This is a genomic window from Brevibacterium sp. UCMA 11752 (assembly GCF_021532235.1).
GTDB classification, from domain to species: Bacteria; Actinomycetota; Actinomycetes; order Actinomycetales; family Brevibacteriaceae; genus Brevibacterium; species Brevibacterium antiquum.
Map to the genome: position 1 here is coordinate 1 of NZ_JACBOS010000003.1, position 56,379 is coordinate 56,379.

Below are 56,379 nucleotides of genomic sequence, written 5' to 3' on the forward strand. Positions count from 1 at the left end.
CCTACGGGTACTGAGATGTTTCACTTCCCCGCGTTCCCTCCACACATCCTATATTTCAGATGCGGGTCACCACACTCTCATGTGGCGGGGTTTCCCCATTCGGAGACCCTCGGATCACAGCCCGTTTATCGGCTCCCCGAGGCTTATCGCAGATTTCCACGTCCTTCATCGGCTCCTGATGCCAAGGCATCCACCATGCGCTCTTACACACTCATACCAACCACTTTCATGGTCGATGATTGTGTGCGCGAAAAAAACACTTTCGGATTTCACAAGAAAAATCACATTACATAACAACACACCACTGGTGTGTTGTTGATGCTCGCGTCCACTATACGATTCTCAAACCACTACCAAACACCACCCACACCCACAACGACGAAGCGCTGTGACTATGGTCTGGGTCGGTCCGTTAGATGAAACCACCACACCACACACACTCGCAGCCACAAAGAAGGACTGTGTTGTGTGGGGCCTGTGATTCCAGGACCCAATAACGTATTCATTCATATCCACCACCAACACGCTCACACGAGGCACATACCTCGAAGACCGCTGTGTGGACGAGCCAGATAGGGATGTTCCACCCTTGAGCTGCCCAACCAGCATCACGAATGGATGCTGCGTTGGGGTTCTGATGTGTGCTCCTTAGAAAGGAGGTGATCCAGCCGCACCTTCCGGTACGGCTACCTTGTTACGACTTAGTCCCAATTGCCAGTCCCACCTTAGACGGCCCCCTCCACAAGGGTTGGGCCACCGGCTTCGGGTGTTACCGACTTTCGTGACTTGACGGGCGGTGTGTACAAGGCCCGGGAACGTATTCACCGCAGCGTTGCTGATCTGCGATTACTAGCGACTCCGACTTCACGTAGTCGAATTGCAGACTACGATCCGAACTGAGACTGGCTTTAAGGGATTCGCTAAAACCTCGCGGTCTCGCATCTCTCTGTACCAGCCATTGTAGCATGCGTGAAGCCCAAGACATAAAGGGCATGATGATTTGACGTCATCCCCACCTTCCTCCGAGTTGACCCGGCAGTCTCCTATGAGTTCCCACCATCACGTGCTGGCAACATAGAACGAGGGTTGCGCTCGTTGCGGGACTTAACCCAACATCTCACGACACGAGCTGACGACAACCATGCACCACCTGTACACCAACCTCAAAGAGGAGGACCTGTTTCCAGGACGGTCTGGTGTATGTCAAGCCTTGGTAAGGTTCTTCGCGTTGCATCGAATTAATCCGCATGCTCCGCCGCTTGTGCGGGCCCCCGTCAATTCCTTTGAGTTTTAGCCTTGCGACCGTACTCCCCAGGCGGGGCACTTAATGCGTTAGCTACGGCGCGGAGAACGTGGAATGTCCCCCACACCTAGTGCCCAACGTTTACGGCATGGACTACCAGGGTATCTAATCCTGTTCGCTCCCCATGCTTTCGCTCCTCAGTGTCAGTTACAGCCCAGAGTCCCGCCTTCGCCACCGGTGTTCCTCCTGATATCTGCGCATTTCACCGCTACACCAGGAATTCCAGACTCCCCTACTGCACTCTAGTCAGCCCGTACCCACTGCACGCGCAACGTTAAGCGTTGCGTTTCCACAGCAGACGTGACCAACCACCTACGAGCTCTTTACGCCCAATAATTCCGGACAACGCTTGTACCCTACGTATTACCGCGGCTGCTGGCACGTAGTTAGCCGGTACTTCTTCTGCAGGTACCGTCACCCCAAGGGGCTTCTTCCCTGCTGAAAGCGGTTTACAACCCGAAGGCCGTCATCCCGCACGCTGCGTCGCTGCATCAGGGTTTCCCCCATTGTGCAATATTCCCCACTGCTGCCTCCCGTAGGAGTCTGGGCCGTGTCTCAGTCCCAGTGTGGCCGGTCGCCCTCTCAGGCCGGCTACCCGTCGTCGTCTTGGTGAGCCATTACCTCACCAACAAACTGATAGGCCGCGAGCCCATCCCCAACCCGAAAAAACTTTCCACAACCAAAGATGCCTTCGGTTGTCATATCCGGTATTAGACCCAGTTTCCCGGGCTTATCCCGAAGTCGGGGGCAGGTTACTCACGTGTTACTCACCCGTTCGCCACTCATCCACCCACAGCAAGCTGCGGGCTTCAGCGTTCGACTTGCATGTGTTAAGCACGCAGCCAGCGTTCGTCCTGAGCCAGGATCAAACTCTCCATAAAAAAATTATGTTACGAATGAATCCCAGCAAGACAGCCAACACTACGGTCACGGGGTGACCGCGGTCAGCTTAAAAAAATCATGTCCACACACGCTGGCGTCACCACCCCGGCGAGGGGGCCGTGACTTGTGTGTGAACATGTGATTGTCTTACCAGAAATAATGTTTCTGGCATCACTATCTGTTCAAACAAATACGCTATTGGATTCTCAAACCACACACACTCACCCGTCACCACACACCATCACAAAATGGCGGCGTACACCGGGGGTGTCAGTTTCAATTGTTGTTGCCATCCCCATCCTGTGAACAACCTGCTCAAACTGTGTTTGTGCTGGTCATACCGGGTGAAAACTGTTCTCGAAGAACTCGTTTTCTGCGGGGCAACGAGATACAACTCTAGACCAGGCCGACCAGTGCGTGCAACTCGAAACCGGAAAACTCAGCGTGACGCCCGTCACCAGGACAGTTGCGACAGCCTCGGGCCCGGAATACCGGGGATCGGTGGGCGCAGAACCTCGCCGATGCTTGGTTCTGCCGGTGTTACGGTCGTTTCATGACTGCGGACAATGTTTCTCCTCGTCCCGACAACGGCTCAGCACCGATAGCTGTCATCGCCGGAGCCACCGGCTTCATCGGCAGATCGCTCCTTGCTCCCCTTCTGTCATGGGGTTACCAGGTGCGCACCATCGGGCGGGCAGCATCCTCGGGCACACATGTCTCCTGGGACGATCCGGACGGAATCGCCGCCATGATCGATGGCGCCGATCTGCTCATCAACTTCGCCGGCCGCAGCGTGGGGTGTCGATACAACGATCGCAACCGGCAGGAGGTCTGGGACTCACGAGTGACGACGACTCGGACCTTGAACGATGCGGTCAGGGCCGCCTCGGCGCCACCGCGTCTGTGGATCAACTCGAGCACGGCCACTGTCTACCGTCATGCCATGGATCGGCCGCAGACCGAGACCGACGGGGACATCGGTGAGGGCTTCTCAGTTGATGTGGCCAAAGGCTGGGAGCGAGAATTCTTCCGTGGCGATCTCCTGCAGACCAGACGGGTCGCTTTGCGGATGGCGATCGTGCTCGGTGACGGCGCGGCGTTGAATATGCTCGCGACCGCGGCCAGATTCGGTGCCGGCGGTCCCCAGCTGGAAGGGCGCTGGTTCGGCCACACTCGCTACCGCGGCATCGGACCCGACGCGTCAGGACCGAAGGTCTGGCGGGGACATCCGCTCAGTCATGGGAAACAGAAGTTCAGTTGGGTGCACATCGACGATGTTGTGCGTGCGATCCGCTTCATCGATGCCCACGAGGAGATCACCGGTCCTATCAACGTCTCGAGTCCCGGAGTCTCGGACAACACCGCGCTGATGGCTGCCCTGAGACGAGCCGTCCGGATGCCGATCGGCATTCCGGCACCACGTTGGCTGCTGGAAATCGGGATGACCGTCCTCCGACAGGAGTCGGAGCTGGTGCTCAAGAGCCGCTGGGTGCTGCCCAAGCGGCTGGAGCAGGCAGGGTTCGAGTTCAGGTGGACGGATATCGGTGCGGCGACGAAGAGCCTGCTTCGGTAGAAGCTGCACAACACGGATCCGGCACGGGCGGCGTCAGCCGGCGGTCACCTCGGCGGGGATACCGGCCTGCACACAATCGGGGCAGTAGGGCTGACGGTTCTTCTCCGTGCAGTCCTCACAGCGCAGGTACTGCTCACGGCAGTCCAGGTTCGCGCAGTTGACGAAGTTCGGGGTCGCCTTGTCACACGCGACGCAGTGACCGATCGATTCGGCTCCTTCGCCGAACTCCACGTGCATGCGCTTGTCGAAGACGTAGAGGGAGCCGTCCCAGTACCCGGTGTTGCCGAAGGTCTCTCCGTAGCGGACGATGCCGCCGTCGAGCTGGTAGACCTCTTCGAACCCGCGGTTCTTCATCAGCACGGACAGAACTTCGCAGCGGATTCCTCCGGTGCAGTAGGTGACGACCGGCTTGTCCTTGAGGTCGTCGTACTTGCCCGATTCGATCTCGGCGATGAAGTCCTTGGTGGTGTCCGTCTCGGGCACGATCGCATCCCGGAACTTCCCGATCTGGGCCTCCATCGCATTGCGACCGTCGAAGAAGACGACATCATCGCCGCGTTCGTCGAGGAGCTTGTGCAGGGCTCCCGGTTTGAGATGCTCGCCGCCGCCTTCGACTCCGCTCTCGGTCACGGTGATCTCGTCGTCGGTGCCGAAGGTCACGAGCTCGGGCCGGACCTTGACGCTCAGGCGGGGGAAATCGTCGCCCTCGCCGTTGGACCATTTGATGTCGGCCTTCTTGAACGGTTCATAGGATCGCGTCGCCCGCACATACTGCTTGACGTCGAAGATGTCGCCGCCGATGGTGGCGTTGATGCCGTCCTTCGACACGATCACGCGCCCCTTGAGCCCGAGACTCTCAGCCAGAGTATGCTGCCACAGTTTGACTGCCTCTGGGTCCGCCAAGGGGGTGAAGACGTAGAACAAGACGATTTTGGGAGTTGCCATGGCCCATATTCTAGTTGGCGAGACCTCAGGCGGTACCCGCATGTGGCGCAGACTACTGGTCGCCTCGATCACATAATCCACTCATCGATGAGACCGGTTTCTCCCCCTCCCCCGCACCACGGCTAAGATTGGCTCTGATGCCGTGTCGTATGAAAGGGCCGTTAAGAGGACATGTCGAGTAACCTCAACTCTGCGAATTCCACGCAGGTCGAATCCCAGCAGGTCGAAACCGATCAGGCCGCCTCCAAGAAGGTCAAGGAGACCGTCGAGTTCGCTGCTGCGAATCCCGACGTGGACCAGCCCTATGCCGACCTCGGACTGAAGGCCGACGAATACGCGCAGATCCGCGAGATCCTGGGACGTCGCCCCACCTCGGCGGAGTTGGCGATGTACTCGGTCATGTGGTCCGAGCACTGCTCCTACAAGTCCTCGAAGGTGCATCTGTCGAAGTTCGGTGACAAGGTCACCGAAGACATGAAGAAGCACCTGCTCGTGGGCATCGGCGAGAACGCCGGCGTCGTCGACATCGGCGACGGCTGGGCCGTGACCTTCAAGGTCGAGTCCCACAACCACCCCAGCTACGTCGAACCCCACCAGGGCGCTGCCACCGGCGTGGGCGGAATCGTGCGCGACATCATCTCGATGGGCGCCCGCCCCGTGGCCGTGATGGATCAGCTGCGCTTCGGAGCCATCGACCACCCCGACACCTCTCGCGTGCTCCACGGAGTCGTCTCCGGAATCAGCAACTACGGCAACTCCCTCGGCCTGCCCAACATCGGCGGCGAGACCGTCTTCGACTCCGTCTACCAGGGAAACCCCCTGGTCAACGCCCTCGCAGTCGGCGTCATGCGCCACGAGGACATCCGTCTGGCCAATGCTTCGGGCAAGGGCAACAAGGTCATCCTCTTCGGTGCCCGCACCGGTGGAGACGGCATCGGCGGAGCCTCGATCCTCGCCTCAGAGTCCTTCGACGACACCAAACCTTCGAAGCGTCCAGCTGTGCAGGTCGGCGACCCCTTCGCAGAGAAGGTCCTCATCGAATGCTGCCTCGAACTCTTCCACGCGGGCGTTGTCGAAGGCATCCAGGACCTCGGTGCTGCCGGCATCAGCTGCGCCACCTCCGAGCTGGCCTCGAACGGCGACGGCGGTATGCACATCGCCCTCGACGACGTACTGCTGCGCGATGAGACTCTGACCCCTGAGGAGATCCTCATGTCGGAGTCCCAGGAGCGGATGATGGCCGTTGTCACCCCCGAACGCCTCGACGACTTCCTGGCGATCGTGGGCAAATGGGACGTCGAAACCTCCGTCCTCGGCGAGGTCACCGACTCCGAACGCCTCATCATCGAATGGCACGGAGACGTCATCGTCGATGTGCCGCCTCGCTCGGTCGCCCACGACGGCCCCGTCTACGAACGTCCGATGGTCGAGCCATCATGGACTGCCGAGGTCGCGGCGAACACCGTGGAATCCGCTGGATTGGTCAAGCCTGAGGGCGACGAGCAGCTGCGCGCGACCGTCCTCCAGCTCGCAGGCGCACCGAACCTGGCGTCGAAGAACTGGATCACCTCCCAGTACGACAAATACGTGCAGGGCAACACCGCCCAGGCGTTCCCCGACGATGCGGGAGTCATTCGCGTCGACGAGGAGTCCGGCCTCGGCGTGGCCATCGCCACCGACGCCAACGGTCGCTACTGCTACCTTGATCCGGCCCGAGGCGCAGCGCTGGCGCTTGCCGAGGCCTACCGCAACGTCACCACCGCCGGGGCCATCCCGCGTGCGGTCACTGACTGCCTCAACTTCGGCTCCCCCGAGGACCCTGAGATCATGTGGCAGTTCGCGGCCGCAGTCGAGGGCCTCGCCGAGGCGTGCCAGGACCTGGGCATTCCCGTGACCGGCGGCAACGTCTCCCTCTACAACCAGACCGGTGGCGTGGCCATCCACCCGACCCCGGTCGTCGGTGTCCTCGGCGTCTTCGACGACGTCACCCGCGCCACACCCAGCGGCTGGAAGGAACCGGGCCAGACCATCTACCTGCTCGGAACGACCGAAGCCGAACTCGACGGTTCGGCGTGGGCCGACGTGACTGCCGGCCACCTCGGCGGAGTGCCTCCGCAGTACAAGCCGGGCACGGAGAAGGAACTCGGTGAGATCCTCATCAACTCCTCGCGTGACGGCATGATCGATGCCGCGCACGACCTGTCCGAGGGCGGTCTGTCGCAGGCACTCATCGAATCCTGCCTGCGCTTCGGCACAGGTGCCCGCATCTGGCTCGACGAGGTGTGCGACCGCGACGACATCGACGTGTTCACCGCTCTGTTCTCCGAGTCCACCGCGCGTGCGATCGTGGCCGTGCCGCGGTCCGAAGAGGTCCGCTTCAAGGACATGTGCACCGCTCGGCATTTCCCGTTCATCCGCATCGGCATGACCGACACCGGCGACGAGGCACCTGTCCTCGAAGTCGTCGATCATTTCCAGATCGGTCTGGACGAGTTGCGCGAGACCCACGAGGGGACGCTGCCGAAGCACTTCGGCGGACGCGTCGCCGCAGTGACCGAAACCGCAGTCTAAGAGGTGGGCCGAAGGGGCCGCCTGTCCTCGAATCAGCCGTTTGTCCACGGCTCGTTCGAAGGCAGGCGGTCCCTTCGTCGTTAGCGGACTACGCTGGCCACCCGGCCGAGCACGTGTAGAAGTCCCAGACCGCCGAATGACACTCCCAGCAGAACAGCCTGTGTGAAGACCATTGACGTCGCGAACGAGGAACCGAGCGAGTTCATCGCCCATTCGACGAAGGCGACGACGAGTCCCGTGCACATCGCATAGCCGGCAGCGACGAGGTGCGTCCACCAAGCTCTGTTGCGCGCGAGGTTCCAGGCGATGAGCAGTCCGGCCAGCACGACGCCGCTGTGGAAGGTCCAGATGATGCTCTGGATGTTCATCGCCAGATCGACGCTGCCGACAACACGGTTCACGATGATCGGCAGCAGATGAGGCAAGGCGAATGCGTAGATGCTGCTGACAATGAGCAGTCCCATCCCGAACAGCCGCATCGTCAGCGGACTGGCTTTCACGATGAGCAGCGCGACGACGCCAAGTATGAGTTCGAGGAGCGCGACCACGACGGTCACGGCCGGATACAGGGTGAAGAATTCGGGGCGCACTCCATCGATCATCATCGGCATCAACACGAATTCCGGCAATGAGCCGATGGCGATGGCAGCCCAGAACAGGATTCGCGCCGTCCACCCTGGACCGACTGCGCGTTCGCATCCTCCCGAGGAAGCCGGCTGACTCATGTCATCACTGTAGGTCTGTGAAGGCAAGGATCGCATTCTTTTCAGCAGGTGAAAGCCGCAGCACGTGACCCAACATGACAAACCCCTCGCATGCGGGACCGCTTATGTGATTGCCTGAAGAGGAACGTTGCGGCTGAACTGCCGCCGAACAACCAGAGGAGTCACCCAGATGGCAACGATCCGCACCTCGCACGCAGGATCCTTACCCCGCACCCCCGAACTCATCGAAGCCAACAAGGTCAAGCAGGCTCAGAACCACGCCCGCCTCGCCGGTGAAACCGTCTCCGACGCTCAGACGCAGGAATTCGACGAGCTGCTCGCCGCAAGCGTGGCCGACCTCGTCAAGCGCCAGAAGGATCTCGGCATCTCGAACCCCAACGACGGGGAGTACGGTCACTCGATGGCCGCGGAATTCGACTACGGCGCCTGGTGGCACTACTCCTTCGCCCGCACCGGCGGACTCGAACTCGACAATGTCGACAAGTGGGATGCCCCGGCCGTGCGCTCGGAACCGGGCAAGCCGGTGCTGACCAGCTTCGGCGACCGTCGCGACCGCAACCTCTTCCCCGGCGTCTACGGCGATGCCAACGCCGGCACCGACACCGGCCACCAGCCGCAGTTCCCCAAGGCCACCAGCGCCATCAGCTACGTGGGCCAGGACCAGGTCGCCAGCGACATCGCCAACCTCAAGGCCGGGCTCGCCGCTGCCGGATACGGTGAACGCGACGGCTACATCAACGCCCTGTCCCCAGGCTCGGCCTCACGCATCGCCAATGAGTACTACAAGACCGATGAGGAGTTCATCTGGGCGTGGGCCGATGTGCTGCGTGAGGAATACCTCGCCATCACCGAGGCAGGTCTGACCGTTCAGATCGACGATCCTTCCCTGGCCGAGAACTTCGACCAGATTAACCCGGAACCGTCCTTCGCCGACTACCGGTCCTTCATCCAGGTCCGCATCGATGCACTCAACCACGCACTGCGCGGCATCGATCAGGCCCAGGTCCGCATCCACACCTGCTGGGGTTCCTGGCACGGTCCGCACGTGACGGATCTGCCGTTCAAGGAGATCGTCGATCAGGTGCTCACGCTCAATGCCGCGGGCATCACCTTCGAAGCGGCCAACGTCCGCCACGAACACGAATGGCGGATCTGGGAGGACACGAAGCTGCCCGAGGGCAAGTACCTCATCCCGGGCATCGTCTCCCACTCCACGAATGTCGTCGAGCATCCCGAACTCGTCGCCGATCGTATCGAACGTTTCGCGAAGCTCGTCGGTCCCGACAATGTCATGGCCTCGACGGACTGTGGCCTGGGCGGACGCGTCCACCCTGAGATCGCCATTGCGAAGCTGCAGTCGCTGACCGCCGGTGCACAGATCGCCGGAAAGCGTCTCTGAAACCTTTGGCCCACTTCACGCTCCGCTGCCGAGTTCCTCCTCGAAGCAGTCGGACAGCGTGGGGTGGGCGAACTGGTACCCGGTCTCTTCCAGCTTCTCCGGACGCACCTTCTGGTCGGCCAGGGCGAGTTCCTTGGCTCCGTCGGCCCCGAGCACCAGCTCGGTGACGAAACCGGGCGTGGGGATGCGGGCCGGGCGGTGCAGGTGGGCGGCGAGCGCCTCGGCGAACTCCTGCTGCGAGATCATGTCCGGGGCCACCGCGTTGACGGGTCCGCGGACATAGTCGGTGAGCACCGCATGGACATATGATCTGGCCAGATCGTCGAGGGAGACCCAGGCCAGCCCCTGTTCACCGCTGCCCAAGCGCCCTCCCGCGCCCGCCAGGTACAGAGGTGTCTGGAGCTTGAGGAATCCGCTCAGAGAGGTCAGCGCAATCCCCGATCGGATCGAGACCCGGCGGATGCCCAGCTCTTCGACACGGGCGGCTGCGGCTTCCCATTCCTGGCACACCTCGGCAAGGAATCCGTCCCCGGCCGGAGCGGTCTCGTCCACCGGCTCTTCAGCGTGGGATCCGTAGATCCCGACGGCGGAGGCGCAGACGAAGACTTCGGGTCGTTTCGCCTCGGGCAAGGTACGCATCGTCTCCGCCAGCAGGATCGTCGAGTCGATGCGTGAGGAGCGGATCTCCTCCTTCGCCTTCTTCGTGAACCGGGTGGCGATGGTGCGCCCGCCGAGGTGGACGACCGCATCTGCCCAGGCCAGGTCGCGCGGGTTGATGATTCCCAGTCCGGGATTCCAGTGAGATTCGTATTCGGCCTTCGGAGTCCGACGCACGAGCAGACGCACGAAATGTCCTGCGGTGGAGAAGAGCGCCGCGACCTGCCGTCCGACGAGTCCGCTGCCGCCGGCGATGAGGATGCGTTTGCCCTTCTTGCGCGTCAGCAGTGGTGCGTTCATGCGTTCGAGGAACTCGATGTCCATGAGCATGCGCTGTTGTCTGGCCTCGAAAGTCGCTTCCAAGTTGTGGATGAGGCTGCGGTCGATCGAGTCGAAGCCCGCCGGTGCCATCGAGAACTCGATGTGGTCGTCGATCTTGGTTCCCCCGGCGACTGAGGAGAATTCGTGGGTGTGCTTCCACTGGCTCAGTGGGCCCTTCTTGAGCTCATCGACGAACGAGAACCGGGAGGGGCCCTCGGAATGCACCGAACTGAATGGTCGTCGCACGAGGCCGTAGCTGCCGGGCAGACTGGTCTTGACCTGGGCCACCGATCCGGGCGCGAGTGGAGGGTAGCTCTCCTCGACGATCTCTTGCGCCCAGTGCGGGGACAGCCTGGTCAGTGCTCCGGGCTGTGCGTGCCACAGATACGTCGTCTCCGCGGCCAGCGGGACTTCAGATGTCCACTCGAAATTGGTCATGACATCCCTCCTACTCCAGATGATGCCACCGGAATCTGAGAGTGTGACCTGCAACTCGCCCAACCCTGAGTGAATTATCCCAGCCGAGGTGCGGGTCGGCTCGAGCCGGGGATCCGCCACTCCCTCGTCTCGATCTCGTCTCGATCTCACCGAAAGACGACCGCAGCGTCGAGAGCAGAGGGTATACAGTCTGCTCTCGACGCTGCGATCTGCGCGCGATGAAACGTCACGGCTGGTGCGTGAGGCTCAGGCCCCGCAGGGCCCATGCCCGTCCTCAGGCGGTGGTGTCGGGGATCTTTCCGAACCTGAACGCGGTCCAGAAGTCTCCGCGGACGTAGCCGTTCTCGGGTTCCGGATCGTAGTCCCAGTGCCGGACCGTGCCGATCTTGAGCGCATCGGCGACGAGCTGGCGGCTCGACTGACTGCCCAGCACATGCTCCTCAAGATGCTCGAGGTCGTAGCGCGAATCGAGCTCGGCTCGCATCGTGGCCACGAGCTCCGCATATCCTGCGTCGCCGGCACGGTTGACCAGCTCGTCCGGATCCGTTTCGAGGTCGAAGAGCAGCTCCGGGTCTCCCGGACAGATCGTCAGCTTGTACTGACCGCGGATGAGCGTCACCTGCGGTCGGTAAGTGCCCTCGGCGAAGTACTCGATGATGACGTCACGATCGGCAGGTTCCGTCTCCCCTGCGGCTTCCCGCCGAGCGGACTCGAACAGAGAGACACCTGTCGCATCGGGGTCCGAGGTTCCTGCCAGCTCCAGCAGAGTCGGCATCAGGTCGACGAGGCTGACGGGGTTGGCATACCGACCCGGCGTGACCGCCTCGGCGGGGCCGTTGATGATGATCGGGACACGGGAGGACTGCTCGTACGGGGACATCTTGTACCACAGGCCCTTCTCCCCCAGCATGTCTCCATGGTCGCTGGTGACGATGATGACCGTGTTGTCCTCCAGGTCGAGCTCGCGCAGACGCTGGCGGATCTTGCCGATGTGATCGTCGATGTAGCTCACCGCCGCATAGTAGGCGCGGCGGGCACGACGGATGTCCTCCGTGCCCGGTTCCTGTTTGTCCAGACCGCTCATCGTGCGCAGCCGGTGGCTGTGCGGGTCCTCGGCGATGTCGGGGACCTCGGGGTGGGCTGGGTCCGGGATGTCCACCTCGGCGAATCTGTCCCAGTGCTCCCGCGGCGGCTCGTACGGGTCGTGTGGGTGGATGAACGAGGTGACCATGAGGAACGGCTGGTTCTCACCGGCGGCCTGGTTGGCGCGGACCCGGCCGTTGAGGTGACGCAGGGTCCTGAAGATCACTTCGTCGTCGAAGTCCTGTTGGACGTTCGCCTTCGCGGCACCGGCGGTGAACACGGGATCGGCCTCGTGATACCACTGGAGCTTCTGGTCGAGGGGACGCTGCCAGTCGGGAACCATGTCGAGGTCGGCCGGGTAGACGTCGGTGGTCAGGCGCTCTTCGAACCCGTGGTGCTGGTCGGGGCCGATGAAGTGCATCCGCCCGATGAGCGCGGTGTGGTACCCGAGCTTGCGCAGGCGGTGGGCGAACGTCGGCACCGAGGCGGCGAAGTCGTCGCCGTTGTCGAGGCAGTCGATGTCGGAGGGCATCCGACCGGTCATCATCGACGCCCGCGAGGGTGAGCACAGCGGGGTGTTGCAGTAGGCGCGATCGAAGACCGCTCCGTCCTCGGCCAGGGAGTCCATGTTCGGGGTCAGCGCGGCGGTGTCCCCATAGGCGCCCAGTGCCTGTGCGGCCATCTGGTCGGCCTGGATCACTACGATGTTCGGCGGTTGCATATGCTTGGTCACGTCCTTTCTCAAAAACGTATGGTCTGCTTGTGAAAGCATGGTCTGCGAAGTCAGCTGCGTTGAAGACCTGCGCAGGTGTGTCAGTTGGAACAGACTCTTGTGAATCCGGTTCTCAGATATGGATTGAAGGTGGCGACATTGGCCTCATGCTGTGGCCCAGCACGGAACTCGCCCGTCGGAGCGAGCCAGGGCAGTCCTGGGTCCGCCGAGGTGGGTGTTGAGGAAGAAGAATCCCCCGCCGAGGTGCGAATGTCGAGCCGGGAATCGACCACCGTGTCCGCTCCCGATCGGCAGCTGCTGACCGAGCTCGCGGCGCTGGCCCCGCAGGATCTGTCGATGATCGGTCTCAGCGGCGGCACATTCCTCATGGGCAGCGAGGACCCGCTGGCCTATCCCGAGGACGGTGAAGGCCCGGTCCGCGAAGCCGGCGTCGAGGGTTTCGCCATCGGCGCGACGACCGTCACAGTCGCAGAATTCGCCGCGTTCGTTGCAGCGACGGGTCATCGCACTGATGCCGAAACTCATGGTGACTCCTTGGTCTTCACCGGCCTGGTGGCCGAAGGCCTGGCCGAGACCTCTCCCTCTGTGCAGGCTACCCCCTGGTGGCGTCAGGTCACAGGGGCCACCTGGCTCCACCCCGGCGGACCCGGGCCGACCGGAGCGGCAGGTGTGGCTGGCGTTCCGGGCTCGAGTCTCGAAGGTTCGACTCTCGAACAGTGGGCCAGGCATCCGGTCACCCATGTCTCCCACACCGACGCCGAGGCCTATGCGCAGTGGGCGGGTGCCCGGCTGCCGACCGAAGCCGAGTGGGAGTTCGCCGCCCGCGGCGGCCTTGAGCAGCAGCCCTTTCCCTGGGGTGCGGTGCGCGAACCCGACGGCCTGGCCCGCATGAACACCTTCGCCGGTGTCTTCCCCAGCGGACCGACTGCGCCGGTCGGCACCGTTCCCGCCGACGCATTTCCTCCCAACGGCTTCGGTCTGCACAACACGACCGGAAACGTATGGGAGTGGACGAGCAGTCACTTCAGCGACCACGACCAGCGACCGGTGCTGCGAGGCGGGTCCTATATGTGCCATGACTCGTACTGCCGCAGGTACCGGACCTCGGCACGCTCGGCCGCGACACCGGACACATCACTCGGTCACACGGGATTCCGTCTTGCCCTCGACCTCTGAACCCGCCGAGGTGGTGTCGGACTTCGCGTCCGCCTCGGCGGTGGTGGCTTCGGAGTCGTCCACCTCGGCGTCACCTTCCTCCGGCGTCCACCCATCGGCCCACTGCCCGGTTTCGTAGTCGTAGCCGACCGGTTCGCCGTCGGCATTGGTGCGCTGGTACCAATCGGTGTAGTCCCCATGCTCGGAGTCGATGCCGCCGTTGGCGCCATCACCCGGTTCGGTCTGCACGACCTGGAGGGCGAAGTCGTCACCGAATCGGTCGGCACCTTCGACCACCGCATTGTCCACAGCGTTCTGCGCGTACTGACGCCGCAATGCCAGCGGGTCGGTGCGCAGTTCTTTGAACCAGGCAATGATGATGAACAGCATGACGACGGCGAACGGCACTGCGGTGACGATGACGAGCTGCTGCAGACCTTCCAGCGCATTGGCATTTCCCAGCAGCAGCATGACCACCGCGATGCCGGACATCACGAGACCCCAGAAGACCACAACCCATTTCCTGGGTTCCTGGTCGCCGCGACTCGTGAGCATTCCCATCACGATCGAAGCGGAGTCCGCAGAGGTGATGAAGAAGATGGCGAGTACGACGATCGCGACGAAGGGCAGCCACTCGACGAAGGGCAGATTGTCGATGAGGGTGAAGAACACCTCGGGGGCGGCCATGCTGTCGGTGAATCCGGCCGCGCCTTCCCGGTACATCCAGATCGACGTTCCGCCCATGATGCCGTAGGCCACGAAGAGCAGCGTCGAGGGAATGAAGATCGTGCCCAGGATGAACTGCCGAATGCTGCGCCCGCGCGAGATGCGGGCGATGAATGTGCCGACGAACGGCGACCAGGAGATCCACCATGCCCAGTAGTAGACCGTCCACACGGATTGGAACTCCTGTGTCTCCGACCCCCAGGACAGTGACTTGCCCATCATGTCGAAGAGCGAGCCGAAGTATTCCATCAGCGCCGAGGGGAGAAGGTTGAGCAGGAACAGTGTCGGTCCGAGGAAGAGCACGAGGCCCACGATTCCTACGGTGAGGATGATGTTGATGCTCGACAGGTAACGGATGCCCTTTGAGACACCGGAGACTGCGGAGATGATGAAGCCGAGAGTGAGGACGCAGATGATGACGACGAGCATGTTGTTCGTCATCTCACCGACGCCGCTGACGATGCTGACGCCGGAACCGATCTGCATCGCAGCGATGCCCAATGCCGCGGCGGTGCCGAACAGGGTCGCTACGATCGCGAAGATGTCGACGAGCTTTCCTGCGAAGCCTTCGGTGTGGCGCTTGCCGAAGAGCGTCTGGAAGATCGAGGACAGAAGCAGAGAGCGACCGCGCCGGTAGGCAGCATAGGCGATCGCACCGCCGACGAGAGCGTACATTGCCCACGCATGGAAGCCCCAGTGGAAGTATGTCTGGGCCATGGCGCCGTGCAGTGCCTCGGTGGTCTCCGGAGCGTTCGTCATCGGCGGCGGGGACACGAAGTAGGTGAGCGGCTCCGAAGGTCCGAAGAAGAGCACGCCGATCCCGATGCCGGCTGCGAAGAGCATCGCCACCCACGAGAAGGTGCTGAACTCGGCCTTCTCATCGTCCTTGCCCAGCGGAATCTTGCCGTAAGGGGAGAACGCGAGAATGATCAGCGCGACGAGAACGATGATCGCCACGAGGTTGAAGAACCAGCCGACGTTCATCGTCGACCAGTCATAGGCGGCTTTGGCCACTGTGGAGACGCCGTCCGAATCGACGATGCCCCAGATCACGAAGGCAACGGTGAGAGTGCCGGCGACGGCGAAGATGATCTTGTCGAGGGAGTAGCGGCGACGCTGTTCGTCGATCGCGATTCCCGGGACCAGGATCGGGTGGGTGTTGTGCGGGTACTGGGTGTTGTTCTCCGGCGCATTCTCGGCAGGATGCCTGGGGCGACTGTAGTCGAGTTTGCCCAAGCCCTTCCCTGTCTCGCGGCTCACTCGTCGGGCATCGGCTTTGAGCTTCTCGCGGGAAGCCTTGCGCTCGGGGCGCAGGGAGCCGGAACCGTCAGTGCCGAGGGTCGGTGCGGTGGTCGCCGAGGCGTCGGCACCTGCTGCCGAAGAGCCGGTTCCCGTAGTATCAGCGTCGGTTCCCGTAGGTCTGGATGTGTCTGGTGTGGAGTCATCGGACATGCAACGATGGCCCTTTCTCAATCGTCGAGGAAACGGATGATCGAAAGTTGCCAGCGTTGTCTATGGCTCTGAACCGCACCACCCGATTGCTGCGCCTTCCCAGGAATCATTGGCGAAACCGGCAGTGGGATGGGGTGCTGTGCGTGTGGCAGAAAGGGTCCGGGCACAGAGGTCTGCCCCGAAGATACCCGTCTGTGCCATAGCTTCGGACCCTAACAGCTTCCTGAGAGCTTCTCAAAGGAACCCTGCCATCTTGCTGCGGCGCCCCACGCAATCGGACGAAGGTTCGTGCTGCCCCGGGTCAGTCGGTGAGGAAACGCTGCTCGACGAGATCCACGATCTCCTCGCTCGCGGCAACGGCGTCGTATCCAGGGTCTTCGAGCGCCTCGCCGACGACGGCGTCGATGGCTCCGCCGATGATGAGTGCAGCAGTCCGTGAATCGGACGGACCTTCCACTCCGCGCGCTTCGCGTGCCGATCTGAGGAGCTCAGCCACCGGCTTCCACCTTGCGGAGCTGCCTGTTCTTACCTCGCCGTGGATCAGCGCTTCGACGCTCAGTCGGGAGTGACTGCGATGGCTGATGAAGTGGGCGACTATGGATCGCACATAGACACTCGGCCTCTCGGCCACCTCGGCGGAGGCAACTGCCTCTCCGACCGATTCGACCATAGCGTCGAGCACATGCTGATAGGCGCCACGGACAAGAGTGGCCTTGTCGGTGAAGTGATACAGGACAGTCGGCTTGGTCACCCCTGCACTATCAGCGATCTGAGACAGTGACACACCGGAGAATCCGTGCTCGGCGAGCAGCTCGATCGTGACGTCGATGATCTGTGCGCGCCGTGCTCGCTGCGTGAAGGTCGACTGCCGATCCTGCTCTTTATCCTTCGTGAAGTCTTGTCCCATGGGGTGATCATACTCTACGGTTGAATCACTGACCGATCGGTAGAGGAGTGCTGATGACGGATCACGATATCCAAACCCCCAGACGCCGAATGCTGCGCCCACGGGTGCTCATGCCGATAGCCTCGGCCATTGTTGCCGCGGTTGCCATCGGGTACTTCCTCCGGGCTCCCTCGCCTCTCGGCCACTGGGACAGCGCCGAGGGAGAGGCAGAATTCGACTCCGCCTACAACGCGGCTTTCGCCAGCATGCCGAAGCCTGCAGACACCATGGACATACGCACCGACTTCGGATTCGTCCGGGTCTATCGCTTCGAAGGAACCGGCGACGCCGCGCCGATGATGCTGCTCCCCGGAACCGCCTCGTCGACTCCGGTCTGGGCGGACAACATGCCGTCTCTGCTCCGGATCGCCGATGTCTACACCCTCGATCTCCTCGGTGAGCCGGGTCGGAGCGTGCAGAGTGCGCCGATCACCGATACCGAAGATGAGGCCGCTTGGCTCGCTGAGACGATCGCTGCGCTTCCAGAGAATTCTGTGAACCTGGTCGGGCTCTCGCTCGGCGGATGGACGGCAGCCAATCTCGCCATCCGTCATCCGCAGCATGTGAGGACTCTGACCCTCATCGATCCAGTCCAGACCTTCGACGGCATACCAGTGGAGACGATCCTTCGTGCGATCCCCGCAACGGTTCCGTGGATGCCCAAGGCCGGACGGGATGCGTTCAATTCGTACACGGCCGGCGGCATCGAGGTCGAGGATGTCCCGGTAGCCGACATGATCGAGTCCGGGATGCATCATTACGCCATGAAGAAGCCCCAGCCGTCCCGGATCACCGAGGGACAGCTGTCGGCCCTGTCGATGCCGGTGCTCGCGATCATTGCGGGACGCTCGGTCATGCATGACCCGCAAACTGCCGTAGCCACGGCAAGGCGAACCCTGGGTACTGGCGCGGTGCATGTCTATGAAGACGCCTCACACGCCGTCACCGGAGAATACCTAGAAGAGGTCGCAGCCGACATCGAGGAATTCATCACTCGACGGTGACCGGCGGCAGGTCAGTTCAGCAGCGCCCGGTCCCCCAGTGTCGCGCCCTTGAGTTTGGAGAACTCGCCCAGCAGAGTCTTCACCGTCAGCGTCTTCTTCTCTTCGGCCGAAGCCTGGTAGATGATCTCGCCTTCGTGCATCATGATGAGTCGGTTGCCCAGCGCGATCGCCTGCTCCATGTTGTGCGTGACCATGAGCGTGGTCAGCCCGTCATTCGACACGATCTTCTGCGTCAGGTCCGTCACGAGTGCCGCACGCTGGGGGTCGAGTGCCGCCGTGTGCTCGTCGAGGAGCAGGATGCGAGGTTGGGTGAATCCGGCCATAAGCAGGCTCAGCGCCTGGCGCTGTCCGCCGGAGAGCAGGCCCACCTTGGTCTTCAACCGGCTCTCCAGGCCGAGTTCCAAAGTGGCAAGCTCATCGCTGAACAGGTCCCGCCTCGCCGAGGTGGTTCCTCGTCCCAGCCCACGTGCTTTTCCGCGTTTGAGTGCCAGAGACAGGTTCTGTTCGATCGTGAGGTCCGGCGCGGTGCCGGCCATCGGGTCCTGGAATACCCGGCCCAGATATTTGGCCCGTTTGTATTCGGGCATCCGGGACACCTCGGCGCCGTCGATCGTGATCGATCCGGAGTCGATGGGCAGGCGGCCCGAGATCGTGTTGAGCAGCGTCGACTTGCCTGCGCCGTTGGAGCCGATGACGGTGACGAAATCGGATTCTTCGAGCTCGAGCGACAGATTCTGCAGAGCCTTGCGTTCGTTGACGGTGCCGGGGAAGAAGGTCTTCGAGATGGTGTCGATCTTCAGCATGTGTCTCAGTCCTCCTTCGGATCTGACGCGGCAGCGGTTCCTGCGGTCCTCGCAGACGTCCCCGCGGGGACGTCGGTGGTACCAGCGGGGACCTCGCTGTTCCCAGCGGGGACGTCGACCGTGCCGGCGGGCACTTTGGCACCCGCCTCGTTGGCAGGATCGTCGGCTGCCGGAGCTCCTGACGCGGCTCGGTTGCCGCGCGATCTCAGCGACGGTACTCGCTTGAGGAACCCCCACCGGGGCAGCAGCAGTGCGACCACGACGAGCAGTGCGGTTGTCAGCTTCATGTCGTTGGTGTCGAGACCAGCACGCAGCGCCAGGAAGATGATGAGGCGGTAGATGACCGAGCCCATGAGAGCTCCGAGGCTGGCCATGAAGATGTTGCGGCTGCCGAAGACTGCCTGCCCCAGGATGACCGAGGCGAGTCCGACGAGGATGAGGCCGATGCCCATGCTGATGTCGGAGAATCCCTGGTATTGGGCGATGAGCGCGCCGCAGAGTGCGACGAAGCCGTTGGACAGGGCCAGGGTGAGCATCGTCGTGTTGTCGGTGTTCACGCCGAGGCTGCGGATCATCTGTCGGTTGTTGCCGTTGGCCTGGATCGCCAGGCCCAAGTCGGTGGTGAGGAACCAGTCGATGGCGAATTTCAGAATCAGGGTGAAGATGAGGAGCACTGCGATGGAGACCCAGGTGCCCAGCCACATGTTCTCCCGCAGCGGGGTGAACACGGTCTCTTCTCGCAGGAGCGGGAGATTTGCCTTGCCCATGATCCGCAGATTGATCGACCACAGTCCGATCATCGTCAGGATTCCGGCGAGCAGGCCGTCAATGCCGCCCTTGGTGTGGAGGAGTCCGGTGATGTAGCCGGCGATGAGTCCTGCGCCGATGGCTGCCAGGGTCGCCAGGAAGGGGTTGACCCCGGCGATGATCAAGGATGCTGCGGTGGCACCACCCGTGGTGAAGCTTCCGTCGACGGTGAGGTCGGGGAAGTTGAGAACCTTGAAGGTCAGGTAGACCCCGAGCGCCATCGCTCCGTAGATGAGCCCGAGTTCCAGTGCTCCGAACATGTGTTTCCGATCAGGTGGTGATGTGAGGCGTGGGTAGGTCTCGCCGACCGATCCCGTGTCTCGGCCGGCGACGGGGGTCGATCAGTCGATGACCTTGTCGGCTTCGTCGATGATCTTCTTCGGAATCTCGACACCCTGGGCCTTGGCGGCCTTCGGGTTGACGACGAGCTCGAGGTCGGAGCTGGTCTCCACTGGCATGTCGGCGGGCTTCTCACCATCCTGGAGGATCTTCAGCGCCATCTTGCCGGTCTGCTCACCCAGCTTCGTGTAGTCGATGCCGCGAGTGATCGCCGCACCCTGTTCCACCTGGCCCGCTTCGGAACCGACGAGGAGCGCCTTGTTCTTCTCAGCTGCCTGGACCATGGTCGTGACAGCGGAGACGACGTTGTTGTCGGTCGGAACATAGTAGGCGTCGACCTTGCCGAGGGAGTCCACTGCCTGCGCCAGCTCACTGGAGTTGGCGATCGTGGCTTCCTTGATCTCGACGCCCATGTCCTTCGCGGCCTTCTTCGCGAGTTTGACCTGCACCTCCGAGTTGACCTCGCCGGAGCTGTAGACGATGCCGACGGACTTGGCGTCCGGCTTGAGATCCTTGACCAATTGGAGCTGTTCGGCGACCGGGTTGAGGTCGGAGGTGCCGGTGACGTTGGCTCCCGGTGCATCGTCGGACTTCACGAGGCCTGCTTCTTGGGCGTCGGTGACGGCGGTGAAGAGCACGGGAACGTTGGTGATAGCCTGTGCCGCTGCCTGTGCTGCAGGGGTGGCCACTGCGAGGACGAGGTCGAGGTCTTCGTTGGCGAATGTCTGCGCGATCGAGGTCGCGTTGGCCTGCTCGCCCTGAGCATTCTGTTCGTCCCATTCGACGGTGACGTCAGCATCTTCGAAGGACTTCTTGAATCCTGCGCTGGCCGCGTCGAGCGCCGGGTGCTGAACCAGCTGGGAGATGCCGATCGAGTAGGAATCGCCGCCCTCCCCGCCACTGCTGGAGCCGTCTCCGCCCGAACATGCTGACACCGCAATAACCGAACTCACCGCCACAATCGCTGTGGCCAGATGCCTGAGACGCATATTTCTCCCCTTTGAAAAAACCGGTCCACCTGCGCAGAACCGGGACGAACCCTGTCATTTGTTCCCGGTCGTACCCATCGGTGGGCCACACATGGAACGGCAGACGACCCACGCACCGACGCAGCTCAGATCATTCTGATTCCGCAGTCGGTCAGGGGTGCGACTGTGATGACAACCACTCTATTGGGCGCCGCTGACACGACCGACCAAAACAAGGTTTTGGAGACAATCGTCCCAGTATTGTTATCTGTCGCGACAAACGTCCCCTGGCGCCGCACATCCGCCGCCCAAGCGTCCCGGCACGGCGTCCCCGCGGGGACCCCGTGCCGGAGGATCAGGCATCGAGGTCGACGTCCGATCGACCCAGCACATCAAGGATCCACGCGAAGTCGAAGGCCGTTTCCTTCCAGGAGTCATAACGTCCCGACGCACCGCCGTGACCGGCGACCATTTCGGTCTTGAGCAGCACATCAGCTCCGACCTCACGCAGTCGGGCAACCCATTTGGCGGGTTCGACGTAGAGGACTCGGGTGTCGTTGAGAGAGGTCACGGCCAAGATCTTCGGATGGACCACCTCGGCGACGTTCTCGTAGGGAGAATAGGAGCGCATGTACTCATAGACGTCGTGGTCATGGAGCGGGTCTCCCCACTCCTCCCACTCGATGACAGTCAGCGGAAGTTCGGGCATAAGGATCGACGTCAGTGCGTCGACGAAGGGCACATGTGCGCTGACCCCGGCGAAGAGATCCGGTGCCATGTTCGTCACCGCTCCCATCAGCAGCCCTCCGGCCGATCCCCCGGTCGCGACGAGCCTGTCCGGGCTCGTCCACCCCTCGGCGACGAGGTGGCGTCCGGCGGCGATGAAGTCAGTGAAGGTGTTCTTCTTCGTCGTGGTCTTGCCCTGGTCGTACCAATGGCGGCCCATCTCGCCGCCGCCGCGCACGTGGGCGATGGCGAAGACGACCCCGCGGTCGAGCAGGGAGAGCCGGGACACGGAGAAGTACGGGTCCATGCTCATCTCATAGGAGCCGTACCCGTAGAGCACCAAAGGCGCAGGGTCGACGGGGGCTGCTTCGTGGGCGTCGGTTTCCCTCGCCGAGGTGGTGGTCGCCGAGGTGGTGGTGCCGTCGGCAAGTGCGACGAGGTCGGTGCGATAGACCATCGAGATCGGAACCTGAGTTCCGTCCTCGGCACTGGCCCAGACGAGGGATTCGTTGTAGCGGTCGAGGTCGACCGAGCCGAGGACGGGCTGGCGCTTGAGGACCGTGTCAGTGCCGTCTGCCACGCTGTGCTGATAGATCACAGCGGGTGTGGACATGGAGGTGAAGAGCAGTCGGATACTCGTCTGTGTGAACTCGGGATTGCCGGCGAATCCCAGGGTTCCGGTATCTCGCGAGAAAGGCAGTTCCTGCAAAGGGCCGAAGGGCGACGCGGTGTCACCGGACGTGGGCAGCTCATGCGCGCCCAACTCGATGATGCCGACTCTGGCGAATCCGCCGCGGCGATAGCTGACGACGATGAAGTCCGCGAAGGCATCGACATCTTCGATGCGCAGCCCGTCGACGTCAGCGAGCAGCGGACGACCGATGGAGGTCGGATCGGCGATGGTGTCCGGTTCGTCTACGGCGTCGACGCTTTCGCGTGCTGTACCGGCTGGATCGGAGACGGGCACGTCGACGATGTCGAAGTCCTCGCGCTCCTGGTTGTGAGTGATGAGGAAGCGATCCTCACCGGCGATGATCGCGTGCTCCACGGAGTATTCGACCCCGTCGACGCGGGGCCAGACGACCTGCGGTGCCGATTCGAGGTCATCGGCTTCAAGCGACCAGAAGCCTGTGGTGGTCTTGGACCCGGTGACGATGAACATGTATTTGCCCGAGCGGGAGAATCCCGAGCCGACGAAGAAGCGCTCGTCGGGCTCGTGGAAGATGCAGACATCGTCACTGCTGTCGGTGCCGACACTGTGACGCCAGACCTTCTCCGGACGCCAAGCCTCGTCGACGGTGGTGTAGAAGACGTAGCGGCCGGTGGGGTCGATCGAGGCTCCGGCGAAAGTGCCGTCGACGGTGTCGGGCAGATCCTCGCCAGTGCTCAGGTCGCGCAGTCTCAGTGTGTACCGCTCGTCGCCGGAGTTGTCCACGCCGAAGAGCAGATACCGTCCATCGTCGGTCAGCGAGAAGGTGCCCAGTGAGAAGAACTCCTGGCCTTCGGCAGCGATGTTCGAGTCGAAGATGACTTCTTCGCCGGGAAGCGTCTCCTCGCCGACCTCGGGCGGAGTCCAGTCATCGACGTCCGCGATGGGCACGCGAACGCTGATCCCGTAGTCGAGCCCGGCCTTCGTTCGGGAGAAGTACCAGTAGCTGCCGCGCCTGGTCGGCACCGACATGTCGGTTTCCTTGATGCGGGTCTTGATCTCGGTGAATATTGACTCCCGCAGTGACTCGAGGTGCGAGGTCTGGGACTGCGTCCACTCGTTCTCGGACTCGAGGTGGGCGATGACCTCCGGGGACTCCTTCTCGCGCATCCATTCATAGTCGTCGACGAAGGTGTGGCCGTGATGGGTGCGCTCATGGGGGATCTTCTTGGCCACGGGGGCGCTGGGGGCAGTGTCGTTCATGGTCCCAGCCTAGCTACCTCGATGCCGACGACGCAGTACAGGATGACGAAGCACCTGAAACACCGCTGGGACCGGATGCCCTCGCGACGTTCCAGTACCGGACCACCGAGTGAGCAGAATGAGCAGAACGCGATCAGTGCGCACAAGCGCGTAATGTGACCTGCATCAATCTAAGCTATGACGAGCCTCACATGCAGTTCACAACAGATATGAAAGTTTGGTCAATGACGAACCAATCCGCCTCAGATCCTGGCGCAGATCCAGGGTCCGCGCCGCCCCATCCGACTCGGCGCATGTTCGGCCGAATCGCCTACGGCGCAATCGCAGTGGCAGCCATCGGGACGGCCACCACTTACTCGGTCAGAGCCGCAACAGCCAAGGGTGATCTCTCCTCCAACCTCACGCTCATCGCACCAGCCGGTGCCGGTGGCGGTTGGGACGGGTTCGCTCGGGAGACCCAGCAGGCCATGCGCGCGAACAAACTGGCCAACAACGCCCAAGTCGTCAACATCCCCGGAGCCGGTGGCACCATCGGTCTCGGCAAGTTCTCCACCATGGGCGGGCAGGCCGACACCATTCTGGCCACAGGCACCGCGATGGTCGGCGGCATTGCACTCAACAAGTCACCCGTCGGGTTCGATGACACGACCTTGCTCGCCAGGGTCGCGGAGGACTACGACGTGCTCATCGCCGCCGCCGATTCCCCCTACGACACGATCGACGACGTCATCAGCGCCTGGAAGAAGGACCCGGAAGGGTTCGTCTGGACCGGCGGCTCCGCCGGTTCAGTCGATCACCTCACGATCGCCCAGCTGGCACTGCTGGCCGACATCCCCGCCTCGAGCATCACCTACATTCCCAAATCCGGCGGCGGTGAAGCGATCCAGACTCTGCTCTCGGGCACCACGGACTTCGCCTCCTGTGGCTTCAACGAGGTCTCTGACCAGATCGAGGCCGGCCGCGTCAAAGCAATCGGCGTGGCCGCACCGAAGCGCATCGCCGGTTTCGACGACGTCCCCACGATGACCGAACAGGGCTACAAGGTGACGCTGACCAACTGGCGCGGCTGGCTCGGCGCCCCAGGCATCACCGAGGACGAGGCCTCACAGCTTGTCGACATTCTCAAGCAGACTCGCGACAGCGCGGAATGGGCAGATGCCCTCGACCGCAACAAATGGACGGACGTGTGGCTGACCGGTGATGAGTTCAAAGAATTCATCAAAGAGGACACCTCCCGGATCGAGAAGCTGCTGAAGGAGTTGGGACTGTGAGCGCTCAGACGTCAACGAAGAAGAGAACCAGGACGGCCCACCTCGGTGCCGGGACCTGGTGGCAGGGTCGATCAGGTCTCCTGGTCCCCCTCATCATGGCAGGGTTCTCGACCTACCTGCTCATCGGCATCATCACGATGGACATCGCCGAGGACACCGATCCGCCGGGGCCGCAGTTCTTCCCGATGATCATCATGATCGTCGGCTACGTGCTCACGATCCTGCTGACGATTGCATATATCCGCAATCCCGAACCCGTCGATGTCGATGATGATCTCCCCGCCGAGGTGGAGGAGAAGAAGGCGTTCTCGACACCTGTGACGTCCGCGGTGTCGGCCTCACGTCTCGACCCGCACGAAGAGGATGAACCGTCCCAGGATCGCAAGGCACTCGCCGAGGCGCGGGCCGCCGATTCGCGCCACCGCACGCACAGCGACTTCGTGTCTCTGGCCTGGGGCGCCGGAGGATTCGCAGCCTTCGCCCTCATCCTCGAGTTCGCCGGGTGGATCCTCGCCGCGGCACTCCTGTTCTGGTGCGTGGCCAGGTCGATGGGCTCAAAGCGACCCCTGTTCGACCTCACTATGGCGCTGACATTCTCATCTCTGGTCTACATCGCGTTCGCGGTGCTGCTGGGGCTCAATCTTCCTTCGGGAATCCTGGGAGGTGGCTTCTGATATGGACGCTCTCATGTCCCTCTTCGAAGGTTTCACACACGCACTGACGCCGATGAACCTGCTGTGGGTCCTCGTCGGCTGCTTCCTCGGCACAGCCGTCGGCGTCCTCCCGGGCCTGGGCTCATCGATGGCCGTGGCTCTGCTGCTGCCGATGACCTTCGCACTCGACCCGACCGGCGCCTTCATCATGTTCGCCGGTGTCTACTTCGGTGGCCTCTTCGGTGACTCCACCATGGCCATCCTCATGAACACCCCCGGCCAGGCCTCGGCGATCGCTTCGACGTTCGAGGGCCACAAGATGGCTCGCAACGGGCGAGCGCCGCAGGCTCTCGCCACGGCCGCAATCGGTGCGTTCATCGGCGGGTTCATCTCCTGCTGCCTCGTCGTCTTCGTCGCCCCGGCTCTGGCCGACTTCTCGACGAACTTCGGTCCCGCCGAGTTCTTCGCACTCGCCCTCTTCGCCTTCGTGGCGACCTCCTCGGTCGTCGCGGACTCCGTGCTCAAGGGCCTCATGGCTCTGGTGCTCGGCATCGGCTTCTCGGTCATCGGCATCGATTCGGTCTCCGGCACCGAACGTTTCACAATGGGCGTTCCCGAACTCTTCGACGGAGTTTCACTGGTCACGGTGACCGTGGCGATGCTGGCCCTGGGCGAGGTCTTCTTCATCGCCTCCCGGATCCGCCGCAAGGTCAACGACAATACGATCAACTCATCGGGTCGCCCCTTCCTCTCCCGCAAGGAGTTCGGTGAGGCGCTGCCCGCGTGGCTTCGCGGCACCGCGATCGGCCTTCCATTCGGCGTGATCCCCGTCGGCGGTGCCGATGTGCCGACGTTCATGTCTTATGGCCTTGAGCGCAAACTCGACTCGAAGCGCAAGGATCCGCAGTTCGGCGACAAGGGTGCCATTCGCGGCCTGGCCGGGCCCGAGTCGGCAGGTTCTGCCACGACCGGCATCGCCATGGGTGCCCTGTTGGCACTGGGTCTGCCGATTTCCGCGACGGCTGCGATCATGCTCGCCGCATTCCGTCAGTACGGTCTGCAGCCGGGACCGCTGCTCTTCGACCGGTCCCCGGAACTCGTCTGGGGTCTGCTGGCGAGCTTCTTCATCGCCATGATCGTGCTGCTGATCATCAACCTGCCCTTCGCTCCCCTGTGGGCGAAGCTGCTCAAGATCCCGGATCCCTACCTCTACGGCGGCATCGCCGTGTTCTGCGGACTGGGCATCTATGCCACCTCGGCGTCGCAGTTCGAGCTCATGATCCTGCTGGGAATCGGCATCATCAGCTTCGTGCTCAAGCGCTACGGTGTGCCGCTGGCGCCGCTGATGATCGGCATGGTCCTCGGCCCGCTGGCCGAGTCCAGCCTGCGCGATGCCCTGTTGGCGTCGGGCAACGATGTCTCCGTCCTCGTGTCCTCACCGATCACGATCGTCCTCTACGTCATCCTCATCAGTGCGCTGCTCTACACGGGCATCGGTCGTGTGCTGGCGCGCAGACGGCAGAAGAAGACCGTCGACGCGGCATCGCGCGACAGCGAATCGGTCAGCTCATGATGTGAGGCGACGTGGCGGATGTGACGCCAGGCGCGTTCGGTGGCCCGGGCCGAAGGAGAATCCCCTTCGCTCCGGGCCACCGGCGCATTCACTGTGGAGAGACGTTCGCATTCCGCCCCACCGGGGGCCCGACCTTCCGGCTGAGGTCTCGAGACCGGCCCGCACCCTTGAGGCCGAAGGACGTGAGGAGAGCAGCGATGAGCACCAGCACGACCGCAGCTCCCGCCGCCCATTGGACGCCGAGGTCGAAGGACGCCACAGCCGCCTCGGCGAGCTGGTCACCGAGGTGACCGCCTTGAGCACCCGCGTGCTCGAGTGACGATCCGAGAGTCTCGAACTCTGGCCCACTCGCCTTGGCGCCCAGCGTGGATTGCAGGTGGGAGCCGAAGACCATCGTCGAGAGTCCGCCGAGGACAGCAGTTCCCATGACCGATCCGAATTCGTAGGCCGTCTCAGAGATCGCCGAGGCGGCTCCGGCCTTGTGCGCAGGCACTGCGGACAGGATCAGATCATTCGTGATGACCTCGGCCGTACCTATGCCGATGCCCAGGATGAGGAAGGAGATGAGCATGCCCGCGACCGAATGCTCGGGAGTGAAGGCCACGATTCCGAGGCCGAACGCATTGAGCACAAGCGCGCAGGGAACGACCACGCGCGGCTGCAAGCGCGCCATGATCGGCACCGCCGCATACCCGGAGATGATCGCGGTGATGAGGCCGGGGATGAGGACGAGCGCCGCCTCGACCGGGGACAGCCCGAGGACCAGCTGGAGCAGCTGGGTGCCGAAGTAGAGGAACCCGGCCAGACCCATGACGCTGAGCAGGTTGGACGCCACTGCCGAGGTGAAGACCTTGTTGGTGAAGAGCCTGACATCGAGCAGCGGGCGCGAGGAATACAGCTGGCGCAGGACGAACCCGGTTCCCGCGAGCACGGTCACAGTCATGGTGCCCCAGAACAGCAGGTCTGCTCCGTCTGCCATGACGTGCTTGATGGCGTAGACGAGCGGGGTCAGCATGAGCATGGACAGCACGATCGACAGAGGGTCGATTCGACCCGGGTTCGGGTCACGCGATTCCGGCAGCAACACGATGGCAGCCGGGATGAAGATCGCGATCAGCGGCAGGTTGATGAAGAAGATCGCACTCCAGTGGAAGTGCTCGAGCAGGATGCCGCCGACAATAGGACCGAGTGCGGCGCCGCCTGAGAACATGGCGGACCAGGTGGCGATGGCGACTCGGCGGTCCTTGGCGTTGAGGAAGATGTTGCGGATGAGCGAAAGCGTCGAGGGCATGAGGGTGGCTCCGAAGATTCCCAGCAATGCACGGGAGGCGATGAGCATCTCCGCCGAGGTGGAGAATGCCGCCAGCAACGAGGCCAGCCCGAAGCCGATAGCGCCGATGACGAGCAGTTTGCGGCGGCCGACCCGGTCGCCGATGCTGCCCATAGCCACGAGGAGTCCCGCGAGCATGAGTGCATAGATGTCGACGATCCAGAGGAGCTGGGTGCCGGTGGGATGGAGGCCGGTGCTGATGGCCGGTATCGCGAATCCCAAGACGGTGTTGTCGATCGAGATGAGCAGAACAGGGATCATCAGCACAGCCAGACCAGCCCATTCGCGCCGGCCGGCGCGCACTTGTGGTGCCTGTGTGGTGAACATGAAATCTACTGTACCGTCTGGACGGTACAGTGAGCAAGAAGAGCCGCACACAATGATTGGCCTGCGGGCTTCGACTAGGCTCAGCGCTATGGCACGAAACCCCTCCGACACCAAAGAGAGACTTCTCGACGCCTTCGACATCCTCCTCGACAAGCAGGGCATCTCCGGCGCAACCCTGGATGCGGTCGCGGCGAAGGCCGGCGTGTCCAAGGGAGGCCTGCTTTACCACTACGGTTCGAAGGCGGAGCTGATCAAGGGAAGCCTCGAACGACTCGACCGACTTGTCGACGAGGACGTTGCATCGATGGAGGCTGCCGGTGACCGCCTGCACATGTACTATCTCGAGACATCAGCCGAGACCGGTACGCCCCTGGACCGCAGCCTCATCGCGGCGAGCTGCCTGGCGCAGGAGAATGACGAAGCGAAGGATTCACTGCGGAAGACCAGAGAAGCATGGTTCGACGCACTCAATGAGCATCTCGGTGATCCCGATCTGGCGATGACGGTTCAGCTCATCGGCGATGGCATGTACTTCAATCAGAATTTCAGCCTCTCCCAGGACGAGGCTCTCAAACACGTCAAGAACGTGCTGGCGCGGTTGGGACTGTAGACAACAAACCGGTGCAGCAACCCTGAACCCCGTGGACAGGGGATAGCCTCGGCGAACTTCGTCCGCACATGCGGAGCCTCCACGCGCAGCCATGCGCCTTACGCAGCCATGCGCCTTAAGTGGCCATGCGCCTTACGCAGCCATGCGCCTTAAGTGGCCATGCGCCTTAAGTGGTCGAAACGGTCAGATTCCGCAGCCCAGAACGTGTCCATTCTGACCACCTAAGGGCCACGCTGAGCAATTTCTACGGCAGCAGGGGCCACCTTCTTGACAGTCACTTGCGCGCAGATTCCTGTGGACAGCCATTCTCTGTCCACAGGGCATAAAACAGCACTCCCCTTCCGGGCGAGAATGCTGCACGATAGCAATCATGTTCAACGACAGCAGATGGGAGATGCGCGACTATCCACGCTTGTTTGCAGCAAGTGAGGCAGAGGCTCTGGGGATCACCCGCCACTACCTGTTCAGAACACAACGCTGCCCGATCATACTTCCAGGCGTGCGCATGGACCGGGAGACTCTCGAGAGCCGCCGCACACCACGGTGGGCCGATGACCGCTGGGAATGGGACTCCTTACGCCTACGAGCGGCCCGAATGAAGTTCGATCAGGTGCTCGCCGATCATGCGACAGCGGCCCGCATCTACGGCTGGCCGATGCCGGCGAACTTCAGGACAGATCCCCGCCTCAGCCTGTGCACAGATGATTTGGCGTTGCGGGTCCGACTGCCGAACGTCACACTTCGTCGATCCGCGCAGATCACCGCTGCAAGGTGGCTCGATCTTCCTGTACTGGCTCCCGCCGACGTCTTCATCTCCATCGCGCCTGACCTGACGATCCGAGATCTGGTGAAAGTCGGGGATGCGGCTGTCGGCCGGTGGCACGGGCCGCCTCAGCTGACTGTCGACACGTTGACTGATCGAGTGGGGCAGCGCAAAAGGCTGAGGGCGCGTCGTCGCCTGCGTGATGCGATTGATCTGATCCGGCCCGATGTCGATTCCCCGACTGAGACCGACCTGCGCCTGTGGATCGTCTCCGTCGGACTTCCCGAACCGACTGTTCACCCGAAGATCAGCAGTGACCTGGACAGAGGCGACATAGAGCCCGATCTCGGCTACGAGAATGCACGTCTCGCGCTCGAGTACGAAGGCGATCACCACAGGTCATCTCCAACCCAGTGGGCTCGAGACATCGAACGCGATGAAGCGATGAGGGACGCAGGTTGGACAGTGCTCAAGGTGACCCGCCGGACCGATTATCGCCTGCTCCAGGCCAAGATCCGCCGCCTTCTGGGCTTGACATGATTCGCATTGAGGCAGTCCAAAATGAGACGGCTCGCGATCTCGCATCTCGAGCCAGCCATCAGCAGCGCTCTCGGCCATCAGCAGCACTCTCAGCCCCCGAGTTGAAATGTCACGACAGGGCAGAACTTCTTAGGTGGTCGAAATGGGCTGATTCGGACAATCGGAATCAGCCCATTTCGACCACTTTAGGCAGGCACACAACGAGGTCAGCTCAGGTGGTGCACATCCTGCAACCCGTACACCGGGGTATCCAACCCCTCATAGCGCGCCTTGAGCTGGAGCCCCAAGTACAGCGAGTAGTGCCGTGACTGGTGGAGGTTGCCGCCCATGAACCAGAGGTTCTCCTGCTGAGTGGGTTTCCACATGTTCCGCTCCTCACCCTCCCACGGGCCAGGGTCCTTGGTGGTATCGGAGCCGAGGCCCCAGCATTTGCCCACCTTGTCCGCAGTCTCCTGATCCACGAGATCGGCCACCCAGCCATTCATCGAGCCGTATCCGGTGGCGTAGACGACAAGGTCGGCAGGCAGCTCGGTCCCATCGGCAAGCACCACCGAGCCCTCGGTCAGATGATCGACGTCTCCCTTGGCTAGCTTCACCTTGCCGTCGGCGACGAGTTCTGCCGAGCCGACGTCGATGTAGTAGCCCGAGCCGCGGCGCAGGTATTTGAGGAAGAGCCCGGACTCGTCGTCGCCGAAGTCGAGATCGAAACCGGCGTCTTCCATGCGCTGGTAGAAGTCCTTGTCGCGTTCCTTCATCTGGTCGTAGAGCGGAATCTGGAATTCGTGCATGATCCGATACGGCAAGGAGGCGAAGATGAGGTCGGCCTTCTCGGTCGTCACGCCGTTGGCCAGCGCCTTCTCCGAGTAGAGGTCGCCGAGCCCGATCTCCATGAGGGAGTCGCTTTTGACGATGTGCGTGCTCGAGCGCTGCACCATCGTGACATCGGCACCGTGTTCGTAGAGCGCTCCGCAGATGTCGAAGGCGGAGTTGTTGCTGCCGATGACGACGACGTTCTTACCGGTGTAGGCGTCTGGTCCACGGTGTTCCGAAGAGTGCTGTTGCTCGCCCTTGAAGATATCGGCACCGCGGAACGTTGGGACATTCGGCTTGCCGGACATGCCCGTGGCCATGACGAGCTGTGTCGGGTGCAGAGTGACCTTCTCACCATTGCGCTCGACCTCGACCGTCCACTGCTGCGATTCTTCGTCGTACCTCGCCGAGGTGGCTGCTGTCGAAGACCAGTACGGAATCTCCATCACCTTGGTGTAGAACTCCAACCAATCGGCGATCTTGTCTTTGGGTGCGAAAACCGGCCAGTTGTCGGGGAACTTGAGGTAGGGCAGGTGGTCGTACCAGACCGGGTCGTGCAGGCACAGTGACTTGTACCGTGAACGCCACTGGTCTCCCGGCCTCTCCCACCGGTCGATGACGAGCGCCGGGACTCCCATCTGACGCAGGCGAGCGCCGAGCGCAATGCCGCCCTGTCCCCCGCCGACGACGAGAGTGTACGGCTGTGCGGTGTCTCCCCAGGCTGCGTCCTCCTCCGCGAGTTTCTCCGACCAGCTCTTCCGCTCAGGATCGACGCCATGCTCGGCCCCCTTGACTCGTCGGTCTCCGCGAGGCTCTTCATAGCCTGTCAGTTCCTGCAACGAGGTGAGCATGGTCCATGCCTTGGCCCCGTCCTCGTCGATGAGCCGAACCAGACCCTTGCCGCGGCCGACAGAGGTGGCGAAGGTGAACCAAGCTTCGGTGACTCCGTCGGCGGTGGTGGCGGGATCGCTGAGCTCGAAATCTGATGGTGCGACCCGGTCCGCGTTCACGGTCAGCAGGTCCCTGACCCCGTCATGGTTCTCTACCGTATTGAGGTTCCACGTGAAAGACACGAGATCCCTCCAGTAGCTGGCAGTGGCGAACAGTCCCACTGCGGCTTCGACGTCACGCGCCCGCAGTGCGGACTCGAACTCGTTGAGCCATTCGGTCGCGATGTCATCGGCGGTGAGCTGCGTGCGATCAATTGTCGTTGTCATGTCACTCCTCTTCGTTGAGCTGTGTGTCCTCAAGCTATCCCGCCAAGAACAGCCGCGGAAGAGTTGCATCGAGTTGCATGGTCAGTGCCGACGACCGCACCTATACTCGTCATATGCCTCAGCCGGATCTGGCGCATCTCGCCAGAGATCTGACACGCATTCACGATGCCGTGATCACCGGCGCATCGCCGCCGGAGCAGCCGCGAGCGCTCGTTGCGCGCTCGTGGGATCGAATGCTGCGCTTGGGCCTCGACCCAGCGGGCAGTAATCGCAGAATCTTCGCCGCCGAGGCGGATGTGGAATCCCGAAGGCACCGTTCGAAGCTGCGCCTCATCGTCGAGGAGCTGAAATCCGTGTTGCTGAGGATGCCAGATGCAGGCAGCTTCATCCTTGTCGTCGCCGATGCTGAGGGCGTGATCCTGTGGCGAGATGGCGCCACCGCAGCCAGACGTCAGGCGGATTCGCTGGGATTCGTCGAGGGCGCCCACTGGTCCGAGTCCAAGGTGGGCACGAATGCCATCGGCACTGCTCTGGCCGAGGAGGCCGCGGTCCAGCTGTTCTCCGCGGAGCACTTCGAAACGTCGCAGCATCCCTGGTATTGCAGTGCGGTTCCCATCCACGATCCCATCGATGGCAGCCTGCTCGGCGTCGTCGACATCAGCGGGCCAGCACTCACCCTCCATCCTGCCGTGCAGTCTCTGGTCACAACTGCCGTCCATCTGGCGCAGGCGAGGCTCTCGCTCATCCAGCAGGAGCAGCTGAGCAGCCTGCGCAATCGCATGTCGACAGTCCTCAGCGGCAGTCACGGTCCTGCGCTGGTCGTCGACGACGATGGATGGGTCGCCTATCAGCAGGGTGTGCGCAGCCGCGATCGGATCGAAGTGCCGGCACCTGACCGCACGATCCTCATCCCCGGCGCTGGACTGTGCCTGCCGGAGAAGATCACCGGCGGGTGGCTGCTGAGACCAGCAGACACTGTCGACGATGCACAGGTCTCGGTCACGCTGCGACAGACAAGCCAACCCGCGGTGCTCGAGATCAACTCCGGCGGTGATCCGCTCACCGTTCCGCTCACGCCACGGCGTGCGCAGATCCTCGCCGCGATCACCTCTGCGGGGCCTTCTGGAATCAGCGCTGCCGATCTCAGTCGCACGCTCTACGGCGATGCCGAGCATCTGGTCACGGTGCGTGCAGAAGTCTCCCGCCTCCGCCGCTCGATCGGCGCGCTTCTTGCGACTCAGCCTTATCGCTGGGCAGAGGGCGTCAGCGCGAGACGCGTGTAGTCCAGCATGACCCGCAGGTGAGAAAGCACGTGCAGGATCAGTTTCCAGCCGCGTCGAGCCACCACCGATAGCGCATGCGCAGTGCTCTTTCCGTGCTGGCGAGCGCGGCAACGAGACCCAGACCGATCGACAGCCATAGGGGAAGGTGGATCAACGGCTCGACGGGCCCGATCTGTTCAGCAATCGGCGGAATTCTCAAGATCGGCACGGCGATCTGCTGCAGCAGCAGGCAGACGCCCACCAGCAGCGCAACTATTGAGACTATTCCGATCAGCCGGCTCAGTTGTGGCCGGCGCTCGTCGAGACGGGCTCGGCGGCCTTCTGCGGAATGAACATCGGGGTGCATTTGCCGTTCAACTCCGGCATCGGACACGAAATGGCAGCGCTTCAATCCGAAGTTGCTGGCGGCAACTTCAATCGCTCCGCCCTCGACAGGGAAGACTGCGGGGGCCCGGGATACTGCGTGCTGGAGGCCATTGCGATAGAGAAACACCTTCACGTAGCCGTTCTCGTCCGTCTTCCACTGCCGCACGTCCACTGAGTATTCACTGCAGCGACCAGTCGAATCGGCGATTTCCAAGTGAAAGAGTGACCGACCCAGCAGTTGCCACCAACGGAATCTCTTCACGGGTCTTCCGTCTCCGGCCTCTATCCGTCTGACTGCTCGCTGTCGGCGCCATTGCTTGAACATCTGGGTGCCCTCCCTGGCCCTAGACACGAGACCAACACAGTGTGTTGGTGGAAACACCAGTACACTAACACAGTGTGTTGTTTGGAGGAATCGCAGAGAAGAAGCCGGTATGTGAATGAGTGAACGTGAGGACTCGAACACCCGTGAGCGAATACTCGCCGCAGCCGCAGACATCATCGCCGAAGACGGCATAACGGCGAAGCTGAGCGTACGGGCGATCGCTGCGCGAGTAGGGGTGAGTACAGGGTCGCTGCGCCACCACTTCCCCACCCAGCAGGCACTGCGGGACGAAGTCATGCGGCGCGCCTATGACTGGATGCTGCCCGACACCGACATCCACAACTCCACACTTCCTGCCCGGGATCGGCTGGTCGAATGCCTTCGTCAAGTGCTGGCAACAGCCAGAGCCGGATCTGAAGCACGCGAGGCGATGACGGCGGTCAGCACTGCTTTCATCGTCGCGGACCAGAACGAACAGGTCCGCGAAACGTACCTCGCTATTCAGCGTGATGGGCAACGCAGAACAGAGGATTGGCTGCGCGTGCTCGCCGATGAGGGCGGGATCCCCAACCGAGGCGACATCCCACGCTTTGCGCGCTTCCTGTGCACCGTCCTCGATGGCATCGCCCTCGAACGGGCTCTGCCTGCCGAGGACTCACTCGCGCAGCTGGAGACGCAGACTCTCTACGTAGCGGCCGACGCAGTGCTCGGGCATCACTCCTGATCTGCGCCCGCACCCCGATACGTCCCGAAGCTCCACAGCACGCCTTCGGGGTCGGTGACGCTGAAGTCCTTGGATCCGTAGTCCTGTTCGGTCAGCCCCATGACCTTCGTGGCACCGGCTGCGATCGCGCGATGATAGAGCTCCTCAACCCGGTCCGTGGCGATGTAGACCGAGCCGGCTGCGACTCCGGTCTTCGTCATGACACCGCCGTCGTCGCGGACCGAACCGAGCATGACTCCCCCTCCTTCTGGCCAACGCAGTTCGGCGTGGTCGACGCGCTCGGGATCATCGGCGTTCGTGTATTCGGCGGCGACTTCGAAGCCGAAGGCGTCCTGTAGGAACGCGATCGCGGCCTTTGCATCTCGGTAGCGGAATGTGGGCCAGACATTGGCTCCGGTAGTCATTGACATGATGTGTCCTTTCCTCGTCGTATCGGTCCACACCATCGTGGACCCGGCGCCACCTCGGCGGCTTGGACATTTGGGAACTGCGCGGGCCGCGGAGACAAAGGGTGCAGCTGCACCGACGCTCGCCGAGGCGACGCTTACCGATCCAGCGACCAGCGATCTCGGTCCTGCCGCACCACGGGGTCCTGGGTCAGCCACAGGGACGGACTGGTCCCGGTGAGCAGTCGGAAGTCGCGGTTGAGATGGGATTGGTCGGCATAACCGCAGGTCGCGGCGATATCTGCCAACGCTCGAGACTGCGCCGAGATCATTCGTCTCGCCCGATCGAATCGCATGACCCGCGCCGCTTCCTTGGGTCCGATGCCGAATTCTGCACGGAACACTCCGTTGAGGTGGCGTCTGCTCCAACCGATCCGATTCGCCACAAGTGAGACGGGCAGCCCGCCGTGACTGCGGGCGATCTGCTTCCAGGAGCTGACCACCTCGGGCCGAGGCTGGGTGCCTTCGTGGACGACACGGACGAGGACCTCGTCGATGGCGTCGAAGCGGGCAGACCAGGTCGTGGCTTCGTTGACGCGTTCGTGCAGCTCGGCGGCGATGGGGCGTGAGATCTCGGCAAGGTCGTGCGTGCGGTGAGCGAGGTCGACGGCAGGGGTGTCGAAGAGGATGCGAGGAGCGAAGGGGGTGAAGTTGATCTGGATTCCGGCCATTGCGCCGTTGTGCCTGATGAGGGTGGGCCGCAGATGCAGGCCTGCGAGCAGTACGTCGAAGGACTCGGTGCTTTCTGTTGCCGCGTCGTATTGGTGCAGCGGTTCGTCGATGGAGACGATGAACGTCAGGGTGCCCGATGGCAGCCCGAGATGTGTCCCGGCGGGGACGCCCGAAACGTCGTAGGCGACATAGTCACCCACGAAGGGGCTCAGGCGCGGGTGTGGCCTGCGAATGAGGTCATCCCGAGTCGCCGCGGACATGACAGCAGTGTAGACCCGGGGTCTGACACGGGCCTGGTCCACCGGCCGCTGTTCAGGTCTGCCCGCAGATCCTCAGACCGGGCACTTCACCCCTCAGCGGTCGCGCTCCACACCAGGTCAGTGAATTCCCTGTCGAGGTCGAGTCCGAATTCAGTCGACAGCACCTCGGCGAATTCCGTGGCATCAGACAGGGTCCGTTCGTGTCGGTCGGGTCGCACACCGCCGATCATGCGCCGCAGTCGGCGCCCCTCCAAAGTGACCCTGCCGCCGTCAGGGAGCGGCAGAGCGAGAATGGGCGGACCGGTGAACCGCGCCCCGGGTTTAGTCGAGGTGAACCAGTTCGCCAGGTCGAGATCGGCCTGCGGGCGAGGGACTTCGCTGAACGCATAGACGGTGCGAAAGTCCTGGTCATCTCGCGTTCGTGATTGGAGCACCCAGTCGCTGTCGGCGCGCAGATGAGGCGTGAGAGCAGTCCTCGCGGGGACGATTCGGTGTTCGCCGTGGGACGTCATTCTGGCCGCAGCGGATTCGGAGAGTTCGAGCGCAGCTTCCGGTGTTCCCCCGCCGAAGCCGGGATCAATGAGTAAACGACGGCCGTCGAGGTCGACGATGGTCGCCTGGTGAGTCAGTGCTCCCGGTGCCGTCTGCCCGTCGCCGAGGTGGACTCGGGCCAGAATCGGGTGTGCCCTCAGCCCCAGTTCGGTGACGACCCCGCGGATGAGTGACGCATGCTCGTGGCAGTATCCGCCCCGACCATCAGTGAGCAGTTTGCCCGCGGCTCCGTCGACGTCGATGGCGACGGCTTCCAGGTCTCCCCTGGCGCGAAAGGCAACGACGTCGAGATTCTCAAAGCAGATCGAGTGCGTGTGCGCGACCAGGATCTCGTCGAGAAGTTCGACAATCTGCGCACAAGATCCCTGAGCACGTCGGTGTAATTCGGGGGCGGAATCACTCAACCCGAGCCGATCCGCATACCGACTGAGAATCGAAACGTGCGTCATGTGTCGACCTCCTTGGTGTGCCGCGCAGGCGTAATCATTGTCTGATTCGATCCTATGACTGAGGGACTGGGAACCCTATTTCAGTTTGCTGCCGCCAACCCATTGACATATGCAGGTAAATACCTGCATATTAGAGATGTGACCGACGCCGACACACTCGACAAAGTGTTCAAAGCCCTCGCCGACCCAACCCGCCGACGACTCCTTGACGTCCTCCGCCAAGAGGACGGGCAGTCACTGAGCGAACTCTGCGAAGGCCTCTCGATGGCCAGGCAGTCAGTGACACAGCACTTGAATCTGCTCGTCGACGCCGACCTGGTCGCGATCGTCCGCCACGGACGAGAACGACGACACTACCTGAACTCGCACCCGATCCATGAGATGCAGAATCGATGGACCCGCGAGTTCGACCAGCACCACTTCGACGTCATCGACGCCGTCAAGAGAAGAGCTGAGGAGACAGCCATGACCACCACCGAAGAATTTCCCGATTTCGTCTATGTCACCTATATCCGAGCCACTCCGCAGCAGGTGTGGGACGCGCTCACCGACCCCGAGATCACGCGCCTGTACTGGGACGATGTCGCCGTCGTCTCCGATTGGCAGGTCGGGTCGTCATGGGCTCATCACAAAGGCGGACCGGACCGTAAAGCCGATGTCTGGGGCAAGATCCTTGAGACCGATCCACCGAAAAAACTCGTCTTCACCTTCCAGCCCATCGACCAGGATCTCGACGACGAGGGCTCCGTCGCCTCCTACCTTATCGAGCAGTCCGGCGAAGTGGTGAAACTGACCGTCACCCACACGAACTTCGCCGACGCCGGCCTGCACACCGGAGTTTCGAAGGGCTGGCCCGCGGTTCTCGCCGGACTCAAGTCCTACCTGGAGACCGGTCAGGCACTGCCCGACGACAGCTGGGACATGGCTGTGCGCTGAGCACCGTCACTCCTGCAGAGCAGATTCCTCCTGCAGCACGGACTCCAGCAGGCCCGGGAAACGGGCATCGATGTCGTCCCGACGCAGTGTCAGGCGACGGTTCCGCCCGTGCAGTTCGCTGATGATGACACCGGCTTCGCGCAGCACCTTGACCTGATGCGAGCGCGTCGACTTCGGCACATCCGGACCAAGAGCCGAGCAGTCAACCATGTCCAGCGGCCCGGATCGCAGCTGCTGGACCAGAGCCAGTCTGGCCTCGTCGCTCAGCGCGAATAGCACAGACGTCAGTTCGATGTCCTCACGATCGGGATGCGGCAGTTTCTCATTGGCAACCATAGTTCGATAATAGTTGAACTGTTTGAGAATGTCGTATAGCCTCCAAGAATGGTTCCAAAAGTTTCGAACACTATGGAAGAAGCTCCTGCTCCCGCAGTTCAGCCGGCACCCACCTATGTCTGGTGGTCGCGCGAGCGCTGGCGTCTGCGCCTGGTCCTGATTGCCACCTGGGCAATGATGGCCGGCGCCAGCGCTCCGTCGCCGTTCTACCCCGTTATCCAGGACGAGTTCGGCTTCGCTCCGGTGATGATCACGGTGGTCTTCGCCGCCTATGCCGTGGCATTGCTGGCTGCACTGCTCACTGCCGGCGCACTCTCCGATCACATCGGACGTCGCCCCGTCATCTGCGCGGCCTTCGTCGTGCTTGCCATCAGCATGGTTCTGTTCTGGCATGCCGACAGTGCTGCGGCACTGATCCTCTCCCGAGTCGTCCAAGGAATTGCCAGTGGAATTCTGCTGTCGACCCTCTCGGCGACGGTCGTCGATCTGGAACTGCCGCACAAGCCGGGCTCTGCCTCCTCGTGGAACGCAATCTCTGCGATGGCAGGCCTGGCCATCGGCGGGCTGTTCGCGGGAGCGACTCTCTCCCTGTTCGTCGACGGCAGCGGCGCCGCAGTGGTCTTCGGAACCCTCGTGGGAACTTATCTGCTGCTGGCCACCATCATCTGGGTCTTGCCGGAGACCTCGGCCCGACGCCGAGGAGCCTGGGCATCACTGCTGCCGCGAGCGGCCCTGCCGCGGGAAGTCCGCAAGGCATTCCTGTTCGCGGTGCCGGCCTTCGTCGCCGGCTGGGCCACAGGAGGGTTATACCTCTCCCTCGGCGCCAACATCATCACCACCGAGTTCCATTCCAGTTCCCACCTCGTCAGCGGACTCATCGTCACGATGCTCGCCGGCGCTGGAGGACTGGCCGGATTCTTCATGCGCAACCGATCCGCGCGCACCGTCACCCTCTACGGCACGATCTCACTCGCAGTCGGCAGCACTCTCACCCTGGTGGCCCTGACCCTCACGTCGCCCGAACTGTACTGCCTCGCCGTCATCATCACCGGAACCGGCTTCGGCACGGCTTTCCCGGGTGCCCTGAAGACCATCCAGGCAGTCGTGAAGCCGGAGGCCAACGCCGAGGTGATGGCCGCAGTCTTCGTCGTCTGCTACCTGGCATTCGGGCTTCCGGTCGTCATCGCCGGGATCCTCGTCCCCGCCATCGGACTCTTCGCAACCGCCTGCTGGTACGGCGGTTCTGTGGCGCTTCTGGCCCTATGCGCGGCGCTCCTCCGCTGGTTCAGTGGCGGGCGCCCGCGCTCTGCCGTCACCCAGAGCGCCTGAGATCACTTCCAGATCGGTCGAGTCCAACCCTGAGCGCTTAAGCTCACGCCCAGACCTGGGGCTTCAACCCGTGCCCGCCCCGGTAGTTCGGTGAGCTCGGTTCGCTCCACTCGCCGAGGAGGTTCTCCGGCAGCGCATAGACGGTGACCTTGAGTGGGTGGCAGTTCTCGACCGGGTCTTCGTTGCCCTCGCCGAACATCGGCTTGGACAGGTCTCCTCCGGGGCATGTCGAGAGCGCGGCCAGAAGATCCTGCTCCGCGAAGAATTCGAAATGGTCACCCGGCTGGGCGGGACAGGTCTTCATGAAGTACTCGTCGTTGTCGTTCAGTCCCGTGCATTGGAAGACGTTGAGGACATCGTGGACGTCGAACTCCGTCAGCCCGAACGGGAGGACAGCGCGGACCAGGTTCGAATGGCAGTGGTAGTCGAAGTCGATGCCGTTGAGCATCTGTGAGACATAGGGGTCGCAGCGTGTGCCGAGGGTGTCGTGGAGGCGTCCACCCTCGGCGTCTGTTCCATAGTCGGCCAAGGTGTCTCCGACGATCGTGGCCATGGGGCGCAGGAAGGGCAGAGTCGACCACAGACGGTCAAAGGTCGAGACGTGCGCCGCCTGCAGCTGGCGAGTGCGCGAGGCCCAGAACCGCTCCCGGGGGTCGTGACGGTTCCACAGGTTGAGGTCCCCGACCTGGGGGCCGTCGACGGTCGAGATCCGACAGACATGTCCGGCCGGCACATCCCAGGCCTGTCCCGAACGGATCGGGATGGTGAACTCGTCAACGACGTGACGGTCACCGACGTTGTCCCCGATCGCTGAGTAGAAGTCGTGGTCGGCTTCGAGAGCGGGCCCCTGATAGGCGGCTTCGGTCAATCTCGGTTCGTGCGACATGTGGAGTCCCTTCTTGGATGTGAGCCGGGCAGCCGACTGCCGGACGGCAGCCGGGCCACCACGAGCTTACGTGTCGGCAGTATCCTTCCTCGTGGCCCCCTCCTCCTGCTTCCCCAGCATCCGCTTCCACGGCAATGCTGTCAGCAGGGACAGAACAGCGATGGCCAGGAACACGATCACGATCGGCTGTGAGATGACTGCCCCGAAGTCTCCACCGGTCAGGCCAAGTGCCTGCTGCAGGTTGCGTTCGAGCATTTCACCCAACACCAGTCCGATGACCAACAGCGCTGGTGACATTCCGACCAGACGCATCACGTAGCCTAGAACACCGAAGCCCAGTGCAATGTAGACGTCGGTTGCCGAGTTGTGGATGCTGTAGCAGGAGATGAGAGCCAGCATGAGGATCACCGGTGCCATATACGGCATGGGAATCGCGAGGATCTTGGCCAGGAGCGGGGAGGCCGCAATGTTGATGATCACGCCGAGGATGGCGCTGATCAGAAGCGCGCCGATGATCGTCCAACCTAAAACGGGGTTGGCATCGAAGAAGCCGGGCCCGGGGTTGAGCCCGTACATCATCAGATAGGCCAGCAGCACCGCGGTCGTTCCTGACCCGGGGATACCCAGAGTCAGCAGCGGAACCATGGACCCGGACACAGCAGCGTTGTTCGCTGCCTCTGGTGCGACGAGTCCTCGCACTGCCCCCTTGCCCATCCCCGCCGAGGCGGGTGCCAGACGCTTCTCCAGACCGTAGGAGAAGAATGCGGCGATCGTTGTCCCCGCTCCTGGAAGGACTCCGGAGACGAATCCGATGACCGAGCCGCGCAGGCTCGGCAGAGTTCCCTGCCTGAGTTCGCCCGTGCTCGGGAAGAAGCGGCCGCTGAGGCGAGACAGACCCTGGCCGGTGTTGCCCATCATTGTGCTGGCAAGGATCTCACCGACTCCGAAGACTCCGATGATCGCCACGATCGGTTCGATGCCTTCAAGCAGTGTGAACGTCCCGAAGGTGAATCGCGGCAGCCCCGATTGGAGTTCGATGCCGACTGTTGAGATCGCGACACCGATCACCACAGCGGTCAGACCAAGCATCGGAGCATTTCCCACCAGCGTGGCGCTGAGCACGAGGGCCATGACAACCACGGCGAAGTAGGCGGCCGGGCCGAATGCCAACCCCAGTTCGGACATCGGCCCTGCGATGAATGCCAGCCCCAGAAACGCCAGAAGGCTGCCTACGAACGAGGCGAGGGCTGAGATCGTCAGGGCTGTGGCGGCTCTGCCCTTGAGAGCCATCGGGTGTCCATCGAGCGTGGTCATGATCGCGCCGGGGTCGCCTGGGATGTTGAGCAGGATCGCCGAGATCCGGCCACCGTATTCGGCGCCGAGATACAACGACACCATCAGCGGCAGAGACAGTTCGGCAGGCATGGTGATCGCCACCGGCAGAAGCAGTGCGATCGCTGTCGAGGGTCCGACCCCGGGGAGGAGACCGGCGACGGTCCCGAGGAGCACGCCGAGGAGGATGACGAGCAGGAGAATCGGCGACGTGGTGATCGAGCCCAGTGCGCCCAGCAGTTCGGTCCACGAGTTCATAGGTTCAGTCCTCCGAAGAGCAGGTACTCGATCCAGCCGACAGGCAGGAGCACGTTCAACCACACGTCGAAGACGAGGAAGAGCACGAGGCCGATGACCAGGCCCACGACCAGCAGCCACGCCGCGCGCTTGAGTGACAACCTGACTCCGAAGACGAATGTGGAGGTCAGGACCGAGAAGATGGCAGCCGCCTCGGCGAATCCGATGAGGAAGATCGACGCAGCGAACAGTGCGAAGAGCACGATGCAGATGACGACTCGCAGCAGCTCCGTCTTCGACACCGCCTGCACCTCGACGCGTCCGCGAAGCAGGGTGAGCACGCCGAGTGCGGTGGTGCAGATCAGGACAATGGCGACGACGACAGGGAAGGTTTTGGGCCCGATCCCTTCGTCGGTCTCCGTGTTCGGCAGCAGCAGAGCGTTGACCAGATAGAAGACGGCGATGGCGCCGAGGACTACTGCGGCGATGCCCGTCGACAGGGCGGTGCTCTCTGTCTTCGCCCCCGCTTCGTACGACGTCTCGGTCAGTGTCGATTCAGATGTCATTTCGCCAATCCCACCTTTTCGAGCACTTCGGTCGATTCCTTCTTCTCAGGCAGAATGACCGAATCCAACCATTCGTCGCCCGGCATATATGCGGGGTCGATGCCCAAGGCATCTGCTTGGTCCTTGAACTCGTCCGACTCGACGCTGCTCTTGAGGGAGGCCTGCCACCATCGAACGGCTTCGTCCGACATTCCGGCGGGACCGAAGACGCCGCGCCAGTGGTTGATCGTGATGTCCATGTCGAGGTCGTGCCAGGTCGGTGCGCCCTTGGCCGGGCCGTCGGTGAGAGTCTTCGGCGCTGAAACGGCGATGATCTCGACGTCGCCGGATTCGACGAGCTCCATCGCTTCTGAGAGTCCTGTCGAAGCAACGTCAACGCGACCACCCAGAAGTTCGTTGTTGAGGTCGCCTCCGTCGGAGAATGCAACCAGGTTCAACGACGCCAGGTCCCCGATGCCGTATTCACTGGCCGGTCGGAGCACATTGAGCTGGTCATCGCTGGGGATAGTGCCGATGCCGAACTTCACGGACTTGGGATCGTCCTTGACGCTATCGAGAACCTTCTGTGGTGAGTCGAACTCCGAGTCGGACCTGGCCAGCCAGACTTCATAGTCGGTGGTCAGCTGGGCGATCGGGGTGAAGTGGTCAAGTGACATGTCGGTGGTCCCGGTGATGTGGGACAGGAAGACACGATTGGATTCGAAGACCACGCTGGTTCCGTCATTCTCACGCTGAAGGACGGCCGCGCGGGCAGGATTGCCGCCGCCTCCGCCCATGTTCTCGATCGTCATCAGACTTTCGACGCCGGCGGCTTCGAGCCCGTCCTTCGTCATCCGCGCGGCCAGGTCGAGTCCGCCTCCCGGCGATCCGGCTGCAATGGCAGTGACCCGTGGTGGCGGAAAACCCTCGTTGCGGTCGATGTCGGGCATACAGGCCGTCGTCGACATGAGGGTGATCAGCGCGACCGCGGCGGCCAAGGGCTTTCGCATCGGACGATTCGGCGGCAAAGAACCTGATGTTCGCATCGGTGCGAACAGCGTAGTGAACATAGCGTTCGACGCTAGCAGTCAACGAGGTGGATTCTCAACGCAACTTGCGAATATGAGATGAGTCGCCTGAACCGGCGACGGCCAGTGCCGGAATTCAGGAATCGGAGACCGAGACGACTTCGGCGGTGACCTCCATAGAGAAGATCACCGCCGATGAGACGCAGCCATTGCTGACTGTCGGACGCTCAGTCCAGCAGGTCGTGCCGAACGATCGACTGTTCGCGGTCGGGACCGACGCCGATGACCGACATCCGGCAACCCGAACGCTCTTCGAGTGCGAGCACGTACTTCTGCGCGTTCTCGGGCAGGTCCTCGAAGGTGCGGGCCCCGGTGATGTCCTCTGCCCAGCCTTCGAAGTATTCGAAGATGGGTTTGGCGTGGTGGAACTCGGTCTGCGACATCGGCATCTCGTCCTGGCGGACTCCGTCGACCTCGTAGGCCACGCACACGGGGATGGACTCGATGCCGGTGAGCACGTCGAGCTTCGTCAGCACGTAGTCGGTGAAGCCGTTGACGCGTGCGGCGTAGCGGGCGATGACGGCGTCGTACCAGCCGCAGCGGCGCGGGCGTCCGGTGTTGACTCCGAACTCACCGCCGGCCTTCTGCAGGTACTCCCCCATGTCATCGAAGAGCTCGGTGGGGAACGGTCCGGCACCCACACGCGTGGTGTAGGCCTTGACGATTCCGACGACCCGGTTGATGCGGGTGGGTCCGATGCCCGAGCCGACGCAGGATCCGCCGGCAGTCGGGTTCGAGGAGGTCACGAACGGGTAGGTGCCGTGGTCGACGTCGAGCATCGTGGCCTGGCCGCCCTCCATGACGATGACCTCGTCACGGTCAAGCGCGTCATTGAGCAGCTGCTCGGTCTCGGCGACGTAGGGTCGCAGTCGTTCGATGAAGGGCTTGAAGTATTCGACGATCTCCTCGACGTCGACGGCCCGACGGTTGTAGACCTTGACGAGGAGTTCGTTCTTCTGACGCAGGGAGCCTTCGATCTTCTGGCGCAGGATCGATTCATCGAAGATGTCCTGGACGCGGATGCCCAGGCGTCCGATCTTGTCCATGTACGCAGGTCCGATGCCGCGGCCGGTGGTGCCGATGGCGCGCTTGCCCAGGAATCGTTCGGTCACCTTGTCCAGGGTCTGGTGGTAGGGGGCGACGAGGTGGGCGTTGGCCGAGATCCGCAGCTTTGACGTGTCCGCCCCGCGGGATTCGAGGGCTTCGATCTCTTCGAACAGGGCTTCGAGGTTGACGACGACGCCGTTGCCGATGACCGGGGTGACATTCGGTGAGAGGATGCCTGCCGGCAGGAGTTTGAGTTCGTACTTCTCACCGCCGACGACAACCGTGTGACCCGCGTTGTTACCACCATTGGGCTTGACCACGTAGTCGACGCTGGTGCCGAGGATATCGGTCGTTTTGCCTTTACCTTCGTCGCCCCATTGGGCGCCGACGACAACGATTGCTGGCATGAGAGTTGTTCACCTCGAAGTGAAGGGAGGGGATGTCATTACCGCATTAGTCTACTGGGTCACTATGACACGACGGCGAGCAGGCTCTACATCCGGGTGCTCGGGATCTGAGCTCGCTGCGCAAGGACCTGCTCACGCAGAATCTCCGCGTGCCCGCAATGCTGGGCCAGCTCACGCAGCATGTGAAGGTAGATCCAGCGCAGCGGCATCGGCCCCGACCGGTGCCCGGTGAGCACCGTGTCCAGAGTCATCTCCTCCACCGCGTGATGTGAGCGCTCGACAGCCTGCCAATACGCCTCGGTGACGCTTTCCACCGTGTCCTCATCAGCAAGGATGAACGAGTCTCCGGAGTCACTCGGCAGTCCGTATTCGGTTCGGTACCGCCCGGTCACCACTTCCCCGAACCACACGGTCTCGACGAAGATCGCGTGCTTGGCCAAGGACAGCAGAGTCGTCCGGCTGGGCACCAGGGAACGGCGGGCCTCGTCCTCGCTCATCCCGTCCAAACAGGCCAGGAGCTTGCCCCGGTATTCGTCGACGAGTGCGGGCAGCTGTTCATCGATGGGTGCAGTCCTGATGTCACGCTCTCTGGAGTCGGCCATGGCCACCAGCATAGGCCTCACCCTCGCCGAGGTGGCCCGCCGTCGATCTGCCGACTCACCCGCCCAGCCGCGCCTCTTGCCCCGCCGAGCTCGTCGTACTTATGCTGAGACCACCAGTAGTTCCGTCGTTCGGGCAAATTGCTCCTGAACATCGCCGGTGACGTCGACGTCAGGCTTGCAGCCCCGTTGGAGGTCGTCATGTCAATCGCGAGCCCGTCAGCTTCATCCTCAGCGTCATCGCGTCCCACTCTTCCCTTCGCCAGCCGGGCCGACAGCCTCGTCGGCTCTGTCATCGATTCCTCCGTGGCGATGCTCGCCGCCTACGACCATGACATCGTCAAGTTCGGCATGGGCTCGCCCGCCCCCGATATGCTGCCGGCCGAGGATTTCGCTCGAATCGCGAACAGCGTCTTCACTCCGGAGAGCTTCACCTACGGGGAGACGCAGGGCGAGCCTGTCCTCATCGACGCGCTGCTGAACTACCTGCAGGAGACCGGGCAGATCCCTGCCGAGCACTTCGGCAACCGTGAGCGCCTGGTCATCACCACCGGCGGCATGCAGGGAATCGACCTCGGATTCAAACTCTTCGTCAGCCCCGGCGATCTCGTCCTCTGCGAGGCCCCCACGTACACGAACGGCTCGGCCACAGCACTGAGCTATGAAGCGGAGATCGCCGAGGTGCCGGTCGACGACGAGGGCATGCAGGTCGACGCGCTCGACGACATCGTGGCCCGGGCCGGTCGCGCCCCCTCGGTGATCTATACGGTCCCGACGTTCCAGAACCCGGCCGGTGTGACGATGTCCCTGGCCCGCCGTGAGAAGCTCCTCGAATTCGCCCACCGCCACAATTCGGTCATCCTCGAGGACAATCCGTACGGCACTCTGCGCTTCTCCGGGGAGGACATCCCCTCACTCAGCCAGCTCAGCCCCAATGATCCGCTGATCTTCGGCGTGCGCACCTTCTCGAAGTTCGTCGCCCCCGGCCTGCGCATCGGCTGGCTCGACATCGATCCCGAGCTGCGCGGACTGATCATCAATGCCAAGCAGACCATGGACTCATGCACGAGCCTGCCCACCCAGCACATGGTCGCGAAGTGGCTCAACGACGGCAATGCCGAGACCCACGTCGCCCATCTGCGCAGCTCCTATGGCGAGCGCAAGAACGCCATGACGTCCGGGCTCGAACGGCTCTTCGGCCAGGAGATCCGGTCAACTGATCCCGACGGGGGCTTCTTCCTGTGGGTGACGTTCAACGACGAGACCATCAACACCGAGGACCTCATGCCGGGGGCCCTGGAGGAAGGCGTGGCCTACATTCCCGGAACCGCGTTCTCCCAGACCGGTGACTTCACGAACGCGCTGCGCCTGTGCTTCGCCTCGGCGGAACCGCAGCGCATCGAAGACGGTCTGCAGCGTCTGCGCCGTGCCGTCGACAGGTACAACTCGGCTCGCTCACACGCCCGTCACTGACCCTGCCCTGACCCCTCACTCTCGCCGAGGCGGCCGACCCATTGGATGAGCAGCGCGGTCTCGGTCGTGCCCAGAATCTCCGGATGCGCTGCCGCACGTTCGATCACCGAGTGCCCTAAGTGCTGCCCATCATCGCCGGCCTGCGCTGTTCCGGTGATCGCGGCGAGCACGCCTTCACGCACTCCTGCTGAGAGATCCGGATCGGCTCGGCCCTGGATGATCAGCCGCAGTGTCACTCCGATATTCGTCGCCAGTATGTGGGCCGCGGCCTGCTCATAGCCAACCACCAGTCGACCCTGCGCCTCGGCCCGACGTGTCAGCGAACGAAGGATCTCGCTCGGCTTCGACTGCGCCTCCGGTGAGTACCCCGGTCTGACCTTGCCGTACATGAGCGTGTAGAAACCGGGGTTCTCCAACCCGAAGGACACATGAGCATCCCAGCCCATCCGCAGGTCCTGGATCGGATCGCCGCTGGATTCGGAGGCGGACTTGGCAGACAGATACATGTCGAAGCCACGTTCGATGACGGCCTCGATGAGCCCCTGCTTGTTGCCGAAGAAGTGATACAGGGTCGGCATCTTCACGCCCACGGCATCGCAGACCGCGCGCAGGGAGAAGTCCTCCCCGGGGGTTGCAGCAATGAGGTCCGCAGCCGCATTGAGCAGCCGAGTCCGTGTATCAAGCGAAGCCGCCTCTGTCATGTCGCTATATTATCGTGTATTGTCGCTATAGTCAGATGTACCACCGATACAACGGAGATGCCATGACCGATCAATCACTCCAGGGCAAGCACATCCTCATCGCCGGCGGCGGAAAGAATCTGGGCGGGCTCATCGCCCAGCAGGCCGCCGAGGCGGGTGCCGATATCGCCATTCACTACAATTCCGAATCCTCCCGCAGTGAGGCCGAGGCCACGCTCGCCGCGGTTGAGTCGAGCGGGGCAAAGGGCGTGCTCCTGACCGGAGACCTGACCCGGCCCGCCAACGTCGAGAAGCTGTTCGCTGACGCCACCTCGGCGCTGGGAACGATCGACATCGCAGTGAATACGACGGGCAAGGTGCTGCGCAAGCCGATCGCGGACACCACCGAAGACGAGTACGACTCGATGTTCGACATCAACTCCAAGGCCGCCTACTTCTTCATCAAGGAAGCGGGGAAGCACCTTGCCGACAACGGCAAGATCATCACCATCGTCACAGCACTGCTTGCGGCATTCACGGACGGGTATTCGACCTATGCCGGCGGAAAGAGCCCAGTGGAGCACTTCACCAGGGCGGCGGCGAAGGAGTACTCTGAGCGTGGAATCTCGGTCACGGCGATTGCCCCGGGACCGATGGACACTCCGTTCTTCTACGGTCAGGAAACACCCGAACGGGTGGAGTTCCACAAGTCGCAGGGCATGGGCAATCAGCTCACTCAGATCGAGGACATCGCTCCGATCGTGCGGTTCCTCGCCACCGAGGGCTGGTGGATCACCGGCCAGACGATCTTCGCCAATGGCGGATACACCACTCGCTGACACACCGCACGCACAGCACATACCCCAAGAAGCTAAGGAGCACCCATGTCAGATCTGCAGATTCCCGAGCCCGTCGCCGGCTTCATCGACACCGTCAACGCCCACGACGCACAGGGCTTCCTCGACGCCTTCACCACCGACGGCACCGTCGATGACTGGGGCAGAGAATTCACCGGCCGCGATGCCATCAAGGCCTGGAGCGACAAGGAATTCATCGGCGCGACCGGCACTCTCACGCCCGAAGAGGTCAGTGTCAACGGCGATGAGGTCACCGTCATCGGCGATTGGCGCTCAACACATGCGAATGGGCGGTCCTCGTTCGCCTTCGCCGTCGACGGCGCCAAGCTGAGCCGGATGACGATCCGCGAGGGCTGAGTCACCACCCCCAATCAGGGGCCGTCGGATGTCAGTCATCCGGCGGCCTCTTCGCGTGCCCGTGTGGCAGAATGAAGAAGACGCCTGCGCGTCACGGCGGTGGGGCTCGCCGTACCCAACCTCGGTTCTCCGACAACAGTCCCTACCTCGACCGGCGTCAGCATGCCCAGAAGGTAGGAGTTCCCATGAGCAACGCCCCCAGCAGCAACAGGCCCGCCCATCTGCGCCAGCCCTATCTGGGATTGGCGCTCATCGGCGGCACGTTCGGCACTGCTGCCCGTGAGGCCATCACACTCGCGTTCCCCTCTGCAGACGGCATTCCGTGGGCGATCTTTGCCGTCAACATCCTCGGCGCCTTCCTGCTGGGGCTGCTTCTCGATGCCCTGGCTCGAATGGGTCCTGATGAGGGTCGCAGACGCCGGCTGCGGATCGTGCTCGGAACCGGGTTCATGGGTGGCTTCACCACCTACAGTGCACTGGCGACGGATACGGCGAGCCTCCTCGGCGAGGGTGATGTCGGTGCCGGGACCGCCTACGGTCTGGGCACAGTGCTCGTCGGTGGTCTGGCCACGTGGGCTGGCATCGCCACGGCAGCTGTCGCGCACAGTCGAGGTGCGAAATGACTCCGCTGATCTTCATCGCACTCGCACTGGCCGGTGGCATCGGCACCGCGGCGAGGATGCTGCTCGACGGGATCATCAAGTCTCGCGTGAGCAGCGGCATCCCGTGGGGCACGATCGTCATCAATGTCAGCGGCTCACTGGTGCTGGGTCTGCTCACCGGGCTGGCCAGTGATCAGATCCTTCCTGAGTCGTGGCATCTGGTCATCGGCACTGGGTTCCTCGGCGGCTACACGACCTTCTCGACCGCCAGCTTCGAGACCGTTCGCCTCATCCAGGAGCGCAGGTGGGCGTTCAGCCTGTTCAACTGCCTCGGCACACTGGTGTTGGCAACCGCAGCGGCAGGATTGGGGCTGTGGATCGGCGGGCTGATATGACGCTGGTGCGGGCGGAGTCGATTGCTCCACCCGCACCTATGCTCACAGTCTCAGACCGATCAGCCTACTTATGCGCCCGCAGGTACTGTGTCGGCTTGTAGTCGATCTCGTGACGCAGTGCGGCTGCGGCGCGAATAGGGAAGTTGGGATCGCGCAGCGATTCGCGGCCAAGGAGAATGACGTCGGCCTGCTCGGTCGCCAGAATGTGCTCGGCCTGGAACGGCTCGGTGATGAGTCCGACTGCGGCGGTGGGGATGTCGGCCTGCTTGCGGATTCCGGCAGCGAAGCTCGTCTGGTAGCCGGGGCCAACCGGGATCTTGGCCACGACGTTCGCACCAGTCGAAACGTCGACCAGATCAACCCCGTGGTCCTTCAACCACCCCGACAGCTGAGCCGTATCGTCGAGAGTCAGCCCGCCTTCGGTCCAGTCCGTCGCGGATAGGCGTACGAGCACGGGAACGTCTTCGCCCACCTCGGCGCGGGTGGCGTCAACGACCTCGAGGAGGAAACGGGCCCTGTTCTCCGGGGTTCCGCCATAAGAGTCGTTGCGGGTGTTGGACAGCGGGGAGAGGAACTCATGGAGCAGGTAGCCGTGCGCACCGTGAATTTCCACGAAGTCGAAACCGGCTTCCATCGACCTGCGAGCTGAGTCCGCGAAGGCAGTGACAGTCTCAGCGATCTCTGCTTCGGTGAGCTCACGTGGCGTGTTCAGTCCGGGGAACGCCACTGCAGAGGGCGCGAGAGTCTCCCAACCGCCTTCGCTCTCGGACAGGCTGCCTTCGTTGCCGTGTCCCAAGTCGGGGTAGGTCGAGGCCTTACGCCCTGCATGGGCGAGCTGGATTCCGGCCGCCGCTCCCTGAGAGTGCATGAAGTCGACGATCGGCACCAGAGCATCACGCTGCTCGTCGTTCCACATACCCAGGTCCCGCGGAGAGATCCGTCCTTCAGGAGTGACGCCAGCGGCTTCGACGATGATGGCGCCGGCGCCGCCCTTGGCCATCGATCCGTAGTGGACGAAGTGCCATGGTGTGACAACGCCGTCGAGGTGGTCTGCCGAGTACTGGCACATCGGCGGCACCCAAGCACGGTTGCGGAAAGTCACGCCACGCAGGGTGAGTGGTTCGAACAGCAGGTTGGACATAAGACCTCGTGATCATCGGTAGTGGGCTCGAGTCGTGGATGCTGGACTCGAGATGAAGTACGAAGCTCCTCGTACTTCGACGTTTACCGTACTACGAAGAAAGACGTACAATCAAAGGACAGTGAAACAATGTGACAGGAAGATCACCGAGATACTCAGACGAGGAGGCTGCACATGAGAACTCTTGACCATCCCGAACGGGATGAGATGCGACTCGACACCGTGCTCGCCGCGCTCGCCGACCCGATTCGCAGACACATCGCCTGCCGTCTGAACACCGCCGACGACGATCACGCCTGCGCTGCATTCGAGCTGCCGGTATCGAAGTCGACGTCGACCTATCACTTCAGAACCTTGCGCGAGGCTGGTGTGATCCGCCAGGAGTACCAGGGTACGTCGATCATGAACTCGCTGCGCAAGGACGATCTCGACGCCCGCTTCCCCGGACTGCTCGATGCGGTCTTCACCGCCCAGAACATCGAAGGCGGAGCGGCAGTCATCTCGCCCTGAGGCACCGACCGCATTGCCCAGCACTCAACTGCTCTGATATGTTGCTTACACTGTAAACATTGATTACAGTGTAAACATCGAGAGGCCTCAGGCCTCGCGCCTCCCCGCACTATCAAAGGAAAATACCCATGGGCTTCATCGCTTACCTCGTCCTCGGCCTCATCGCCGGGGCTATCGCAAAGTTGATCCTGCCGGGACGTCAGGGCGGCGGCTGGATCGCCACCCTCGTCCTGGGCGTCATCGGCGCACTCCTGGGCGGCTGGATCGGCAGTGCCGTGTTCGGCGCGGGAGTCAGCTCGTTCTTCGATATCTCCACCTGGCTATGCGCCATCGGCGGTTCGCTGATCGTCCTCATCGTCTGGGGACTCATCACCGGCCGCAGTCGGGCCGCCAAGGCCTGAGGATCGATCCCTTCGATACCTGCACATCCCCAGTGCACTCTGCGTCCCGAGCTCACCTGAGTTCGGGGCCCAGAGTCGTCTCCGGTGACCACAGGACCGCTAGGATGAATGCGGGCCGGGCCCGTTCACGGATGTCCGCCGATTCACCGATGTGAGGAGATTCCATGATTCGCCGGCGTCTGAGTCGCACCGAAGTCGTTCAGGCTGCAATCACCTTCATCGACGACAACGGAGTCCAAGCCCTCACCATGAGACGGCTGGGTGCCGCACTCGGTGTCGAGGCCATGGCCCTGTACCGACATGTTCCCGGGCGCGAGGAACTCATCTCTGCGGCCGTCGGAGAACTCATCGACGATCTCTTCAATGACGATCTGATGCAGGAGAAGCCTTCGTCCTGGGAGGGCTATTTTCAATACGTTGCGAATGCGATGCGCAAGCTCGCGCTGACCCATCCGAAGATGTTTCCCCTGATGATCACCCAACCGCCAGATGCCCCGTGGCTGCGCCCACCCTTGCGCAGCATCCGCTGGGTCGACTATTTCCTCACGTCACTGAAGGAGTATGGGTTCTCCGACGATCGTGCCGTCAGCGCCTACAAAGCCTTCACCAGCTTCCTCCTCGGCGATCTTCTGCTCCAGGTATCGGCCCTCGGCGTCAGTCCAGTTCCGCTTGCGGAGAACAGCAACGACGAGCAGGACAACGAGAATCTTGGTGATTATCCGACGGTGCAACGGCTGCAGAGTAAACTCGCTGAGAACCATTCCGCCCGAGAGTTCGACGACGGACTCGACGACCTCATCGAACGCCTCCGCACCGCAATGGACTCCTAGCACCCCTCTCTCTTCCGTCCAGGCACCAACTACTCCGAAGGAAACGATATGAGCAGAGACTTCGCTAGTTCCGACTCAGGTGCCTTCTCCGCTCCACTGGCCCCCTGGTTCGAGTTCCCCCGAGCGTCCTCCCAGCGTGAGGCCCTGATTCAGCTGGTCACTGACGGCACTGCCCCACCGACGAAGATCACCTCACTGCAGAACCATTTGGACCTCACCGGTACCTCGTCCCAACTGCAACAGTGGGAGGCTCTGTCGATGGTCGCGTCGATCGATGTGGCCGTCGCCCGCATGCTCGAGCCCCATATCGATGCCCTCGGCATCATCGCCGAGGCGGGTCTCGAGCCACCCGGAGACCAGACCTCATGGGGTGTCTATGCTGCGGAAGTCCCTGGAAAGGTCGTCACTGTCACCGAGGCGGATGGCTGCACCGTCATCACCGGAGAGAAGGCGTGGTGTTCCTTGGCTTCAGAGTTGAGTCATGCCATCGTCATCGCCCATCGCAATGGACACGGGCAGGCCGTGGCGGTGGGCATGGATGATCCGCGAGTCCATCCCGACCAAACCGCATGGCCGAGCCTTGGCCTCCGCGAGATCCCCAGCGGGTCTGTGACGTTTGACCAGGCTCCCGCTGAGGCGGTCGGTCCGCCCGACTGGTATCTTGACCGTCCGTCGTTCGCCTGGGGCGGGATCAGGGTCGCCGCCTGCTGGTTCGGTGGTGCCCTGGGCCTGGCGCAGAATGCGGCCCGCCGACATTTCGCGCGCCCCGCCCCCGCACCGATGGGCGATCTCTGCTTGGGACAGCTCGATGCGGAGATCTTCGCGACCCGTTCGGTTCTCGCTCAGGCGGCCGAGGCCGCAGACGGTGACGAGGAATTCTCACGCGATGATGCCTGGTCGTTAGCTCTGCGGGTGCGCAACATCGTCTATCGCAGTGCCCAGCAGATTCAGCTTTTGAGCCGAGAGCTCGCAGGGCCCGTCGCACTCACCGGCGACAGGGCCTTCGCTAAGGCCGACGCGGACCTCACCGTCTACCTCAGCCAACACCACGGGCCCCGCGACGAGGCGTCCCTGGGCGAAGCGCTCGTGAGAGATTTCACAGCACAATGAGCTTCAGTCACCTAGATGAGAGCACCAGCGAAGAGGCGTGGGTCCAGGCCGGAGTCCTCGACCTCCCTCTCCTGACCGACGACGTCTGTGCTCAGGGTGGGTCCGTCCTGGTGCTCGCGGCCCACCCCGACGACGAAGCATTCGGCGCCGCCTCGCTGCTGTCTCACGCTCGGGCGTGCGACGCCGATGTGACGGTGCTTCTGTTCACAGCCGGGGAGAAGTCGCACCCTCATTCGACCACGCACACTCGAGACCGACTCAAACAGATTCGCCTGCAGGAATTCGAAGCTGCGCTGAGCACGCTGGGCCCGTCAGTGAAGAGCAGATTCCTCGAATTCGAGGATGGCAACCTGGCCGAGCACAGCGACCAAATACAGCAGGAAATAGTGTCGGAGCTCTCTGCAGCTCAGGGGCCAGTATCCATCGTTGCCCCATACAGCCGTGATGGGCACGCCGATCATGAGGCACTTGGTCAGGCCGCTCTGGCTGTGGGACGGCGAAGCAGGGCAACGGTGCTCGAGTATCCCATCTGGTATTGGCACTGGGCTACACCCGAAGACTCACAGCGGCAATCGTGGCGCTTCCTCCCTGACCCTGAGGGCCTGGACAGGCAGGAGGTCTTCGAATGCTACCCCTCGCAGACTCTGCCCCTGTCCGACCAGACCGGCGATGAGGCGATCCTCAGTCGGGCACAATTGGAGCACTTCAACCGAGGCGGCGACACTTTCAAGGTGACGGACTTCGGCGCCGACAAGTCAGAGACAGCCGCCGAGGCGGGTGTCAATGACGCGCACACGGCCTCACGGGTCTTCGACGGCGTTCACATTGACCGCAGTGACCCCTGGGCCGTGCGTGATTCCGCATACGAGATCTCCAAACGTGCGACTCTGCTCGCTCACCTTCCGCAGACCTCGTTTGCCCATACGCTGGAAATCGGCTGCTCAATCGGGGTCCTCAGCGAAGAACTCGCTGGAGTGAGTGAACGCGTGACCGCTGTCGATGCCAGCAGTCAGGCTCTGACCATCGCCGAGCGGCACAGCCTGGACAACTCCCGAGTCAGTTACATTCGCGCCACGGTTCCATTCGAGTGGCCCGAGGGGCTCTTCGACTGTGTTGTCCTGTCCGAGACGGGCTTCTACCTGTCTCGAACCCAGTTGCATCAGACTCTGCAGCGCATCAATGAGTCCACGACTCACAGATTTGTGTTGGTGCTCTGCCATTGGAAGGGCGAGATCCGTGATTGGCCCTTGAATGCCGATGAGGTCCACGACAGCTGCCTGAGCTTCTGGCCTCATCACAGGGTCGAGTTCCATGCCGATGCGAAGTATCGTCTCGACACCCTCACTGTGACGAAGTCCCCGAACGATTCTGAAGCAGCTGCCGGGGGCGACACCGATGATTGATGTCTTTGCGGTCATCGTCCCGGCGCACAATGAGGAAGATGAGATCGAGGATTGCCTCGAATCGGTGATGACCTCGATTGCGTACGCACGGCACACCTCCGCAGTCGTGCACATCCGGGTGATCGTCGTGGCCGATGCGTGCACGGATAATACGCTCGACCTGGTCACGGACTTCGCGTCTCGGAATCCGATTGTCGAGGTGGTCACTGTCTCGTTCAACAATGTAGGCAACGCTCGCA

The 56,379-nt window shown here is 62.6% G+C and carries 50 protein-coding genes and 2 rRNA genes (1 of these 52 only partly in view); 25 read left to right on the forward strand and 27 right to left on the reverse strand.

Features of this window, described 5'->3' with window-relative positions; all coding sequences use genetic code 11:
- Together HU144_RS00075 and HU144_RS00080 are read right to left on the reverse strand one after the other, a co-directional pair.
- Window positions 1–217 (reverse strand): 23S ribosomal RNA (locus tag HU144_RS00075); the annotation flags it as partial.
- 435 nt (window positions 218–652) lie between these two features.
- A 16S ribosomal RNA gene (locus HU144_RS00080) occupies window positions 653–2,184 on the reverse strand.
- Between the two features lie 554 nt (window positions 2,185–2,738).
- On the opposite strand from HU144_RS00080, the gene HU144_RS00085 reads away from it, so the two are divergent.
- Window positions 2,739–3,758: an epimerase gene (locus HU144_RS00085; protein WP_235349571.1), complete on the forward strand. Its 1,020-nt coding sequence runs from the start codon at window positions 2,739–2,741 to the stop codon at window positions 3,756–3,758.
- 33 nt (window positions 3,759–3,791) lie between these two features.
- Here the strand turns inward: HU144_RS00085 and trhO are convergent, their stop codons facing one another.
- Window positions 3,792–4,703, reverse strand: a complete 912-nt coding sequence (gene trhO / locus HU144_RS00090) for an oxygen-dependent tRNA uridine(34) hydroxylase TrhO (protein ID WP_235349572.1) — start codon at window positions 4,701–4,703, stop codon at window positions 3,792–3,794.
- 171 nt (window positions 4,704–4,874) lie between these two features.
- Between trhO and purL the strand changes: the two genes are divergently transcribed.
- A complete protein-coding gene (gene purL / locus HU144_RS00095) occupies window positions 4,875–7,274 on the forward strand; it encodes a phosphoribosylformylglycinamidine synthase subunit PurL (protein WP_235349573.1) in 2,400 nt (799 codons plus the stop codon).
- An 80-nt stretch (window positions 7,275–7,354) separates the two neighbouring features.
- Here purL and HU144_RS00100 read toward each other — a convergent pair whose 3' ends face one another.
- The gene (locus tag HU144_RS00100; protein WP_235349574.1) at window positions 7,355–7,999 is read right to left on the reverse strand and encodes a hypothetical protein; all 645 of its coding nucleotides are present in this window, start codon (window positions 7,997–7,999) and stop codon (window positions 7,355–7,357) included.
- Between the two features lie 169 nt (window positions 8,000–8,168).
- On the opposite strand from HU144_RS00100, the gene HU144_RS00105 reads away from it, so the two are divergent.
- Complete coding sequence (locus HU144_RS00105) at window positions 8,169–9,398, forward strand: cobalamin-independent methionine synthase II family protein (protein ID WP_235349575.1); 1,230 nt, start codon at window positions 8,169–8,171, stop codon at window positions 9,396–9,398.
- 15 nt (window positions 9,399–9,413) lie between these two features.
- Here HU144_RS00105 and HU144_RS00110 read toward each other — a convergent pair whose 3' ends face one another.
- Together HU144_RS00110 and betC are read right to left on the reverse strand one after the other, a co-directional pair.
- Window positions 9,414–10,814, reverse strand: a complete 1,401-nt coding sequence (locus tag HU144_RS00110; RefSeq protein ID WP_235349576.1) for a TIGR01777 family oxidoreductase — start codon at window positions 10,812–10,814, stop codon at window positions 9,414–9,416.
- A gap of 274 nt (window positions 10,815–11,088) precedes the next feature.
- Window positions 11,089–12,630: a choline-sulfatase gene (gene betC, locus HU144_RS00115; RefSeq protein ID WP_235349577.1), complete on the reverse strand. Its 1,542-nt coding sequence runs from the start codon at window positions 12,628–12,630 to the stop codon at window positions 11,089–11,091.
- A 249-nt stretch (window positions 12,631–12,879) separates the two neighbouring features.
- Here betC and HU144_RS00120 point away from each other — a divergent pair, with 249 nt between their 5' ends.
- On the forward strand, window positions 12,880–13,806 hold the full coding sequence (locus HU144_RS00120; RefSeq protein WP_235349578.1) for a formylglycine-generating enzyme family protein: 927 nt from the start codon (window positions 12,880–12,882) through the stop codon (window positions 13,804–13,806).
- Here the strand turns inward: HU144_RS00120 and HU144_RS00125 are convergent.
- Window positions 13,765–15,963: a BCCT family transporter gene (locus HU144_RS00125; protein ID WP_235349579.1), complete on the reverse strand. Its 2,199-nt coding sequence runs from the start codon at window positions 15,961–15,963 to the stop codon at window positions 13,765–13,767. The genes HU144_RS00120 and HU144_RS00125 overlap by 42 nt on opposite strands.
- Window positions 15,964–16,264: 301 nt before the next feature.
- Window positions 16,265–16,870, reverse strand: coding sequence for a TetR/AcrR family transcriptional regulator (locus HU144_RS00130; protein WP_235349580.1), 606 nt, complete (start codon window positions 16,868–16,870; stop codon window positions 16,265–16,267).
- A 53-nt stretch (window positions 16,871–16,923) separates the two neighbouring features.
- On the opposite strand from HU144_RS00130, the gene HU144_RS00135 reads away from it, so the two are divergent.
- A complete protein-coding gene (locus HU144_RS00135; RefSeq protein WP_235349581.1) occupies window positions 16,924–17,913 on the forward strand; it encodes an alpha/beta fold hydrolase in 990 nt (329 codons plus the stop codon).
- 11 nt (window positions 17,914–17,924) lie between these two features.
- Here the strand turns inward: HU144_RS00135 and HU144_RS00140 are convergent, their stop codons facing one another.
- The 4 genes from HU144_RS00140 to HU144_RS00155 form a co-directional block, all read right to left on the reverse strand.
- The gene (locus tag HU144_RS00140) at window positions 17,925–18,716 is read right to left on the reverse strand and encodes an ABC transporter ATP-binding protein (RefSeq protein WP_198398575.1); all 792 of its coding nucleotides are present in this window, start codon (window positions 18,714–18,716) and stop codon (window positions 17,925–17,927) included.
- A gap of 5 nt (window positions 18,717–18,721) precedes the next feature.
- Complete coding sequence (locus HU144_RS00145) at window positions 18,722–19,783, reverse strand: ABC transporter permease (protein WP_235349582.1); 1,062 nt, start codon at window positions 19,781–19,783, stop codon at window positions 18,722–18,724.
- Between the two features lie 81 nt (window positions 19,784–19,864).
- Complete coding sequence (locus HU144_RS00150; protein WP_235349583.1) at window positions 19,865–20,851, reverse strand: ABC transporter substrate-binding protein; 987 nt, start codon at window positions 20,849–20,851, stop codon at window positions 19,865–19,867.
- 334 nt (window positions 20,852–21,185) lie between these two features.
- Window positions 21,186–23,468, reverse strand: coding sequence for a S9 family peptidase (locus tag HU144_RS00155; RefSeq protein ID WP_235349584.1), 2,283 nt, complete (start codon window positions 23,466–23,468; stop codon window positions 21,186–21,188).
- Between the two features lie 224 nt (window positions 23,469–23,692).
- On the opposite strand from HU144_RS00155, the gene HU144_RS00160 reads away from it, so the two are divergent.
- The 3 genes from HU144_RS00160 to HU144_RS00170 are packed head-to-tail and all read left to right on the forward strand — an operon-like array spanning window position 23,693 to window position 26,965.
- Complete coding sequence (locus HU144_RS00160; RefSeq protein WP_096162536.1) at window positions 23,693–24,739, forward strand: Bug family tripartite tricarboxylate transporter substrate binding protein; 1,047 nt, start codon at window positions 23,693–23,695, stop codon at window positions 24,737–24,739.
- Complete coding sequence (locus HU144_RS00165; RefSeq protein ID WP_235349585.1) at window positions 24,736–25,413, forward strand: tripartite tricarboxylate transporter TctB family protein; 678 nt, start codon at window positions 24,736–24,738, stop codon at window positions 25,411–25,413. Before HU144_RS00160 ends, HU144_RS00165 begins: the two co-directional genes overlap by 4 nt.
- A gap of 1 nt (window position 25,414) precedes the next feature.
- Window positions 25,415–26,965 carry a tripartite tricarboxylate transporter permease gene (locus tag HU144_RS00170; protein WP_235349586.1) on the forward strand — a complete coding sequence of 517 codons (1,551 nt, stop codon included), beginning with the start codon at window positions 25,415–25,417 and terminating at the stop codon, window positions 26,963–26,965.
- A gap of 88 nt (window positions 26,966–27,053) precedes the next feature.
- Here HU144_RS00170 and HU144_RS00175 read toward each other — a convergent pair whose 3' ends face one another.
- The gene (locus tag HU144_RS00175; RefSeq protein WP_235349587.1) at window positions 27,054–28,622 is read right to left on the reverse strand and encodes an MFS transporter; all 1,569 of its coding nucleotides are present in this window, start codon (window positions 28,620–28,622) and stop codon (window positions 27,054–27,056) included.
- A gap of 88 nt (window positions 28,623–28,710) precedes the next feature.
- Between HU144_RS00175 and HU144_RS00180 the strand changes: the two genes are divergently transcribed.
- A complete protein-coding gene (locus HU144_RS00180) occupies window positions 28,711–29,232 on the forward strand; it encodes a TetR/AcrR family transcriptional regulator (RefSeq protein WP_235349588.1) in 522 nt (173 codons plus the stop codon).
- A gap of 505 nt (window positions 29,233–29,737) precedes the next feature.
- Window positions 29,738–30,535, forward strand: coding sequence for a hypothetical protein (locus HU144_RS00185; protein ID WP_235349589.1), 798 nt, complete (start codon window positions 29,738–29,740; stop codon window positions 30,533–30,535).
- 206 nt (window positions 30,536–30,741) lie between these two features.
- Here the strand turns inward: HU144_RS00185 and HU144_RS00190 are convergent, their stop codons facing one another.
- Window positions 30,742–32,562 carry a flavin-containing monooxygenase gene (locus HU144_RS00190; protein WP_009884348.1) on the reverse strand — a complete coding sequence of 607 codons (1,821 nt, stop codon included), beginning with the start codon at window positions 32,560–32,562 and terminating at the stop codon, window positions 30,742–30,744.
- Window positions 32,563–32,675: 113 nt separating this feature from the next.
- Here HU144_RS00190 and HU144_RS00195 point away from each other — a divergent pair, with 113 nt between their 5' ends.
- Window positions 32,676–33,845: a GAF domain-containing protein gene (locus HU144_RS00195; protein ID WP_235349590.1), complete on the forward strand. Its 1,170-nt coding sequence runs from the start codon at window positions 32,676–32,678 to the stop codon at window positions 33,843–33,845.
- A gap of 37 nt (window positions 33,846–33,882) precedes the next feature.
- Here HU144_RS00195 and HU144_RS00200 read toward each other — a convergent pair whose 3' ends face one another.
- Complete coding sequence (locus tag HU144_RS00200; RefSeq protein ID WP_235349591.1) at window positions 33,883–34,473, reverse strand: hypothetical protein; 591 nt, start codon at window positions 34,471–34,473, stop codon at window positions 33,883–33,885.
- Window positions 34,474–34,651: 178 nt separating this feature from the next.
- On the opposite strand from HU144_RS00200, the gene HU144_RS00205 reads away from it, so the two are divergent.
- Entirely contained in the window at window positions 34,652–35,260 is a 609-nt protein-coding gene (locus HU144_RS00205; RefSeq protein ID WP_235349592.1) for a TetR/AcrR family transcriptional regulator, read from the forward strand.
- Here the strand turns inward: HU144_RS00205 and HU144_RS00210 are convergent.
- From HU144_RS00210 to HU144_RS00220, 3 genes are all read right to left on the reverse strand, one after another.
- The gene (locus HU144_RS00210) at window positions 35,251–35,670 is read right to left on the reverse strand and encodes a VOC family protein (RefSeq protein ID WP_235349593.1); all 420 of its coding nucleotides are present in this window, start codon (window positions 35,668–35,670) and stop codon (window positions 35,251–35,253) included. The genes HU144_RS00205 and HU144_RS00210 overlap by 10 nt on opposite strands.
- Window positions 35,671–35,804: 134 nt before the next feature.
- The gene (locus HU144_RS00215) at window positions 35,805–36,638 is read right to left on the reverse strand and encodes a helix-turn-helix transcriptional regulator (RefSeq protein ID WP_235349594.1); all 834 of its coding nucleotides are present in this window, start codon (window positions 36,636–36,638) and stop codon (window positions 35,805–35,807) included.
- An 86-nt stretch (window positions 36,639–36,724) separates the two neighbouring features.
- Window positions 36,725–37,639, reverse strand: a complete 915-nt coding sequence (locus HU144_RS00220; protein WP_235349595.1) for an arylamine N-acetyltransferase family protein — start codon at window positions 37,637–37,639, stop codon at window positions 36,725–36,727.
- A 138-nt stretch (window positions 37,640–37,777) separates the two neighbouring features.
- Here HU144_RS00220 and HU144_RS00225 point away from each other — a divergent pair, with 138 nt between their 5' ends.
- The gene (locus HU144_RS00225) at window positions 37,778–38,575 is read left to right on the forward strand and encodes an ArsR/SmtB family transcription factor (RefSeq protein ID WP_096147045.1); all 798 of its coding nucleotides are present in this window, start codon (window positions 37,778–37,780) and stop codon (window positions 38,573–38,575) included.
- Between the two features lie 6 nt (window positions 38,576–38,581).
- On the opposite strand, the gene HU144_RS00230 is transcribed toward HU144_RS00225, so the two are convergent.
- Window positions 38,582–38,911, reverse strand: coding sequence for an ArsR/SmtB family transcription factor (locus HU144_RS00230; RefSeq protein WP_009884340.1), 330 nt, complete (start codon window positions 38,909–38,911; stop codon window positions 38,582–38,584).
- 48 nt (window positions 38,912–38,959) lie between these two features.
- Here HU144_RS00230 and HU144_RS00235 point away from each other — a divergent pair, with 48 nt between their 5' ends.
- On the forward strand, window positions 38,960–40,240 hold the full coding sequence (locus HU144_RS00235; protein WP_235349596.1) for an MFS transporter: 1,281 nt from the start codon (window positions 38,960–38,962) through the stop codon (window positions 40,238–40,240).
- A 43-nt stretch (window positions 40,241–40,283) separates the two neighbouring features.
- Here the strand turns inward: HU144_RS00235 and HU144_RS00240 are convergent, their stop codons facing one another.
- The 6 genes from HU144_RS00240 to HU144_RS00265 form a co-directional block, all read right to left on the reverse strand.
- Window positions 40,284–41,126, reverse strand: coding sequence for an urea carboxylase-associated family protein (locus HU144_RS00240; RefSeq protein ID WP_235349597.1), 843 nt, complete (start codon window positions 41,124–41,126; stop codon window positions 40,284–40,286).
- Window positions 41,127–41,192: 66 nt separating this feature from the next.
- A complete protein-coding gene (locus tag HU144_RS00245; RefSeq protein WP_235349598.1) occupies window positions 41,193–42,716 on the reverse strand; it encodes a tripartite tricarboxylate transporter permease in 1,524 nt (507 codons plus the stop codon).
- Complete coding sequence (locus HU144_RS00250) at window positions 42,713–43,261, reverse strand: tripartite tricarboxylate transporter TctB family protein (protein WP_235349599.1); 549 nt, start codon at window positions 43,259–43,261, stop codon at window positions 42,713–42,715. Before HU144_RS00250 ends, HU144_RS00245 begins: the two co-directional genes overlap by 4 nt.
- On the reverse strand, window positions 43,258–44,250 hold the full coding sequence (locus tag HU144_RS00255; protein ID WP_235349600.1) for a Bug family tripartite tricarboxylate transporter substrate binding protein: 993 nt from the start codon (window positions 44,248–44,250) through the stop codon (window positions 43,258–43,260). Before HU144_RS00255 ends, HU144_RS00250 begins: the two co-directional genes overlap by 4 nt.
- A gap of 245 nt (window positions 44,251–44,495) precedes the next feature.
- Window positions 44,496–45,782, reverse strand: a complete 1,287-nt coding sequence (locus HU144_RS00260) for an adenylosuccinate synthase (protein WP_101584602.1) — start codon at window positions 45,780–45,782, stop codon at window positions 44,496–44,498.
- Window positions 45,783–45,868: 86 nt separating this feature from the next.
- Complete coding sequence (locus HU144_RS00265; RefSeq protein ID WP_235349601.1) at window positions 45,869–46,384, reverse strand: DinB family protein; 516 nt, start codon at window positions 46,382–46,384, stop codon at window positions 45,869–45,871.
- Between the two features lie 198 nt (window positions 46,385–46,582).
- Between HU144_RS00265 and HU144_RS00270 the strand changes: the two genes are divergently transcribed.
- Window positions 46,583–47,854, forward strand: coding sequence for an aminotransferase-like domain-containing protein (locus HU144_RS00270; RefSeq protein WP_101584611.1), 1,272 nt, complete (start codon window positions 46,583–46,585; stop codon window positions 47,852–47,854).
- Here HU144_RS00270 and HU144_RS00275 read toward each other — a convergent pair.
- Window positions 47,848–48,555 (reverse strand): TetR/AcrR family transcriptional regulator, encoded by a 708-nt coding sequence (locus HU144_RS00275; protein ID WP_096161037.1) that lies wholly within the window; start codon window positions 48,553–48,555, stop codon window positions 47,848–47,850. The genes HU144_RS00270 and HU144_RS00275 overlap by 7 nt on opposite strands.
- A 62-nt stretch (window positions 48,556–48,617) precedes the next feature.
- Here HU144_RS00275 and HU144_RS00280 point away from each other — a divergent pair, with 62 nt between their 5' ends.
- The 4 genes from HU144_RS00280 to crcB all read left to right on the forward strand — a co-directional run bounded on the left by HU144_RS00280 (window position 48,618) and on the right by crcB (window position 50,745).
- The gene (locus HU144_RS00280) at window positions 48,618–49,373 is read left to right on the forward strand and encodes an SDR family oxidoreductase (protein ID WP_101584601.1); all 756 of its coding nucleotides are present in this window, start codon (window positions 48,618–48,620) and stop codon (window positions 49,371–49,373) included.
- A gap of 45 nt (window positions 49,374–49,418) precedes the next feature.
- Window positions 49,419–49,748: a nuclear transport factor 2 family protein gene (locus tag HU144_RS00285; protein ID WP_101584599.1), complete on the forward strand. Its 330-nt coding sequence runs from the start codon at window positions 49,419–49,421 to the stop codon at window positions 49,746–49,748.
- Window positions 49,749–49,933: 185 nt separating this feature from the next.
- Entirely contained in the window at window positions 49,934–50,371 is a 438-nt protein-coding gene (locus HU144_RS00290; protein ID WP_235349602.1) for a fluoride efflux transporter FluC, read from the forward strand.
- The gene (gene crcB, locus HU144_RS00295) at window positions 50,368–50,745 is read left to right on the forward strand and encodes a fluoride efflux transporter CrcB (RefSeq protein ID WP_235349603.1); all 378 of its coding nucleotides are present in this window, start codon (window positions 50,368–50,370) and stop codon (window positions 50,743–50,745) included. Before HU144_RS00290 ends, crcB begins: the two co-directional genes overlap by 4 nt.
- Before the next feature lie 64 nt (window positions 50,746–50,809).
- Here crcB and HU144_RS00300 read toward each other — a convergent pair whose 3' ends face one another.
- Entirely contained in the window at window positions 50,810–51,886 is a 1,077-nt protein-coding gene (locus HU144_RS00300; RefSeq protein WP_101584595.1) for an NADH:flavin oxidoreductase/NADH oxidase, read from the reverse strand.
- A gap of 174 nt (window positions 51,887–52,060) precedes the next feature.
- On the opposite strand from HU144_RS00300, the gene HU144_RS00305 reads away from it, so the two are divergent.
- The 6 genes from HU144_RS00305 to HU144_RS00330 form a co-directional block, all read left to right on the forward strand.
- A complete protein-coding gene (locus HU144_RS00305; RefSeq protein WP_235349604.1) occupies window positions 52,061–52,396 on the forward strand; it encodes an ArsR/SmtB family transcription factor in 336 nt (111 codons plus the stop codon).
- 128 nt (window positions 52,397–52,524) lie between these two features.
- Complete coding sequence (locus HU144_RS00310) at window positions 52,525–52,797, forward strand: GlsB/YeaQ/YmgE family stress response membrane protein (protein ID WP_235349605.1); 273 nt, start codon at window positions 52,525–52,527, stop codon at window positions 52,795–52,797.
- Window positions 52,798–52,961: 164 nt separating this feature from the next.
- The gene (locus tag HU144_RS00315; protein ID WP_235349606.1) at window positions 52,962–53,627 is read left to right on the forward strand and encodes a TetR/AcrR family transcriptional regulator; all 666 of its coding nucleotides are present in this window, start codon (window positions 52,962–52,964) and stop codon (window positions 53,625–53,627) included.
- A gap of 48 nt (window positions 53,628–53,675) precedes the next feature.
- Complete coding sequence (locus HU144_RS00320) at window positions 53,676–54,737, forward strand: acyl-CoA dehydrogenase family protein (RefSeq protein WP_235349607.1); 1,062 nt, start codon at window positions 53,676–53,678, stop codon at window positions 54,735–54,737.
- Window positions 54,734–56,140, forward strand: a complete 1,407-nt coding sequence (locus HU144_RS00325) for a PIG-L family deacetylase (RefSeq protein ID WP_235349608.1) — start codon at window positions 54,734–54,736, stop codon at window positions 56,138–56,140. The genes HU144_RS00320 and HU144_RS00325 overlap by 4 nt, the downstream gene beginning before the upstream one ends.
- On the forward strand, window positions 56,133–56,379 hold the start of the coding sequence (locus HU144_RS00330) for a glycosyltransferase (protein WP_235349609.1). It continues 464 nt past the right edge of the window; only the first 247 of its 711 coding nucleotides appear in the window; it begins with the start codon at window positions 56,133–56,135; its stop codon lies off the right edge, out of view. The genes HU144_RS00325 and HU144_RS00330 overlap by 8 nt, the downstream gene beginning before the upstream one ends.

Excerpts from the sequence above, each read along its gene's own strand:
- HU144_RS00085 (WP_235349571.1), top strand. The coding sequence starts at position 2,739 with ATGACTGCGGACAATGTTTCTCCTCGTCCCGACAACGGCTCAGCACCG.
- trhO (WP_235349572.1), bottom strand. The coding sequence starts at position 4,703 with ATGGCAACTCCCAAAATCGTCTTGTTCTACGTCTTCACCCCCTTGGCG.
- purL (WP_235349573.1), top strand. The coding sequence starts at position 4,875 with ATGTCGAGTAACCTCAACTCTGCGAATTCCACGCAGGTCGAATCCCAG.
- HU144_RS00100 (WP_235349574.1), bottom strand. The coding sequence starts at position 7,999 with ATGAGTCAGCCGGCTTCCTCGGGAGGATGCGAACGCGCAGTCGGTCCA.
- HU144_RS00105 (WP_235349575.1), top strand. The coding sequence starts at position 8,169 with ATGGCAACGATCCGCACCTCGCACGCAGGATCCTTACCCCGCACCCCC.
- HU144_RS00110 (WP_235349576.1), bottom strand. The coding sequence starts at position 10,814 with ATGACCAATTTCGAGTGGACATCTGAAGTCCCGCTGGCCGCGGAGACG.
- HU144_RS00120 (WP_235349578.1), top strand. The coding sequence starts at position 12,880 with ATGTCGAGCCGGGAATCGACCACCGTGTCCGCTCCCGATCGGCAGCTG.
- HU144_RS00125 (WP_235349579.1), bottom strand. The coding sequence starts at position 15,963 with ATGTCCGATGACTCCACACCAGACACATCCAGACCTACGGGAACCGAC.
- HU144_RS00130 (WP_235349580.1), bottom strand. The coding sequence starts at position 16,870 with ATGGGACAAGACTTCACGAAGGATAAAGAGCAGGATCGGCAGTCGACC.
- HU144_RS00135 (WP_235349581.1), top strand. The coding sequence starts at position 16,924 with ATGACGGATCACGATATCCAAACCCCCAGACGCCGAATGCTGCGCCCA.
- HU144_RS00140 (WP_198398575.1), bottom strand. The coding sequence starts at position 18,716 with ATGCTGAAGATCGACACCATCTCGAAGACCTTCTTCCCCGGCACCGTC.
- HU144_RS00145 (WP_235349582.1), bottom strand. The coding sequence starts at position 19,783 with ATGTTCGGAGCACTGGAACTCGGGCTCATCTACGGAGCGATGGCGCTC.
- HU144_RS00150 (WP_235349583.1), bottom strand. The coding sequence starts at position 20,851 with ATGCGTCTCAGGCATCTGGCCACAGCGATTGTGGCGGTGAGTTCGGTT.
- HU144_RS00155 (WP_235349584.1), bottom strand. The coding sequence starts at position 23,468 with ATGAACGACACTGCCCCCAGCGCCCCCGTGGCCAAGAAGATCCCCCAT.
- HU144_RS00160 (WP_096162536.1), top strand. The coding sequence starts at position 23,693 with ATGACGAACCAATCCGCCTCAGATCCTGGCGCAGATCCAGGGTCCGCG.
- HU144_RS00170 (WP_235349586.1), top strand. The coding sequence starts at position 25,415 with ATGGACGCTCTCATGTCCCTCTTCGAAGGTTTCACACACGCACTGACG.
- HU144_RS00175 (WP_235349587.1), bottom strand. The coding sequence starts at position 28,622 with ATGTTCACCACACAGGCACCACAAGTGCGCGCCGGCCGGCGCGAATGG.
- HU144_RS00180 (WP_235349588.1), top strand. The coding sequence starts at position 28,711 with ATGGCACGAAACCCCTCCGACACCAAAGAGAGACTTCTCGACGCCTTC.
- HU144_RS00185 (WP_235349589.1), top strand. The coding sequence starts at position 29,738 with ATGGACCGGGAGACTCTCGAGAGCCGCCGCACACCACGGTGGGCCGAT.
- HU144_RS00190 (WP_009884348.1), bottom strand. The coding sequence starts at position 32,562 with ATGACAACGACAATTGATCGCACGCAGCTCACCGCCGATGACATCGCG.
- HU144_RS00195 (WP_235349590.1), top strand. The coding sequence starts at position 32,676 with ATGCCTCAGCCGGATCTGGCGCATCTCGCCAGAGATCTGACACGCATT.
- HU144_RS00205 (WP_235349592.1), top strand. The coding sequence starts at position 34,652 with ATGAGTGAACGTGAGGACTCGAACACCCGTGAGCGAATACTCGCCGCA.
- HU144_RS00210 (WP_235349593.1), bottom strand. The coding sequence starts at position 35,670 with ATGTCAATGACTACCGGAGCCAATGTCTGGCCCACATTCCGCTACCGA.
- HU144_RS00215 (WP_235349594.1), bottom strand. The coding sequence starts at position 36,638 with ATGTCCGCGGCGACTCGGGATGACCTCATTCGCAGGCCACACCCGCGC.
- HU144_RS00220 (WP_235349595.1), bottom strand. The coding sequence starts at position 37,639 with ATGACGCACGTTTCGATTCTCAGTCGGTATGCGGATCGGCTCGGGTTG.
- HU144_RS00230 (WP_009884340.1), bottom strand. The coding sequence starts at position 38,911 with ATGGTTGCCAATGAGAAACTGCCGCATCCCGATCGTGAGGACATCGAA.
- HU144_RS00235 (WP_235349596.1), top strand. The coding sequence starts at position 38,960 with ATGGTTCCAAAAGTTTCGAACACTATGGAAGAAGCTCCTGCTCCCGCA.
- HU144_RS00240 (WP_235349597.1), bottom strand. The coding sequence starts at position 41,126 with ATGTCGCACGAACCGAGATTGACCGAAGCCGCCTATCAGGGGCCCGCT.
- HU144_RS00245 (WP_235349598.1), bottom strand. The coding sequence starts at position 42,716 with ATGAACTCGTGGACCGAACTGCTGGGCGCACTGGGCTCGATCACCACG.
- HU144_RS00250 (WP_235349599.1), bottom strand. The coding sequence starts at position 43,261 with ATGACATCTGAATCGACACTGACCGAGACGTCGTACGAAGCGGGGGCG.
- HU144_RS00255 (WP_235349600.1), bottom strand. The coding sequence starts at position 44,250 with ATGCGAAAGCCCTTGGCCGCCGCGGTCGCGCTGATCACCCTCATGTCG.
- HU144_RS00260 (WP_101584602.1), bottom strand. The coding sequence starts at position 45,782 with ATGCCAGCAATCGTTGTCGTCGGCGCCCAATGGGGCGACGAAGGTAAA.
- HU144_RS00265 (WP_235349601.1), bottom strand. The coding sequence starts at position 46,384 with ATGGCCGACTCCAGAGAGCGTGACATCAGGACTGCACCCATCGATGAA.
- HU144_RS00270 (WP_101584611.1), top strand. The coding sequence starts at position 46,583 with ATGTCAATCGCGAGCCCGTCAGCTTCATCCTCAGCGTCATCGCGTCCC.
- HU144_RS00275 (WP_096161037.1), bottom strand. The coding sequence starts at position 48,555 with ATGACAGAGGCGGCTTCGCTTGATACACGGACTCGGCTGCTCAATGCG.
- HU144_RS00280 (WP_101584601.1), top strand. The coding sequence starts at position 48,618 with ATGACCGATCAATCACTCCAGGGCAAGCACATCCTCATCGCCGGCGGC.
- HU144_RS00285 (WP_101584599.1), top strand. The coding sequence starts at position 49,419 with ATGTCAGATCTGCAGATTCCCGAGCCCGTCGCCGGCTTCATCGACACC.
- HU144_RS00290 (WP_235349602.1), top strand. The coding sequence starts at position 49,934 with ATGAGCAACGCCCCCAGCAGCAACAGGCCCGCCCATCTGCGCCAGCCC.
- crcB (WP_235349603.1), top strand. The coding sequence starts at position 50,368 with ATGACTCCGCTGATCTTCATCGCACTCGCACTGGCCGGTGGCATCGGC.
- HU144_RS00300 (WP_101584595.1), bottom strand. The coding sequence starts at position 51,886 with ATGTCCAACCTGCTGTTCGAACCACTCACCCTGCGTGGCGTGACTTTC.
- HU144_RS00305 (WP_235349604.1), top strand. The coding sequence starts at position 52,061 with ATGAGAACTCTTGACCATCCCGAACGGGATGAGATGCGACTCGACACC.
- HU144_RS00310 (WP_235349605.1), top strand. The coding sequence starts at position 52,525 with ATGGGCTTCATCGCTTACCTCGTCCTCGGCCTCATCGCCGGGGCTATC.
- HU144_RS00315 (WP_235349606.1), top strand. The coding sequence starts at position 52,962 with ATGATTCGCCGGCGTCTGAGTCGCACCGAAGTCGTTCAGGCTGCAATC.
- HU144_RS00320 (WP_235349607.1), top strand. The coding sequence starts at position 53,676 with ATGAGCAGAGACTTCGCTAGTTCCGACTCAGGTGCCTTCTCCGCTCCA.
- HU144_RS00325 (WP_235349608.1), top strand. The coding sequence starts at position 54,734 with ATGAGCTTCAGTCACCTAGATGAGAGCACCAGCGAAGAGGCGTGGGTC.